Origin of the sequence: Streptomyces sp. NPDC059866, assembly GCF_042731325.1 — a bacterium.
Classification (GTDB): domain Bacteria; phylum Actinomycetota; class Actinomycetes; order Streptomycetales; family Streptomycetaceae; genus Streptomyces; species Streptomyces flavusporus.
This window is the reverse complement of sequence record NZ_JBHWJT010000026.1, coordinates 1-56,909: the sequence shown is the minus strand read 5'-3', so window position 1 is coordinate 56,909 and position 56,909 is coordinate 1. Positions and strand designations below refer to the sequence as shown.

The 56,909-nt window shown below is 71.4% G+C and carries 54 protein-coding genes and 1 riboswitch (1 of these 55 running past the window's edge); of the genes, 11 read left to right on the top strand and 43 right to left on the bottom strand.

The window, feature by feature from the left end; all coding sequences use genetic code 11:
- Window positions 1–743 carry the 3' portion of a glycoside hydrolase family 18 protein gene (locus tag ACFV7R_RS33950; RefSeq protein ID WP_385270332.1) on the top strand. The gene continues 490 nt to the left of window position 1, outside the view, so only the last 743 of its 1,233 coding nucleotides appear in the window; its start codon lies off the left edge, out of view; its stop codon occupies window positions 741–743.
- A 56-nt stretch (window positions 744–799) separates the two neighbouring features.
- On the opposite strand, the gene ACFV7R_RS33945 is transcribed toward ACFV7R_RS33950, so the two are convergent.
- The 3 genes from ACFV7R_RS33945 to ACFV7R_RS33935 all read right to left on the bottom strand — a co-directional run bounded on the left by ACFV7R_RS33945 (window position 800) and on the right by ACFV7R_RS33935 (window position 3,214).
- The gene (locus ACFV7R_RS33945; protein ID WP_385270330.1) at window positions 800–1,459 is read right to left on the bottom strand and encodes a TetR/AcrR family transcriptional regulator; all 660 of its coding nucleotides are present in this window, start codon (window positions 1,457–1,459) and stop codon (window positions 800–802) included.
- Window positions 1,460–1,524: 65 nt separating this feature from the next.
- Window positions 1,525–1,665: an SCO1431 family membrane protein gene (locus ACFV7R_RS33940; protein ID WP_129796774.1), complete on the bottom strand. Its 141-nt coding sequence runs from the start codon at window positions 1,663–1,665 to the stop codon at window positions 1,525–1,527.
- 154 nt (window positions 1,666–1,819) lie between these two features.
- Window positions 1,820–3,214 carry a peptidase C39 family protein gene (locus ACFV7R_RS33935; protein WP_385270328.1) on the bottom strand — a complete coding sequence of 465 codons (1,395 nt, stop codon included), beginning with the start codon at window positions 3,212–3,214 and terminating at the stop codon, window positions 1,820–1,822.
- A 181-nt stretch (window positions 3,215–3,395) separates the two neighbouring features.
- Here ACFV7R_RS33935 and ACFV7R_RS33930 point away from each other — a divergent pair, with 181 nt between their 5' ends.
- Window positions 3,396–4,049 carry a uridine kinase gene (locus ACFV7R_RS33930; protein ID WP_385270326.1) on the top strand — a complete coding sequence of 218 codons (654 nt, stop codon included), beginning with the start codon at window positions 3,396–3,398 and terminating at the stop codon, window positions 4,047–4,049.
- A 434-nt stretch (window positions 4,050–4,483) separates the two neighbouring features.
- A complete protein-coding gene (locus tag ACFV7R_RS33925) occupies window positions 4,484–6,349 on the top strand; it encodes an AAA family ATPase (protein ID WP_385270324.1) in 1,866 nt (621 codons plus the stop codon).
- Between the two features lie 104 nt (window positions 6,350–6,453).
- On the opposite strand, the gene ACFV7R_RS33920 is transcribed toward ACFV7R_RS33925, so the two are convergent.
- The 9 genes from ACFV7R_RS33920 to ACFV7R_RS33880 all read right to left on the bottom strand — a co-directional run bounded on the left by ACFV7R_RS33920 (window position 6,454) and on the right by ACFV7R_RS33880 (window position 13,779).
- Window positions 6,454–7,521 (bottom strand): hemolysin family protein, encoded by a 1,068-nt coding sequence (locus ACFV7R_RS33920; RefSeq protein WP_385270322.1) that lies wholly within the window; start codon window positions 7,519–7,521, stop codon window positions 6,454–6,456.
- A complete protein-coding gene (locus tag ACFV7R_RS33915; protein WP_385270320.1) occupies window positions 7,518–8,849 on the bottom strand; it encodes a hemolysin family protein in 1,332 nt (443 codons plus the stop codon). Before ACFV7R_RS33915 ends, ACFV7R_RS33920 begins: the two co-directional genes overlap by 4 nt.
- Before the next feature lie 214 nt (window positions 8,850–9,063).
- Window positions 9,064–9,516 (bottom strand): PH domain-containing protein, encoded by a 453-nt coding sequence (locus ACFV7R_RS33910; RefSeq protein ID WP_385270318.1) that lies wholly within the window; start codon window positions 9,514–9,516, stop codon window positions 9,064–9,066.
- Between the two features lie 16 nt (window positions 9,517–9,532).
- The gene (hisG, locus tag ACFV7R_RS33905) at window positions 9,533–10,381 is read right to left on the bottom strand and encodes an ATP phosphoribosyltransferase (RefSeq protein WP_129796780.1); all 849 of its coding nucleotides are present in this window, start codon (window positions 10,379–10,381) and stop codon (window positions 9,533–9,535) included.
- 45 nt (window positions 10,382–10,426) lie between these two features.
- Window positions 10,427–10,699, bottom strand: a complete 273-nt coding sequence (locus ACFV7R_RS33900) for a phosphoribosyl-ATP diphosphatase (RefSeq protein ID WP_031486114.1) — start codon at window positions 10,697–10,699, stop codon at window positions 10,427–10,429.
- 34 nt (window positions 10,700–10,733) lie between these two features.
- Window positions 10,734–11,219: a 6,7-dimethyl-8-ribityllumazine synthase gene (gene ribH / locus ACFV7R_RS33895; RefSeq protein ID WP_385270315.1), complete on the bottom strand. Its 486-nt coding sequence runs from the start codon at window positions 11,217–11,219 to the stop codon at window positions 10,734–10,736.
- Between the two features lie 24 nt (window positions 11,220–11,243).
- Window positions 11,244–12,542: a bifunctional 3,4-dihydroxy-2-butanone-4-phosphate synthase/GTP cyclohydrolase II gene (locus ACFV7R_RS33890; RefSeq protein WP_385270313.1), complete on the bottom strand. Its 1,299-nt coding sequence runs from the start codon at window positions 12,540–12,542 to the stop codon at window positions 11,244–11,246.
- Complete coding sequence (locus ACFV7R_RS33885) at window positions 12,539–13,180, bottom strand: nicotinamide riboside transporter PnuC (protein ID WP_385270311.1); 642 nt, start codon at window positions 13,178–13,180, stop codon at window positions 12,539–12,541. The genes ACFV7R_RS33890 and ACFV7R_RS33885 overlap by 4 nt, the downstream gene beginning before the upstream one ends.
- Complete coding sequence (locus ACFV7R_RS33880) at window positions 13,177–13,779, bottom strand: riboflavin synthase (protein ID WP_385270309.1); 603 nt, start codon at window positions 13,777–13,779, stop codon at window positions 13,177–13,179. Before ACFV7R_RS33880 ends, ACFV7R_RS33885 begins: the two co-directional genes overlap by 4 nt.
- A 148-nt stretch (window positions 13,780–13,927) precedes the next feature.
- Window positions 13,928–14,058: riboswitch (FMN riboswitch) on the bottom strand.
- Between the two features lie 369 nt (window positions 14,059–14,427).
- On the opposite strand from ACFV7R_RS33880, the gene ACFV7R_RS33875 reads away from it, so the two are divergent.
- Both ACFV7R_RS33875 and ACFV7R_RS33870 read left to right on the top strand, forming a co-directional pair.
- The gene (locus tag ACFV7R_RS33875) at window positions 14,428–14,784 is read left to right on the top strand and encodes a hypothetical protein (RefSeq protein ID WP_385270307.1); all 357 of its coding nucleotides are present in this window, start codon (window positions 14,428–14,430) and stop codon (window positions 14,782–14,784) included.
- A 102-nt stretch (window positions 14,785–14,886) separates the two neighbouring features.
- Window positions 14,887–15,642 (top strand): SDR family oxidoreductase, encoded by a 756-nt coding sequence (locus tag ACFV7R_RS33870; RefSeq protein ID WP_385270305.1) that lies wholly within the window; start codon window positions 14,887–14,889, stop codon window positions 15,640–15,642.
- Here the strand turns inward: ACFV7R_RS33870 and ACFV7R_RS33865 are convergent.
- Window positions 15,639–16,838, bottom strand: a complete 1,200-nt coding sequence (locus ACFV7R_RS33865; protein WP_385270303.1) for an ROK family transcriptional regulator — start codon at window positions 16,836–16,838, stop codon at window positions 15,639–15,641. The genes ACFV7R_RS33870 and ACFV7R_RS33865 overlap by 4 nt on opposite strands.
- Window positions 16,839–16,966: 128 nt before the next feature.
- Here ACFV7R_RS33865 and ACFV7R_RS33860 point away from each other — a divergent pair, with 128 nt between their 5' ends.
- Window positions 16,967–18,178, top strand: a complete 1,212-nt coding sequence (locus ACFV7R_RS33860) for an MFS transporter (RefSeq protein WP_385270301.1) — start codon at window positions 16,967–16,969, stop codon at window positions 18,176–18,178.
- 101 nt (window positions 18,179–18,279) lie between these two features.
- On the top strand, window positions 18,280–19,671 hold the full coding sequence (locus tag ACFV7R_RS33855; protein ID WP_385270299.1) for a uracil-xanthine permease family protein: 1,392 nt from the start codon (window positions 18,280–18,282) through the stop codon (window positions 19,669–19,671).
- Here ACFV7R_RS33855 and ACFV7R_RS33850 read toward each other — a convergent pair.
- Window positions 19,653–20,789: a glycoside hydrolase family 6 protein gene (locus tag ACFV7R_RS33850; protein WP_385270410.1), complete on the bottom strand. Its 1,137-nt coding sequence runs from the start codon at window positions 20,787–20,789 to the stop codon at window positions 19,653–19,655. The genes ACFV7R_RS33855 and ACFV7R_RS33850 overlap by 19 nt on opposite strands.
- 192 nt (window positions 20,790–20,981) lie before the next feature.
- On the opposite strand from ACFV7R_RS33850, the gene ACFV7R_RS33845 reads away from it, so the two are divergent.
- Together ACFV7R_RS33845 and ACFV7R_RS33840 are read left to right on the top strand one after the other, a co-directional pair.
- On the top strand, window positions 20,982–21,668 hold the full coding sequence (locus tag ACFV7R_RS33845) for a DUF5995 family protein (RefSeq protein WP_129796787.1): 687 nt from the start codon (window positions 20,982–20,984) through the stop codon (window positions 21,666–21,668).
- A gap of 88 nt (window positions 21,669–21,756) precedes the next feature.
- Window positions 21,757–22,686 (top strand): LLM class F420-dependent oxidoreductase, encoded by a 930-nt coding sequence (locus ACFV7R_RS33840; protein ID WP_385270297.1) that lies wholly within the window; start codon window positions 21,757–21,759, stop codon window positions 22,684–22,686.
- Here ACFV7R_RS33840 and ACFV7R_RS33835 read toward each other — a convergent pair.
- The 15 genes from ACFV7R_RS33835 to fmt form a co-directional block, all read right to left on the bottom strand.
- A complete protein-coding gene (locus ACFV7R_RS33835) occupies window positions 22,683–24,380 on the bottom strand; it encodes a flavin monoamine oxidase family protein (RefSeq protein ID WP_385270295.1) in 1,698 nt (565 codons plus the stop codon). The genes ACFV7R_RS33840 and ACFV7R_RS33835 overlap by 4 nt on opposite strands.
- A 46-nt stretch (window positions 24,381–24,426) precedes the next feature.
- The gene (locus tag ACFV7R_RS33830) at window positions 24,427–25,215 is read right to left on the bottom strand and encodes a carbon-nitrogen hydrolase family protein (protein WP_385270293.1); all 789 of its coding nucleotides are present in this window, start codon (window positions 25,213–25,215) and stop codon (window positions 24,427–24,429) included.
- A gap of 164 nt (window positions 25,216–25,379) precedes the next feature.
- Complete coding sequence (locus ACFV7R_RS33825; RefSeq protein WP_224733846.1) at window positions 25,380–25,760, bottom strand: DUF742 domain-containing protein; 381 nt, start codon at window positions 25,758–25,760, stop codon at window positions 25,380–25,382.
- Window positions 25,761–25,767: 7 nt separating this feature from the next.
- Window positions 25,768–27,771, bottom strand: coding sequence for a nitrate- and nitrite sensing domain-containing protein (locus tag ACFV7R_RS33820; protein WP_385270291.1), 2,004 nt, complete (start codon window positions 27,769–27,771; stop codon window positions 25,768–25,770).
- 140 nt (window positions 27,772–27,911) lie between these two features.
- A complete protein-coding gene (locus tag ACFV7R_RS33815; protein ID WP_385270289.1) occupies window positions 27,912–29,066 on the bottom strand; it encodes an MFS transporter in 1,155 nt (384 codons plus the stop codon).
- Between the two features lie 91 nt (window positions 29,067–29,157).
- Window positions 29,158–29,610, bottom strand: a complete 453-nt coding sequence (locus tag ACFV7R_RS33810; RefSeq protein WP_224733849.1) for an Lrp/AsnC family transcriptional regulator — start codon at window positions 29,608–29,610, stop codon at window positions 29,158–29,160.
- Window positions 29,611–29,620: 10 nt separating this feature from the next.
- On the bottom strand, window positions 29,621–31,090 hold the full coding sequence (locus ACFV7R_RS33805; RefSeq protein ID WP_385270287.1) for an amino acid permease: 1,470 nt from the start codon (window positions 31,088–31,090) through the stop codon (window positions 29,621–29,623).
- Window positions 31,091–31,324: 234 nt separating this feature from the next.
- Window positions 31,325–31,555 (bottom strand): hypothetical protein, encoded by a 231-nt coding sequence (locus ACFV7R_RS33800; protein WP_385270285.1) that lies wholly within the window; start codon window positions 31,553–31,555, stop codon window positions 31,325–31,327.
- Between the two features lie 78 nt (window positions 31,556–31,633).
- A complete protein-coding gene (locus tag ACFV7R_RS33795; RefSeq protein ID WP_385270407.1) occupies window positions 31,634–33,079 on the bottom strand; it encodes a GuaB1 family IMP dehydrogenase-related protein in 1,446 nt (481 codons plus the stop codon).
- 107 nt (window positions 33,080–33,186) lie between these two features.
- A complete protein-coding gene (locus ACFV7R_RS33790) occupies window positions 33,187–33,525 on the bottom strand; it encodes a barstar family protein (protein ID WP_385270283.1) in 339 nt (112 codons plus the stop codon).
- On the bottom strand, window positions 33,522–33,896 hold the full coding sequence (locus ACFV7R_RS33785) for a ribonuclease domain-containing protein (protein WP_385270281.1): 375 nt from the start codon (window positions 33,894–33,896) through the stop codon (window positions 33,522–33,524). The genes ACFV7R_RS33790 and ACFV7R_RS33785 overlap by 4 nt, the downstream gene beginning before the upstream one ends.
- Before the next feature lie 41 nt (window positions 33,897–33,937).
- Window positions 33,938–34,981: a sugar-binding transcriptional regulator gene (locus ACFV7R_RS33780; protein WP_129796798.1), complete on the bottom strand. Its 1,044-nt coding sequence runs from the start codon at window positions 34,979–34,981 to the stop codon at window positions 33,938–33,940.
- Between the two features lie 89 nt (window positions 34,982–35,070).
- Entirely contained in the window at window positions 35,071–35,757 is a 687-nt protein-coding gene (gene rpe, locus ACFV7R_RS33775) for a ribulose-phosphate 3-epimerase (RefSeq protein ID WP_129796799.1), read from the bottom strand.
- 158 nt (window positions 35,758–35,915) lie between these two features.
- Window positions 35,916–37,334: an RsmB/NOP family class I SAM-dependent RNA methyltransferase gene (locus tag ACFV7R_RS33770; protein WP_385270279.1), complete on the bottom strand. Its 1,419-nt coding sequence runs from the start codon at window positions 37,332–37,334 to the stop codon at window positions 35,916–35,918.
- Window positions 37,335–37,402: 68 nt separating this feature from the next.
- A complete protein-coding gene (gene fmt / locus ACFV7R_RS33765) occupies window positions 37,403–38,335 on the bottom strand; it encodes a methionyl-tRNA formyltransferase (protein ID WP_385270277.1) in 933 nt (310 codons plus the stop codon).
- A gap of 369 nt (window positions 38,336–38,704) precedes the next feature.
- Here fmt and ACFV7R_RS33760 point away from each other — a divergent pair, with 369 nt between their 5' ends.
- A complete protein-coding gene (locus ACFV7R_RS33760; RefSeq protein ID WP_385270275.1) occupies window positions 38,705–39,250 on the top strand; it encodes a hypothetical protein in 546 nt (181 codons plus the stop codon).
- A 146-nt stretch (window positions 39,251–39,396) separates the two neighbouring features.
- Here ACFV7R_RS33760 and ACFV7R_RS33755 read toward each other — a convergent pair whose 3' ends face one another.
- From ACFV7R_RS33755 to pyrR, 14 genes are all read right to left on the bottom strand, one after another.
- Complete coding sequence (locus ACFV7R_RS33755; RefSeq protein WP_385270273.1) at window positions 39,397–41,556, bottom strand: primosomal protein N'; 2,160 nt, start codon at window positions 41,554–41,556, stop codon at window positions 39,397–39,399.
- Between the two features lie 103 nt (window positions 41,557–41,659).
- Complete coding sequence (gene metK / locus ACFV7R_RS33750; protein ID WP_129796807.1) at window positions 41,660–42,868, bottom strand: methionine adenosyltransferase; 1,209 nt, start codon at window positions 42,866–42,868, stop codon at window positions 41,660–41,662.
- A 239-nt stretch (window positions 42,869–43,107) separates the two neighbouring features.
- Window positions 43,108–44,313 (bottom strand): bifunctional phosphopantothenoylcysteine decarboxylase/phosphopantothenate--cysteine ligase CoaBC, encoded by a 1,206-nt coding sequence (gene coaBC, locus ACFV7R_RS33745; RefSeq protein ID WP_385270271.1) that lies wholly within the window; start codon window positions 44,311–44,313, stop codon window positions 43,108–43,110.
- 147 nt (window positions 44,314–44,460) lie between these two features.
- Entirely contained in the window at window positions 44,461–44,733 is a 273-nt protein-coding gene (gene rpoZ, locus ACFV7R_RS33740) for a DNA-directed RNA polymerase subunit omega (protein ID WP_003988945.1), read from the bottom strand.
- Window positions 44,734–44,788: 55 nt separating this feature from the next.
- Window positions 44,789–45,346 carry a guanylate kinase gene (gene gmk / locus ACFV7R_RS33735; RefSeq protein ID WP_385270269.1) on the bottom strand — a complete coding sequence of 186 codons (558 nt, stop codon included), beginning with the start codon at window positions 45,344–45,346 and terminating at the stop codon, window positions 44,789–44,791.
- A 60-nt stretch (window positions 45,347–45,406) separates the two neighbouring features.
- Window positions 45,407–45,730, bottom strand: a complete 324-nt coding sequence (locus ACFV7R_RS33730; protein WP_003977346.1) for an integration host factor — start codon at window positions 45,728–45,730, stop codon at window positions 45,407–45,409.
- 256 nt (window positions 45,731–45,986) lie between these two features.
- Entirely contained in the window at window positions 45,987–46,832 is an 846-nt protein-coding gene (pyrF, locus tag ACFV7R_RS33725; RefSeq protein WP_385270267.1) for an orotidine-5'-phosphate decarboxylase, read from the bottom strand.
- Entirely contained in the window at window positions 46,829–47,935 is a 1,107-nt protein-coding gene (locus tag ACFV7R_RS33720; RefSeq protein WP_385270265.1) for a quinone-dependent dihydroorotate dehydrogenase, read from the bottom strand. Before ACFV7R_RS33720 ends, pyrF begins: the two co-directional genes overlap by 4 nt.
- A gap of 55 nt (window positions 47,936–47,990) precedes the next feature.
- The gene (carB, locus tag ACFV7R_RS33715; RefSeq protein ID WP_385270263.1) at window positions 47,991–51,299 is read right to left on the bottom strand and encodes a carbamoyl-phosphate synthase large subunit; all 3,309 of its coding nucleotides are present in this window, start codon (window positions 51,297–51,299) and stop codon (window positions 47,991–47,993) included.
- Entirely contained in the window at window positions 51,292–52,449 is a 1,158-nt protein-coding gene (carA, locus tag ACFV7R_RS33710) for a glutamine-hydrolyzing carbamoyl-phosphate synthase small subunit (RefSeq protein ID WP_385270261.1), read from the bottom strand. Before carA ends, carB begins: the two co-directional genes overlap by 8 nt.
- Window positions 52,446–53,015, bottom strand: a complete 570-nt coding sequence (locus tag ACFV7R_RS33705) for a hypothetical protein (protein ID WP_385270259.1) — start codon at window positions 53,013–53,015, stop codon at window positions 52,446–52,448. Before ACFV7R_RS33705 ends, carA begins: the two co-directional genes overlap by 4 nt.
- Entirely contained in the window at window positions 53,012–54,298 is a 1,287-nt protein-coding gene (locus ACFV7R_RS33700) for a dihydroorotase (RefSeq protein ID WP_385270257.1), read from the bottom strand. The genes ACFV7R_RS33705 and ACFV7R_RS33700 overlap by 4 nt, the downstream gene beginning before the upstream one ends.
- Window positions 54,299–54,303: 5 nt before the next feature.
- A complete protein-coding gene (locus ACFV7R_RS33695; RefSeq protein ID WP_385270255.1) occupies window positions 54,304–55,338 on the bottom strand; it encodes an aspartate carbamoyltransferase catalytic subunit in 1,035 nt (344 codons plus the stop codon).
- A 91-nt stretch (window positions 55,339–55,429) separates the two neighbouring features.
- Complete coding sequence (gene pyrR / locus ACFV7R_RS33690; protein ID WP_385270253.1) at window positions 55,430–56,002, bottom strand: bifunctional pyr operon transcriptional regulator/uracil phosphoribosyltransferase PyrR; 573 nt, start codon at window positions 56,000–56,002, stop codon at window positions 55,430–55,432.
- A gap of 275 nt (window positions 56,003–56,277) precedes the next feature.
- On the opposite strand from pyrR, the gene bldD reads away from it, so the two are divergent.
- Window positions 56,278–56,778: a transcriptional regulator BldD gene (gene bldD, locus ACFV7R_RS33685; RefSeq protein ID WP_129796818.1), complete on the top strand. Its 501-nt coding sequence runs from the start codon at window positions 56,278–56,280 to the stop codon at window positions 56,776–56,778.
- Window positions 56,779–56,909 lie beyond the last annotated feature (131 nt).

The following is a 56,909-nucleotide window of genomic DNA, read 5'->3' as shown; positions in this document are numbered from 1 at the left end:
CCCAGTCCTGCTACGACCTGGTCGAGAACTCCAGGTGGGCGGACGTCTTCGACGGCATCGACCTCGACTGGGAGTACCCGAACGCGTGCGGCGCCACCTGTGACACCAGCGGCCGGGACGCGTTCAGGAACCTGATGGCGGCCGTCCGGGCGAAGTTCGGCTCCGGCAACCTGGTCACCGCGGCGATCACCGCGGACGCCACACCCGGCGGCAAGATCGACGCGGCCGACTACGCGGGCGCCGCGCAGTACGTCGACTGGTACAACCCGATGACATACGACTTCTTCGGCGACTGGGACACCACCGGCCCGACGGCCCCCCACTCGCCCCTGACCTCGTACTCGGGCATCCCGAAGGCCGACTTCCACACGTCGGCCACCATCGCCAAGCTCAAGGGCCTCGGCATCCCGGCCTCCAAGCTGCTGCTCGGCATCGGCTTCTACGGGCGCGGCTGGACCGGCGTGACCCAGTCGGCACCCGGCGGCACCGCGACCGGGGCGGCGGACGGAACGTACGAGGACGGCATCGAGGACTACAAGGTGCTGAAGGCAAAGTGCCCGGCGACCGGCACGGTGGGCGGCACCGCGTACGCCAAGTGCGGGAACGACTGGTGGAGTTACGACACCCCCGCGACCGTCGCGACCAAGATGACGTACAAGAACCAGCAGAGCCTGGGCGGCACCTTCTTCTGGGAGCTGAGCGGCGACACCGCGGACGGTGAGCTGATCAAGGCGATCAACTAGCTGCCGGGAACGGTTCACCTGGGGCGGAGGTTCCTTCTTGGGCCTCCGCCCCTCGCTCAGGGGTCCCGGCGGGCGGACGCGGGGGCCGGGTAGGCGGGGTCCAGTTCCTCGATGGCGCGCAGGGCACCACCGAGGGTCTTCACCAGCAGCTCACGCATCGTGTCGCGGGAGAGCTCGGGCCGATCGATCCAGTCGAGGGTGGTGCCCTCGACGGCGCACACCCAGCCCAGCAGTCCCATCCGCGCGAGCGGGTCGATCTGCCGCCTGCCGTACGCCCCTTCGGCGATGGTTGCGACGATCGCCTCGCGCACGCCGTCCCGGATCGCCTGCACCTCGGTGTCGAAACCGACGCCGCCGCTGACGATCGTGCGGTACGCGGCGTGGTTGTGCTCGGCGTAGCGCAGATAGCCGTCGATCGTGCGGTGGACCCGCTCCACCGGCGGGAGTTCCAGGCCGCCGGCCGCGAAGGTGACCAGGTCGGCGACCGAGTCCTGGACGATGGCCAGGTAGTAGCCGCGCTTGGAGTGGAAGTAGTAGTAGATCAGCCCCTTGGCGACATGCGCCTGCCGGGCGATGTCGTCCATCGACAGCGCGTCGTACGACGTGTCGGCGAACAACCTGCGCCCGATGGCGATGAGTTCGGCGCGGCGCGCCAGCGACCGCTCGGTGCCACGCGCCCGGGGGCGGGCCGCGTCGCGCTGTTGACTGATCTTCACTGTCGACCCTGGTTCCAACGGGCGGCGGGACACCCGCAGTATGTCAGGTCGCCGTGTGGGTCAGTTCACAGCAGACCGAGCTGGGTCACGAGCATGGCGAGCACCACGACGAGCGTCCAGCCCATGACGTGCTCGACGATCTTCGGGCCGTCGTCCTTGGGTCCGCCGGTGCGAACGCGGGCGGCAGTGGCTGAGTGTGCGGTCATGGCGTCTCGCTGAGTGTCGTGCGTGCAGTGGACTTCTCCCCCACGGCTCCCCCGCCGATCCGTCCACCTTGCCACTCCTGGCGGCTTTTGCGGCGGAGATGTTGGTCACAGCCGACGGCCCCCGGAGTGGGTCCGGGGGCCGTCACGGGCCGGTTCAGCGCACGCCCACCATCGCGAGCGCCATGCGCTGGCGGGGGGTCGGACGGGCCGGGAAGTAGAGGTAGCAGACCCCGCCGGTGCCGGAGACGACCTTGCCGGAGGCGTTGTACCGCTTGGTCCTGAGCCAGATGTTCTCCCACTCGCGCCGCCGGTAGACGCGTCGCACCGCCTCGTTGCTCGGCGAGGCGGGGTCGTTGGCGATCACATCGCCGTCGGCGGTGAAGCCGATCACGGTCATCAGGTGGCCCGAGGTGCCGTATCCGGCTCCCGTCAGCTCCGACGCGAGGAACGACTGGGACGTTATGGCCGGGATCCCGGCGGCGATCAGCGTCTCCAGGTCGGTGAGCGAGCCGAGCCGGGTGACCACGCCCTGCAGGCCCTTGAAGGTCGCGGCGTAGGCGGCGTTGAAGGGCCAGTTGCCGCAGCCCGCGTACTGGTAGTCGTAGGTGTACCGGGCGGCGTGGCACACCTGCGGGTCGGCGTAGCTCGGATCGACCCAGGCCAGCTGCTCTTCGCTGAGCCGGCCGCCCCAGTACTCGATGATCATCTGCGAGGAGGTGGGGCTGCACCAGGCCTCGCCGCCGTTGTCGTACTCCGGGTACTGGCCCTTGTGGATCTCCTGCGAGTACCGCGGGACGATCAGCTCCTCGGCCAGGCCGGGCGTCGAGGCGGGGACGGTGAAGCGGTCGGGCACGTCGGAGCCCATGGCGCCGAGCCGCCACACGGTGGGGGTGAGCTTGGTGCCCGGCTTGCGGTACAGGGTCAGGCGCAGTCGGTACGAGGTGAGGCGCAGGCCGGTGGCCGGGTCGTCGACGGCGAAGGTGTCCGTCCAGACGGTGCTCCGGCCGTCGGTCTGGTCGTCCACCGAGGTCCGCCGGATGTCCTGGTCACCGGCCGCCCAGCGGCCCATCACGTACCAGGGCGTGTCCGTGCCGTCGGAGTAGGTGCCGCGCAGTTCGACCTGGATCCAGGTGCCGGCCGGGGTGTGCGCGTTCCAGGAGGCGATGGCCTCGGTGGAGGGGACGGCGAGCCGGTGGACCGGGGAGGTCCAGGTCGCGTACTCCCAGGTGGAGGTCTTGCCGGTGTGCGGGTCGCGATAGTCGACGGTGCCTGCCGGGGCGGCGATCACGGCGCCGGGCCGGGCGCCGGCGACGGCACGGGTGCCCTGGGCGGTGCCGCCGCGCCAGTCGGTGTACGTCGTCCAGGCGCGGTTGTCGACGGAGCGGGCGGCGGTCCGGGCGGGGCCGGCCGCGGGGGTGTCCGGCTGGGGTCCGGGGTTGTCCGGACGGGTTCCGGCGACGGCCACCGCCGGGCCCGCACTGCCCACGACGGCGGCGGCGACCGCGGCGGCCAGGAGGGTTCTGCGGGACGGCTGTTCGGCTCTGCTCATGGGCGGAAGACTCCCGGGGTCCGAGTCGGGGGCTGGTCCAGTGCACAGTTGCGTGCGCCAACTATGGCCGTGGGCGCCCGGTACTGCCAGCACTTCGGGCATGCCGCGCCCACCAATATTGGTCAGGACCACTGGCATGACCTGGATCGGAGCACGCCCGAGCGCGGGGCATGATGGGGGCGTGTCGCCCTCCAGCCCCGCCCCGCCCCCCGCGCTGCACGACCTCGCCCACAGGCTGCGCGCCCTGCCCCCGTCCTGCGGCCCCGTCCGACTGATCGGCGTCGACGGTCACGCGGGCTCCGGAAAGACCACGTTCGCCGGGCAGCTGGCCGAGGTGCTGGGCGGCGCGCCGGTGCTGCACCTCGACGACATCGCCAGCCACGACGAACTGTTCGCCTGGACCGGCCGGCTGCTGCCCCAGGTGATCGAGCCGCTGCGCCGCGGCGAGACGGCGCACTACGCCCCCTACGACTGGCGGGCCCGGCACTTCGGACCACCCCGCCCGCTGCCGCCCGCACCGGTGGTCCTGGTCGAGGGCGTCGGCGCGGGCCGCCGCGCTCTGCGTCCCCATCTGGCGCAGCTGCTGTGGCTGGAGCTGCCCCACGAGGAGGCCTGGGCACGCGGGCAGTCGCGCGACGGGGCGGAACAGCGCGAGTTCTGGGCCGGGTGGCTCGTGGCGGAGCGGCGACATTTCGCCGAGGATCCCTCGCGACCCTTTGCCGACCTGCTGGTGCGGCAGGTGATGGAGGGGTACGAGGTGCTCCCGGGGCCCGCCGGACCTACTGGTCCGGACCAGCAAGTCACGTACGGTGATGGACCATCCGCAATGTGCTGAACTTGTGAAGACCCCTGCGGCGGAACTTGGCCGAGTGCCTCAACTCGGCTTGACCGGGGGCCCGTACAGGACTTACGTTCTCAATGAGCGGCCGAACGAGGTCGCCCACAGACGCGAAGCCCCCGATTGTTCCCCCGTGATCGGGGGCTTCGTTCTGTCCTCTTCCACTTCTTCCGGGCGCTCCGAGGCGCAATCCCCTCACCCTCGGTCACCATGCGCAGTGTGCGCCCCCTCTGCTCCCACCTCGCCGAACGGCCGGTGCGGCACTCTTCGGCGGGCACCGACCCGCGGGTACGATGCCCTCGGTGCGACCTGCGGACGGCTGCTCCGCGCACCGTTGCAACTCCGGTCCGCGGCACAGCGGTTGGACCGAGTCGGTCGGCGGGCGACGGCCCGGCGGCGAACCAGCGGGGGCAGGTTTGTGGGGGGACGTGATGGACTTCGGCACGCAGGGCCCCGAGGCCCCTGCCGACCTCGCCTGGCTGCGAGGCGTGGACGCCTACACGATGGGCGCCTATCCGCAGGCGGAGGAGGAGTTCCGGACCGCGGTACGGCTGGATCCCGGGATGGCCGACGGCTGGCTGGGGCTGCACGCGCTGCGCGTGGACACGACGACCGCGCTGCTCAGGATGTTCCGCCACCGTGAGCGCTTCGGGGAACAGCGCAGCCGGCACCGCCGCACGCTCAACTCCTGGTACTGGCTGGGCTGGTGGGTGCAGCCCGTGCTGGAGAGCCCGCGCGATCTGCTGCTCGCGCACGCCTCGCACTGGCTGGACGGCCGCCACGTCCCGGAACTCGATCGCGCGCTCGCCGGTCTGCCGCCCGTCGACACCGATCCGCAGGTGCGCTTCCTGCATGCCTGCCGCGCCTATCTGGTGAAGGACTGGGAGCAGTTGGTGCGGCACACCGACCCGCTGCTGGGCGATCCTCTGCTCGGCATCGAGGCCGGTCTGTTCGGCGGCATGGCCCGGGTCCGCCTCGAGATGTACGGACAGGCCGAGCCACTGCTGTCGGCGGCCCTGATGCGCTGCCGCAGCGAGCAGCCGCAGCGCAAGGAGCTGCGCTACTGGCTGGCCCGCGCCCACGAGGGCACCGGCCGCTCGGCCGCCGCGCTCCCGCTGTACCGGGCGGTGCACCGCGTCGACCCCGCGTTCATGGACACCTCGGCCCGGCTGGCGGCGATCGCCGAGGGGGACGGGTACGACGACGCCACCGACCTCGCCGCGATCGCCCTCGCCGGGACCGGGCAGGACAGCCTGGACGGCCCCGACGCACTCGATCCGCTCTACGGCAGCGAGGGCCGGGACCTCAAGCTCTCCGAGCCCGGCCTGCCGCCGACCGGGCCCCCGCCCTCGGTCAGCGACCCGGTGGTGCGGGAGAAGAACACCGGGCCCGCGCCGTCGCTGCCCGCCGGACCGACCGACCCCGCTTTACTTGAGGAGGCGCTCGCCGAGCTCGAGCGCATGGTGGGCCTGGAGCCGGTGAAACGCCAGGTCAAAGCGCTGTCTGCGCAGTTGAACATGGCCCGGCTGCGGGCCGGACAGGGGCTGCCCGTCCAGCCGCCCAAGCGGCACTTCGTCTTCTCCGGCCCCTCCGGCACCGGCAAGACCACGGTCGCCCGCATCCTGGGCCGGGTCTTCTACGCCCTCGGCCTGCTCGGCGGTGACCATCTCGTGGAGGCCCAGCGGGCCGACCTGGTCGGCGAGTACCTGGGGCAGACCGCCGTGAAGGCCAACGAACTGATCGACTCCGCGCTCGGCGGTGTGCTCTTCGTCGACGAGGCGTACTCGCTCTCCAACTCCGGTTACGGCAAGGGCGACGCGTACGGCGACGAGGCGCTCCAGGTGCTGCTGAAGCGGGCCGAGGACAACCGCGACCACCTCGTGGTGATCCTGGCCGGCTATCCGGAGGGCATGGACCGCCTCCTCGCCGCCAACCCCGGCCTGTCCTCCCGCTTCACCACCCGCGTCGACTTCCCGTCGTACCGGCCCCTCGAGCTCACCGCGATCGGCGAGGTGCTGGCCGCGGAGAACGGGGACGTGTGGGACGAGGAGTCCCTGGACGAGCTGCGGTCGATCGCGGGTCACGTCGTCGACCAGGGGTGGATCGACGAGCTGGGCAACGGGCGGTTCCTGCGGACGCTGTACGAGAAGAGCTGCGCGTACCGGGATCTGCGGTTGTCGGCGTATCCGGGGGTGCTGTCGCGGGACGATTTGTCGACTTTACGGTTGCCGGATCTGATGCAGGCGTACGGAGAGGTGCTGTCGGGGAGGGGGCCGCAGGATCCGTCAGCGATGTGACCTAGCTGCGGGCAGTCGTGCCGCTGGGGCGGCACGGGTGGGCGCAGCGGCACCCCGCTGGCGCGGGCGAGTGAACCCCCGCCCGCACCAGCACCGGGCACCGCTCAGCTGGCCAGCACCTCCTCAGGCGAACTGCCCCGCGGCTCCGGCATCTCCCGATGCGCCGGATCCCGCACCTCCCCCACCAGCAGCTCCAGTACGTCCTCCAGCGCCACCAGCCCCAGCACCTTGCCGGACCCGTCCGCGACCTGCGCGAGATGCGTGGCGGCCCGGCGCATCACGGTCAGCGCGTCGTCCAGCGCAAGCTCGGACCGCAACGTCGTCATGGGCCGCCAGAGATGCTGCGGAACCGCCCGTTCGGAGTCCTCGAGGTCGAGTACGTCCTTCACGTGCAGGTACCCCATGAAGGCGCCGTTCTCCGCGGCCACCGGGAAGCGGGAGTAGCCGGTGCGGGCGGTCAGCTCGATGATCCGGCCCGGCGTGACCGAGGGGCTGACCGTGATCAGCGACTCACGTCGGAGGAGGACGTCGGTGACCGGGCGGGAGCCCAGCTCCAGGGCGTCCTCCAGGCGCTCGGCCTCCTCGGGGTCGAGCAGGCCGGCCTGGCCGGAATCCTCCACGAGCCGGTTGAGCTGCTCGCTGGTGAAGACCGCCTCCACCTCGTCCTTGGGCTCGACACGGAACAGTCGCAGGACGGCCCGGGAGCAGGCGCCGAGGGCGACCGTGATCGGCCGGCACAGCCGGGCGAAGGCGACCAGGCCCGGGCTGAGCCACAGCGCCGCCTTCTCCGGAGCCGCCATCGCCAGGTTCTTCGGGACCATCTCGCCGATGACCAGGTGGAAGAAGACGACGGTGGCGAGGGCGATGACGTACCCCAGCGGGTGCACCATCGCGTGCGGCAGACGGATCCACTCGAAGACCGGCTCCAGCAGATGGGCCACCGTGGGCTCGGCGACCGCGCCCAGGGTCAGCGAGCAGACGGTGATGCCGAACTGTGCGGCGGCCATCATCTGCGGCAGCCGCTCCAGGCCGTACAGCACCTGCCGGGCCCGGGCGGTGCCGAGCGGTTCGATCTGGCTGCGGCGCACCGAGACCAGCGCGAACTCGGCGCCCACGAAGAAGCCGTTGGCGAGCACGAGCAGCGCGGCGAACAGGAGTTGGAGCACGCTCATCGCACGGCCTCCATGACGGGGGCGGTGCGCACGATGCGTACCCGCTCGGCGCGGTAGTGCCCTACCTGGCGCACGGCCAGCCGCCAGCCGGGGAGTTCGGCCCGGTCGCCGACGGCCGGGATCCGGCCGAGCAGATCGGCGACCAGTCCTGCGACCGTCTCGTACGGGCCCTCGGGCACGTCGAGGCCGATGCGCCGCAGGACGTCGATCCGGCAGCTGCCGTCGGCGTCCCAGGCGGGGCGGCCGTCCTCCGCCGGGGCGGCGGCGAGTTCGGGCTGTTCGTCGAGCACGTCGTCGTGCTCGTCACGGACCTCGCCGACGATCTCCTCGACGATGTCCTCCAGGGTGACCACGCCGGCCGTGCCGCCGTACTCGTCGACGACGACCGCGATCGGCTGCTCGCTGCGCAGTCGGGCGAGCAGCGGCCGGACCGGCAGTGTCTCCGGGACGAGCAGCGGCGGCCGGGCGATCCGGCCCACGGGGGTGCGCAGCCGCTCGGAGGACAAGACGGCCAGGGCGTCCTTGAGGTGGACCATGCCGACGATTTCGTCGATCTTCTCCCGGTAGACGGGGAAGCGGGACAGGCCGGTGGCGCGGGTCAGGTTGACCACGTCCGCGGCGGTCGCCGAGGACTGGAGCGCGCTCACCTTCACGCGCGGGGTCATGACGTGCTGTGCGGTCAGCTCGCCGAGCGACAGCGTCCGTACGAAGAGGTCCGCGGTGTCCTGTTCCAGGGCACCTGCGCGCGCGGAGTGCCGGGCCAGGGAGACGAGTTCGCCGGGGGTGCGGGCGGAGGCCAGCTCCTCGGTGGGCTCGATACCCAGGGCGCGGACCAGGCGGTTGGCGACGGCGTTCAGTGCGGCGATCACCGGCCGGAACACGCGCGCGAAGACATGCTGCGGGCCCGCGACGAAGCGTGCGACCTGCAGCGGCCGGGACACCGCCCAGTTCTTGGGTACAAGTTCGCCGACCACCATCTGCACGGCCGAGGCCAGCAGCATGCCGACGACGACGGCCACACCGGGCACGGCGCCCTCGGGTATGCCGACGGCCGTGAACGGACCGTCCAGCAGCCGGGCGAGCGCCGGTTCGGCGAGCATGCCGACGACGAGGGAGGTGATGGTGATGCCGAGCTGGGTGCCGGAGAGCTGGAAGGACAGTTCCTTCAGCGACTCGACGACCCGATGGGCGCGCCGGTCGCCCTCGGCGGCGGCCTTCTCGGCGTCCGGGCGGTCGACCGTCACCAGGCCGAACTCGGCGGCCACGAAGAAGCCGTTGGCGAGAATGAGCAGGAACGCGGCTGCCAGGAGCAGCAGAGGGAGAGTCATGATGCCGCCGCCCGTGCGCTATGTCGGCAGGGGGCGGCGCAGGTACTGCAGGACGATCCGTCCATCGCCGGAGGGAGTCACTCCTCGGGTAGCAGGAACCCCTGCGCACCGGCCGGCACCACAGGGGCGGAGGCGCAACGGACACGCCTCCGCCAACAGATTAATCAAGACACCGGCCGATACGGCAGGGTGAACGGCCCGGAGTCGGCCCGAGTCAGCTGTGATGTTGCTCGGTCCGGGCCTCGACCAGTGCTCGCAGCGCCCGGGCGTCGGCGATGGCCTGCTCCTTGGCGATGCCCGGCTGGATGCCGATCGCGGCCAGGCTGGTGCCGTCGCTGAGGTCGAGGAAAACCCAGGGGTCGCCGACCCGCAGATGCACCTGGACGATTTCCGCCCAGGCCAGCCGACGTGTACTGGCGAAGTTGACGACCGTGACGCCGGATTCGTCGGCGACGACCTTCGGCCGGGCCAGCACCAGCACCACCGCCGACAGAAGCGCCGCGGTGAACACGAAGCTGAGCCGCTCGGCCGTGCTGAGCCGGTCCAGCAGCAGCGCGACCAGCAATACGGTCACGAAGATCGCGACGGCCGCGGTGAGCAGCACGGCGCGGGTGCGGCCCGGCCGGAAGGTGACGGGCAGCTCGGGAAGAGGGGTCGAGTCCGGCATGGGTGTGTGGCGCCCCTCAGAGACGGCAGGCGTGGATGGCGGTGGTCAGGATGGCCCGCGCGCCGATGGCGTACAGGTCGTCCATGATCCGCTGGGCGTCCTTGGACGGCACCATGGCGCGGACCGCGACCCAGCCCTCGTTGTGCAGCGGCGAGATGGTCGGGCCCTCCAGGCCGGGGGTGATGGCGACGGCCTGTTCCAGGTGCTCGGCACGGCAGTCGTAGTCCATCATCACGTACGTCCGGGCCACCAGGACGCCCTGCAGCCGGCGCAGGAACTGCTGCACCTTGGGCTCCTCGGTGTCCGCCCCGACCCGCCGGACGACGATGGCCTCGGACTTCATGATCGGCTCGCCGATGACCTCCAGGCCCGCGTTGCGCAGCGAGGTGCCGGTCTCGACGACGTCCGCGATGACCTCGGCGACGCCGAGCTCGATGGCGGTCTCGACGGCACCGTCGAGGTGGACGACGGAGGCGTCGATGCCGTTGTCGGCGAGGTGCTTGGCGACGATGCCCTCGTACGAGGTGGCGACGGTGCTGCCGTTCAGGTCCTCCACGCCGTTCGCCGTGCCGGGCCTGGTGGCGTAGCGGAAGGTGGAGCGGGCGAAGCCGAGCGGGAGGATCTCCTCGGCGTTGGCTCCGGAGTCGATCAGCAGGTCCCGGCCGGTGATGCCGATGTCGAGGCGGCCGGAGGAGACGTAGATCGCGATGTCGCGGGGGCGGAGGTAGAAGAACTCGACCTCGTTCTCCGGGTCGACGATCCGCAGTTCCTTGGTCTCCCGGCGCTGCTGGTAGCCGGCCTCATGCAGCATCTCCGCCGCAGGGCCGGACAGTGAACCCTTGTTGGGGACGGCGATGCGCAGCATGAGGTCGGCTTCCTTTGCGTGAGAGATGCGAGTGGGGTGTACGGCTCAGAGGTGGGCGTAGACGTCGTCCAGGGAGATCCCGCGGGCGACCATCATCACCTGGACGTGGTACAGCAGCTGCGAGATCTCCTCGGCGGCCGCCTCCTTGCCCTCGTACTCGGCGGCCATCCAGACCTCGGCGGCCTCCTCGACGACCTTCTTGCCGATGGCATGGACACCCTTCCCGACCAGCTCTGCGGTGCGGGAAGTGGCGGGGTCGCCGTTGGCGGCCTTGTGCTGGAGCTCGGTGAAGAGCTCCTCGAACGTCTTCTTGGACATGGTGGCGCCCACTTTACGCGGTGTACCGGGCGGCCTAACGCCATGGTTCAGATACTGAGCGGAGGGTGGCCGCCGTGGCCACCGCCGCCGTCACCGCCTCGTGGCCCTTGTCCTCGTTGGAGCCGGGCAGACCCGCGCGGTCCAGGGCCTGCTCCTCGGTGTCGCAGGTCAGCACGCCGAAGCCGACGGGGACGCCGGTGTCGACGGAGACCTGGGTGAGGCCCTGGGTGACGCCCTGGCACACGTACTCGAAGTGGGGGGTGCCGCCGCGGATGACGACGCCGAGGGCGACGATCGCGTCGTAGCCCCGGCCGGCGAGGACCTTGGCGACGACCGGCAGCTCCCAGCTGCCGGGGACCCGGAGCAGGGTCGGCTCGTCGATGCCGAGGTCGTGCAGGGCGCGCAGGGCGCCGTCGACCAGACCGTCCATCACCTTCTCGTGCCACTGCGCCGCGACGACGGCGACCCGCAGGTCACCCACATTGCGTACGGACAGTTCCGGTGCGCCCTTGCCGCTCACGTTCTCGTGTCTCCTCGTTGTTCGTTACTGGTTGCTGCAGGTGGACACGGCAGGCGTGTCCAGCCACGGCAGGTCGTGCCCCATCCGGTCCCGCTTGGTGCGCAGGTAGCGGAGGTTGTGCTCGCCCGCCTGGACGGGCATCGGCTCGCGGTCGGTGACCTCGATGCCGTGCCGGACGAGCGCGTCGGTCTTCTCGGGGTTGTTGGTCATCAGGCGCACGCTGCGGACTTTGAGGTCCGTCAGGATCTGCGCTCCGGCGGCGTAGTCCCGGGCGTCGGCGGGCAGGCCGAGCTCCAGGTTGGCGTCGAGGGTGTCGCGGCCGCGCTCCTGCAGCTCGTACGCCCGGAGCTTCGACAGCAGTCCGATGCCGCGGCCCTCGTGCCCGCGCAGGTAGACGACGACTCCCCGGCCCTCGGCCTGGATGCGCTCGAGGGCGGTCTCCAGCTGGGGGCCGCAGTCGCAGCGCAGGGAGTGGAAGATGTCGCCGGTGAGGCATTCGGAGTGGACGCGGACGAGAACGTCCTCGCCGTCGCCGATCTCACCGTGCACCAGGGCGATGTGCTCGACGCCGTCGACGGTGGAGCGGTAGCCGTACGCCGTGAAGGTGCCGTGGGCGGTGGGGAGCTGCGTCTGTGCCTCGCGGCGGACGGTGGGCTCGGAGGTGCGGCGGTAGGCGATCAGGTCCTCGATGGAGATGATCGTCAGGCCGTGCTTACGGGCGAACGGGACGAGTTCGGGCAGGCGCAGCATCTGGCCGTCCTCACCGGCGATCTCGACGATGGCGCCGGCCGGGCGCAGGCCCGCGAGGCGGGCGAGGTCGACGGCGGCCTCCGTGTGCCCGTTGCGGACCAGCACCCCGCCGGGCTTGGCGCGCAGCGGGAAGATGTGGCCGGGGCGGACCAGGTCGGCGGGCTCGGCCGTGCCGCTCGCGAGCAGCTGGAGGGTGGTCGCCCGGTCGGATGCGGAGATCCCGGTGCTCACACCGTGAACGGCCGAGGCGTCCACGGAGACCGTGAACGCGGTCTTCATCGACTCGGTGTTCTCCTCGACCATCTGCGGGAGGCGCAGCCGGTCCAGTTCCGCACCCTCCATGGGGGCGCAGATCAGGCCGCGGCACTCGCTCATCATGAAGGCGACGATCTCGGGGGTCGCCTTCTCGGCGGCGATGACGAGGTCGCCCTCGTTCTCCCGGTCCTCGTCGTCGACGACCACGACCGGGCGGCCGGCCGCGATGTCGGCGATGGCCTGCTGGATCGGGTCGAGGGTGAGGTCGTCGCTGTCGTCGGTGTAGTCGGTGCGGTAGAGGATCGGGGCCGCGCTCATGCCGGCGCTCCTTCCAGGACGGGCCGCGCGTCCTTGCGGGACCGCAGCCACCAGTCGCGCATGCCCCACAGGACGAGTGCGCCGTAGATGACGTAGACGAAGCCGGAAAAGGCGTAGCCGTTGGCGAAGTTGAGGGGCACGCCGACCAGGTCGACGAGCAGCCAGGCGAACCAGAACTCGACCATCCCGCGCGCCTGGGCGTACATGGCGACGATGGTGCCGACGAAGATGTAGGCGTCCGGCCAGGGGTCCCAGGACAGGGTCGGGTAGGCGGTGAAGAGCAGGGCCACGGCGACCGTGCCGGCGGCGGCCGCGGCGATCATCGTGCCGCGCTCGCGCCAGGTGGCGAAGCGTACGGAGATACGGCCGTCCGCGGCCCGGCCCTTGCCGCGGTTCCACTGCCACCAGCCGTACAGCGCGACGGCCATGACGACGACCTGCTTGCCGGCGCTGCCGGTGAGGTGGCCGTAGAACGCCGAGAAGAGGACGAGGCCGGACAGGAACTGCACCGGCCAGGTCCACAGGGAGCGCCGCCAGCCGAGGGCGAGGGTGATCAGGCCGAGGACGTTGCCGACCATGTCCGACCAGATGATGTGCTGGCCGAAGAGGACGAACGCCTCGGAGTTGAGCCAGTTCACCGGGCCGCTCCCTGGGCGCCCAGGAGCCGCTCGACGTACTTGGCGATGACGTCGACCTCGAGGTTGACCGGGTCGCCGGGCTGCTTCAGGCCGAGGGTGGTCAGGGCGAGGGTGGTGGGGATCAGACTGACGGTGAAGTGGTCGGAGCCCGCCTCGACGACGGTGAGGCTGATGCCGTCGACGGTGATGGAGCCCTTCTCGACGACATAGCGCGCGAGGTCCGCGGGGAGGGAGACCTTCACGATCTCCCAGTTCTCGGACGGCTTGCGTTCCAGGACGGTGCCGGTGCCGTCGACATGGCCCTGCACGATGTGCCCGCCGAGGCGGGCACCCACGGCGGTGGGGCGTTCGAGGTTGACGCGGGAGCCGGCGGTGAGGACGCCGAGGCTGGAGCGGTCGAGGGTCTCGGCCATGACGTCGGCGGTGAACTCGTCGCCTTCGTGGTCGACGACCGTGAGACAGACGCCGTTGACGGCGATGGAGTCGCCGTGCTTCGCGCCCTCGGTGACGACGGGGCCGCGCAGCCGGAAGCGGGAGGCGTCGCCGAGGTTCTCGACGGCGGTGACTTCGCCCAGCTCTTCCACGATTCCGGTGAACACTTCCCGGGTCCTCCTGCCTCTTCGGGCACGGACTCCGGGGCTGTCGCTGGACGACAGAATGTACGGACTGCGGCACCGAGGACGACGCCGGACAGAACCCGCCCTTGCTGGACGAGCCGATACGGCGGCGCGCACGAATGCCCGCCCGCCGCGCACTGCCTCCCATCCGGACTTTAACCGTCGGTCCAGGAATTTCACCTGGTCAACCGGCCGCTGGAAGCGACCGGGTCGCGGACTGTAACCGCCGGTTCGGACTTTCACCGACCCCGGAGTGCGCTGCTTCTGGTACAGGGCAAGTGTGCCACGCCGGATCGACGTCCATACGGGCGAGGGGTGTGGAGTGGCTCACAGGTCACGTCACTGGACTTCTCGGCCGGCCGAAGGGGCGTCAACTCCCGCGCGACCACATCGGTTTGGAAGTTGGTTTGCACCCATTGACGCATTGGTCTAGTCCTCTCTAGGGTCTGTGCCAGCGGGCCCCGGCGGCGGTGACGACGGCCCTTGCCCGCCGCCGGGCCTCGCCACGGCGCGCATGCGTGTTCTGGCAGGGTGACCGCACGAGGCGTGCGATCGCCGACGAGTTCGAGAGTCACCGTCCCCGGCTGTTCGGGCCGGCCTGCCGCATGCCGGGCTCCGCAGGAGGAACTCGTGGCGAGGTTCGTCACGGCGGCCCGGGACGGTGATCCGTCCGGCCTGGAGAAGCTGCTCGCGGCCGATGTGACCTGGTGGAGCGACGGCGGCGGCAAGGGCACCGCGGCCCTGCGGCCGATCGAGGGGCGCGAGAAGGTGCTGCGCTTCCTGGCGGGCGGGGCACGTTCGCGGCCGCCCCGGACTTCACGACAGCCGAGATCAACGGCACGGAGGGGCCGGCCGTCCGGGCGGGCGGGCGACACGCTGGTCGCGGTGGTGTCGGTCGAGCTGCGCGACGGGCTGATCGCCGACCTGCGGGCCGGGGTGAATCCGGACAAGCTGGAATGTGTACGAGGTCGGCTCGCGCGTGCCTGATCGCCCCCGGCGCGGTTGTCACATTTCCCGAGGGCCACCGGGGCACAGCTGACGAAGGGCGCTCCGCCTGGGAGCGCACGGCGTCCGAAGGAGCTGAACAGCATGACCACGATCCTGGTGACCGGCGGTACCGGGACGCTCGGCCGGATCCTCACCGAGCGGTTGCGCGCGGACGGGCACGAGGTGCGGGTGCTCAGCCGGCATACGCAGCCGTACGCGGTCGATCTGCGTGAGGGGGGCAGCGGTCTGGAGGCGGCCGTCGAGGGCGTGGACACGATCGTGCACTGCGCGACCTCGCCGCGCGGCGGCGACGAGGAGGCGGCCGCGCATCTGATCGCGGCGGCGCGCCGGGCCGGCGTGGGCCACCTGGTCTACATCTCGATCGTGGGGATCGACCGGGTGCCGTTCGGTTACTACACGACCAAGCTCGCCGTGGAGCGGCTGATCGAGGAGTCGGGGCTGGGCTGGACCGTGCTGCGCACGACCCAGTTCCACGACCTGCCGGTCCAGGTGTTCGACATTCTGGCCAAGCCGCCGGTCATGCTGCTGCCGGCCGGGGTGAACGACCAGCCGATCGAGGTCGCGGAGGTCGCGGGCCGGCTCGCGGAGCTGGCAGCGGGGGCACCGGCGGGGCGGGTCGAGGACATGGGCGGCCCCGAGGTAAGGACCCTCGACTCGCTGGCCCGCGCCTACCTCAAGGCCACGGGCCGGCGTCGGGCGGTGGTGAGCGTGCCGCTGTGGGGCAAGGCGTACCGCGGCTTCCGCAACGGCGGCCATCTCACGCCGGAACGGGCCGTGGGGAAGGGCACGTTCGAGGAGTACCTGGCGACACGCTTCGGTGCGGGACGCGGGGCCTAAGGCCGGTCCGGGGGTGCGAACAGTTCGTCCTGGGCCCGGTCGCGCGCGGTCAGCAGCGCACCGCGCAGCACCGCGCCGCCGCCCAGGACACCGGCCCGCACCTCCGTGGCCAGCGGCGACATCCGCCGCAGCCGCCGCTCGACCCGCCCGGCGAGGACGTCCCCCCCGGCCTGCCCCACCTCACCGCCGAGCACCACACAACCGGGGTCCAGGACGGCGACGACGGAGGCGACGCCGACGGTCAGACGGTCCGCGAGGGCGTCGAGGAAGGGGGCGGCGCCGGAAACGCCGGCGGACACGGCCGCCACCGCGTCCCGCACCAACGCCGCTGCCACTGGCTCACCACCCCCCGCCGAGCCGACCACCCCGTGCTCCCCCGCCAGCCGGGCGATCGCCGCCGACCCGGCCAGGGAGTGAAAGCCGCCCTCGCAGTCGGTGGCAGAGGGCAGGCCGGCCGTCCCCGGCACCGGAAGGAACCCGATCTCGCCGGTGCCGCCGGAGGCCCCGCGGCGCAGCGACCCGTCCAGGACCACCGCGGCGCCGGTGCCGTGGCCGAGCCACAGCAGCACGAACGTGTCCCGGTCCCGGGCCGCACCGTCCCGCTGCTCGGCCAGAGCGGCGAGGTTGGTCTCGTTCTCGACGATGACGCGGGCGTCGGGGAGCCGTTCCTGCAGGGCGGCGACCAGACGGCGGTGCCACTCGGGCAGGCCGGAGGAGTTGCGGAGTTCGCCGGTGGCCGGGTCGATCAGGCCGGGGGCGCCGATGCCGAGGGTGTGCAGCTGGTCGGCGCCGGCCTCCTTCGCCACGCGTTCGACGAGGGCGACCGCCTGCTCCACCGCGGGCCCGGTCCCCGTGGCGCCGTCGATCGGCACGGACGCCTCGGCGAGCACCCGGCCGAGCAGGTCGGACACGACCACGGAGACGCCCTCGGTGCGCACGTCGAGCGCGGCCAGGTGGGCCCGGTCGGCGACGATCCCGTACAGCTTGGCGTTGGGTCCGCGCCGCTGTTCCCCCGCCTCCCCGACCACGGCGATCAGACCGGAGGCGGTGAGGCGTTCGACGAGGTCGGCGACGGTCGGCCGGGACAGCCCGGTCAGCTGCTTCAACTGCCCCGCCGTCAACGGGCCCTCCTGCTGCAGCAGTCGCAGGGCGAGCCGGTCGTTGATGGCCCGGGCGGTGCTGGGGGTTGCGGGCATGCCGGGATCCTTCCAGACGGCGGGGCCGCAGGACGTACGGCCGCCGGAATCCCCTATCTATCAGGCAGGGTCCCTGATAGTTTACGCGGCGGACAAGGCGAGGCCGAGACGCGACAAGGGGCGGGAACATGAGTGACGTGGTCCACGAGCACCGCGAGGTGAAGCGCGCACGGTACGCCGTGGCCGCCGTGTTCGCCGTGCACGGCGCCGTCACCGGCTCCTTCGCGACCCGCGTGCCGTGGATCCAGGACCACGCCTCGGTGAGCGCGGGCCAGTTGGGCCTCGCGCTGGCCTTCCCGGCGCTCGGGGCGTCCGTCGCGATGCCGCTCGCGGGCCGGATCAGCCACCGCTTCGGCGCCCGCACCGCGCTGCGCGGACTGCTCTCCCTGTGGACGCTGGCGCTGATCCTGCCGTCCCTGTCGCCCAACCTGCTCACGCTCTGCCTGGCCCTGTTCGTCTACGGCGCCACGGCGGGCATGGCGGACGTCGCCATGAACGCGCTCGGCGTGGAGGTCGAGAACCGTCTCAGGAAGTCGATCATGTCCGGCCTGCACGGCATGTGGAGCGTGGGCGCGCTGGTCGGCTCGGCCGGCGGCACGCTCGCCGCGCACCTGGGTTCGGACGCCCGGCTGCATCACGCTCTGGCGGCCGCGGTCCTGACCCTGCTGGGCCTGGTGGCGTGCCACTGGGTGCTGGACCTGCAGCCGACCGAGGACGAGGAACCGCCGCCGCGGTTCGCGCTGCCGCCGAAGTCGGCGGTGCTGATCGGCACGGTCGGGTTCTGCGCGGTGTTCGCGGAGGGGGCGAGCCTCGACTGGTCGGCCGTCTATCTGGAGGACGAGCTGGGGAGCTCGGCGGGGCTCGCGGCCGCCTGCACGACCGGCTTCACACTCACCATGGCGCTCGCCCGGCTCGCGGGCGACCGTGTGGTGGACCGTTTCGGCTCCGTGCGCACGGTCCGCTTCAGCGGTGTCCTCGCGACACTCGGCGGGCTGTTGATCGTCGTCGCCGGCCATCCTGCGGTGGCGATGGCCGGGTTCGCGCTGATGGGTCTGGGCATCGCGGTGGTCGTCCCGCTGTGCTTCGCGGCGGCGGGCCGCAGCGGGCCGAACCCCAGCCAGGCCATCGCCGGTGTGGCCACCATCACGTACACCTCCGGCCTGATCGCCCCGAGTGCGATCGGCTCCCTCGCACAGGCGACGAGTCTGGTGGTGTCGTTCGGCCTGGTGACCGTCCTGTCGGGCGGACTCACGGCTTTCGCGGGCGTTCTGCGCTCGGGCGACCGGGACCGCCCGAAGGTCGGTCCGCCGAGCGCAGCAGTTCCCGACCCGCGGCCCTGAAGCGGTTGCTCCCACGCGAGCGCTCACGTGTGCGAAGCACTCCCGGCCTGCCCTGACAATGGTCCGGACGGACTGCACGCACAACGAAAGCGACACCTCACATGGATCTCGGCGTCCGCTGGAAACTGCACGGCGACGGACGCACCCCCGCACCCGGCGCGGTGGTCCGGCCCGATGAGCGGCTGTCCTGGCCGCGCACGGCCGGGCTCGGCGCCCAGCACGTGGTGGCGATGTTCGGGGCCTCCTTCGTGGCGCCGGTCCTCATGGGCCTGGACCCCAACCTGGCGATCATGATGTCGGGCGTCGCGACGATCGTGTTCCTGCTCGCGACCCGCGGCCGGGTACCCAGCTACCTCGGCTGCTCCCTGTCCTTCGTGGGCGTCGCCGCGGTGATCCGCGCGCAGGGCGGTACGAGTGCCACCGTGACGGGCGCGGTCTTCGTCGTGGGCGTCGCGCTGTTCCTCGTCGGTCTGGCGGTGCAGCGGTTCGGGGCGCGGATCATCCATGCGGCGATGCCGCCGATCGTCACCGGCGCGGTGGTGATGCTGATCGGCTTCAACCTCGCTCCGGTCACGGCGTCCACGTACTGGCCGCAGGACCAGTGGACGGCCCTGCTGGTGATGCTGTTCACCGGCCTGGCCGTCGTCTGTCTGCGTGGTTTCTGGTCGCGCATCGCGATCTTCCTCGGTCTGGTCTTCGGCTACGGCGTCTCCTGGGCCTTCGACCGGATCTTCGGCAGGATCCACTCGGTGGACGCGAGCGGCAAGCTCACCGACCACTGGCGCCTGGACCTCTCCGGCGTCGGCCAGGCCGACTGGATCGGTCTGCCCACCTTCCACGGTCCGTCCTTCGAGTGGTCGGCGATCCTGGTCGCGCTGCCGGTCGTCATCGCGCTGGTCGCCGAGAACGCGGGCCACGTCAAGGCGGTCGGCGAGATGACCGGCGACCCCCTGGACGACAAGCTCGGTACGGCGATCTCCGCCGACGGTGTCGGCTCGATGCTCTCCACCGCGGTCGGCGGCCCGCCCAACACCACGTACTCCGAGAACATCGGTGTGATGGCGGCGACCCGCGTCTACTCGACGGCCGCCTACTGGGCCGCCGCGGGCTTCGCACTGCTCTTCGGTCTCTGCCCGAAGTTCGGCGCGGTGGTGGCCGCGATCCCGGGCGGGGTGCTCGGCGGTATCACCGTCATCCTGTACGGCATGATCGGCCTGCTCGGCGCCCAGATCTGGATCAACGCCAAGGTGGACCTGCGCAATCCGCTCAACCTGGTGCCGGCCGCGGCGGGCATCATCATCGGCGTCGGCAATGTCTCCCTGGAGTTCACCGACACCTTCTCGCTGAGCGGCATCGCGCTGGGCACGCTCGTCGTCATCACCGGCTACCACGCGCTGCGGGCCTTCGCCCCCGTCCACCTCAAGACGCAGGCGCCGCTGCTGGACGAGGGCACGTCCCGCTACGACGAGGGGGCTCAGCGCGCCAAGTCGTAGGCGTACGAGGGTGCGAAGGTGCCGGGCCGGCCCTTGCACCCGTCCGACTCCCCCGGCAGCTTCACCCACAGGTAGGCGTCGATCCGCTCCTCGCCGGTGTTCGTGGTGGGCGCCCGGCCGATCTTCCGTCCCGCCGGGTCGCACCATTCGCCGTCGGCCGGGGCGCCGTTGCCGTTGCGGCTGGTGTCGATCACGGCGCCGAGGCTCGCCGGGCCGCCCAGGGCGTCGAGCACCTGTCGGTCGTAGGCGATCTCGTCGGCCGTGCGGTGGAAGTTGGAGACGTTGCTGAAGATGCCGTCGGAGGAGGCGGGTGAGGCCGCGCCGGCCTGCTTCAGCAGCGCCGCCTGCTCGGCGGCGGGGTTCCAGCCGGAGTGACCGGCGTCGTGGTAGACCCGCGCCCTGGGGTTGGCGGCCTTGAGGACGCGGCCCGCGCGGGCCAGGGAGGCGAAGCGGTCGGCGCGGTCGCCGGCGGAGAGACAGCCGGCCTGGGCGACGGAATCGGGCTCCAGGACGACGATGACGTCGTCCGAGCCCAGCCCGGCGGCGAATCGGTCGATCCACGCGTCGTACGCGGCAAGGTCCGGCGCCCCTCCCTGGGAGTGGCCGCCGCAGTCGCGGTCCGGGATGGCGTACACCACGAGGACCGGCACCCGGCCCTGCGCAGCGGCTCCTGAGGTGACGGCCGCGACCCGGGAGGTGATGGTCGCGGGCGTGAAGTCGGCGAACCACACGGAGGCCGGCTGGCCGGCGATACGGGACTCGATGACCGAGCGGCGCGGGTCGTCGGGGTTGGCCCGGACCCAGTCGAGGACCTGGGACTCGGGATGGCGGTAGAGCCGGGTGTGCACGGTGGCGGTCCGCTGCTCCCGTTCGGTCCGGCTGGGCGAGGGCGTGGGTGCCCCCTTCTTGGTCGCGGATGCGGATACGGATGCAGACGGAGACCGCGAAGGAGAAGGCGTCACCGGCGACGACGGCACGACCGGCAGACGCTCCAGACGCGTCGAGGCGGACCCGGTCGGCGACGGCCGCGCCTGGTCCGAACCGTCCCCGTCGTCCCAGGCGGTCAGCACGCCGGTGACCGTACCGACCGCGACCACGACGGAAGCCGCCGCCACCATGGCGCCCCGCCGGGCGGCGCGACGGCGCTCGGCCCTGCGAGCGGCCAGGCGCCGGGCACGTAAGCCTGACACGGTGCTGCTCCCCCCTCTTCGGCCCGTTCTCGGCCCCGCGCGACGGGTGCGTTCCCCCGTTCCGGGGAAGCGTCGGGCCCGTCGGCACTCGGGCAAGCCTAGGACTGGGACCCTGCCCCCATGACGCAGTTGGAACAGTTCACCACTCCCGTCGACGCGGTGGTCGCCCGGATGCGCGCGCTGGACGCGGCCCTTCCGGCGCGGGACGGGGTCGCGGTCTTCAACCGCGTCTACCTCGCCGTCACCGAGGCCGTCGACCGGCGCATCGACGCCGGACGGTTCCCGGACCCGCGGGCCGCGATCACGCTGGACGTGCGGTTCGCGGAACGCTATCTGGCGGCGGTCGACGCGGCCGCCGAGGAGCGCCGCCCGCCCGCCTGCTGGCGACCGCTGTTCCAGTACCGTCGCCATCCCGGCGTACGACCGCTGCAGTTCGCGCTCGCGGGCATCAACGCGCACATCGGGCACGACCTCGCGCTCGCCGTCGTGGACGCCTGTCGTACGCTCGACTGCGAACCCGGCGACCTGGAGGACGAGTTCGACCGCGTGGGCGACCTCCTCGTGACGCTGGAGGAGCGCATCCGCGAAGATCTGATGCCGGGTCCGGACCTGCTGCAGATCGCCGACCCGCTCACCCATCTGCTGGGCGCCTGGAGCCTGGAGCGGGCCCGGGACGCCACCTGGTCGACGGCGCGGGCGCTGTGGGCGCTGCGCCGGCTCCCGGACGTCGCCCGGGAGTTCACCGACCGCCTCGACGCGGCGGTGGGTCTGGCCGGACGGATGATGCTCACCCCGCTGCCGGACTGATCCGGCCCGGTCCGTGCCGTGCGCCGGAACTCCTGTGTGAGAGCTGTACGTTCGACAGAAAAGGACCTCTTGCAAAGGAGCACAGGGCATGGCGACCCGCCTCGGACTCGGCCTCCCGCAGAACAGGCAGTACGACCTCGGACGGGACGTGCCCGATGTGGCGCGCGCCGCCGAGAGGACCGGCTACGAGAGCCTGTGGGTGTACGAGCGGGCTCTGTTCCCGGAGCCCGCCACCCAGGGCCTGTACGGCATCGAGGGGCTCCCCTGGCCCGACTCCTACCGGGGCGTGGCCGACCCGCTGGTCACGCTCACCCTGGCGGCCGCCGCCACCGAGCGCGCCGAGCTGGGCACCAGCGTGCTGGTGGCGCCGCTGCACGTGCCGTTCCAGCTCGCCAAGGCGCTGGCCTCGCTGGACGCGGCGAGCGGCGGCCGGGTGGTCGCCGGCTTCGGCACGGGCTGGTCCCTCGACGAGTACGCGGCCGCTTCGGTGCGGCCGTTCGAGGAGCGCGGGCAGATGCTGGACGAGCTGATCGGGGTGTGCCGCGCGGTGTGGGGTCCGGACCCGGTGTCGTACGACGGGCGCGTCACGAAGATCGCCTCGGCCGTGGTCGGCCCCAAGCCGGCCCGGCCGATCCCGATCCTGCTGGCGGCGAACACCCCGAGGGCGCGGCGCCGCCTCGTCGACCACGCCGACGGCTGGATGCCGGTGGGCATGGGCGCCGATGCCGTGGCCGCGCAGTGGCGTCAGCTGCAGGACCTGGCGGCCGAGCGCGGACGCAAGGAGCCGATCCGGACCGTGATGCGGGTGAACCCGCGGTACACGGCCGCGGCGTACGACGGCCCCGACCGCAGCCCCTTCCAGGGCAGCGTCGACCAGATCGTCGAGGACCTGGTCGCGCACGCCGAGGTCGGCTTCGAGGAGATCCTCCTCGACCTCCAGTCCACCGTGCGGGACGCCCAGGAACTCAAGGACGTCGCCGCCCAGGTGTACGAGAGGGCGCGAGCGGCCGGGATCTAGTCCTCGGGGAGTTCCACCGGCGCGATCTCGTCGTAGCGGTCGCCGGGGCCGGGGTTGGCCGGGTCGGTCGTGCCGCCGAAGTGGTGCATGACGCCCCAGACCGCGTTCAGCGCGGTCTGGACGGCGCCCTCGGCCCAGCCGGCCGTCCAGGAGATGTCGTCGCCGGCGAGGAAGATGCCCCGCTTGTCCTCCGGCAGCCGGTCCTGCATGAAGTGCGTGAACAGGCGCCGCTGGTAGCGGTAGTGGCCGGGCAGGTTGGCCTTGAACGCGCCCATGAAGTAGGGCTCGTTCTCCCAGGAGACCGTCACCGGGTTGCCGATGATGTGCTTGCGGATGTCGACCTTGGGATAGATCTCGCCGAGCGACTTCAGCATGACCTCCATCCGCTCGTTCGCGGACAGCGGCAGCCACTTCAGGCTGTCGTCGCACCAGGTGTACGACAGGCAGATCACGGCGGGCTTGTCGGGACCGTCGTCGAGGAGGTAGGTCCCGCGCGTCATGCGGTCGGTGAGGGTCATCGACATGACGTCCCGGCCGGTCTCCTCGTCCTTGTCCAGCCAGAACGGCCGGTCCACGGGCACGAAGAGCTTCGAGGACTCCATGTAGTGGGTCCGCTCGATCGCGGTCCAGTGGTCGATCGGGAAGAGCGAGTCGTCGCAGGCGATCTTCGACAGCAGCATCCAGGACTGGGCGGTGAAGATCGCCGCCTGGTAGGTGCGGATGTCGCCGTTCGCATCCGTCACGGTGATCCGGTTGCCGGCGGTGCGGTGCAGCCGGGTCACGGCCGGGCGCGGCTCGCCGTTCGCGTGCAGCGTGGCCAGCGAGGTGCCGTACGGCCAGTGCACGATCTTCTCCGGCTCGCGCTCCCACAGGCGCAGCGGCAGCTGCTGGGAGCCGCCGACGATGCCGCGGTGGTGGTCGTCGGCCTCGGTGTAGACGACCCGCAGGATCTCCAGGATGGAGTTGGGGAAGTCGGTGTCCCAGCCGCCGGTGCCGAAGCCGACCTGGCCGAAGATCTCACGGTGCCGGAAGGACTTGAAGGCCTCGGAGTCGCAGAGGAAGCCGTAGAAGGTCTGGTTGTCCAGCTTCTCGACGAGCCTCGCCCAGATCTCGCGGATGCGCGGGACGTCGCGCTCGCGCATCGCCCGGTTCATGTCGGAGAAGTCGGCGCCCTCCTCCAGGCACTTGTTCCAGGCCTGAGCCACGTCCCGGTAGACCTGCGGCAGGTCGTCGATCGTCTCGGCGTAGTGCGACTCGCCCTTGAGGTCGACGACGGTGGACGGGGTCGCCTCGGCCAGCGGGTTGGGGAACGGGCGGGTCTTCAGGCCGACCAGGTCGATGTAGTGCTGGAGGGCCGTGGAGGACGGCGGGAAGCGCATCGCGCCCATCTCGGCGGTCAGCGACGGGTCGCAGCCGTCGAAGCCGACGGTCCGCAGCCGTCCGCCGATCCGGTCGGCCTCGTAGACGACCGGCTTGAGGCCCATCTTCATCAGCTCGTACGCGGCCACGATGCCGGACAGGCCGCCGCCGATGACCGCGACCTCGGTGCCGTGCTCGGTCGCGGGAATCTGGCCGAGGCCCGCCGGGTGGGCGAGGAAGTCGTCGTAGGCGTACGGGAAGTCCGGACCGAACATGGTGATCGGCGGCTGCTGCTCGTCTGCGTGCTCGACGGCGTTGGGCACGGTGGACGTCATGGGGTACGGACTCCTTGCGCGGGAAGTGCTGGGGGAAGCTGGGGGTTCAGACGAGGGACCCGTAGAGACCGGGGCGGCGGTCCTTCAGGTACGGGTTCGCCTCGCGGGAAGCGGCGAGGAAAGCGGGGTCGACATCGGCGAGGACGAGTTCCTCACCGCGCCCGGCGCGGGTGCGGGCGATCCCGTCGGGCCCGGCGAGGGTCGAGAGCCCGACGAACTCGAACTCCCCCTCCTGGCCGGCCCGGTTGACGTACGCGATGTACATCTGGTTCTCGAAGGCGCGTACCGGGACGACGCACTCGGCGACGAACTGGAACGGGTGCATCTGCGCGGTCGGCACCAGCAGCAGGTCGGTGCCGGCGAGGGCGTGGGCCCGGACGTTCTCCGGGAACTCCACGTCGTAGCAGATCATCAGGCCGACCCGCAGGCCGTTCAGCTCGGCCTGGACGACCGGCTGGTCGCCCGGCGTGAAGTGGTCGCGCTCGAAGCAGCCGAAGAGGTGGGTCTTGCGGTAGTTGGCGAGGCGGGTGCCGTCGGCGGAGATCAGCTGGGCGGAGTTGTACACCGCCTCCGAGGAGCGCTCCGGATACCCGTACGCGATGGCCAGGCCGTGCCGGGAGGCGATGTCGGCGATCGCGTCGGCGGCATCGCCGTCGGCGGGCTCGGCGAGGCGGGCGATGTCGTCGCCGATCGCGTAGCCGGTCAGGAACATCTCCGGCGCGGCCAGCAGCGCGGCGCCCGCGGCGGCGGCGCGCCCCGCGGCCTCGTCGAGGACCTTGAGGTTCTCGACGGTCGAGCCTGGGCGGCCGGAGCTCTGGAGCAGGGCGGTGCGCATGCGTGATCCTCACCGGTACGGGGATGGGTGTGGGGGCCACGTAGACGGTACGGGCGGCGGGTTCCACGGGACAAGGAGGAGCCGTTGCGCGCCGGTGAGCCGATCGTTGCGTCCGTTCGGGGCAGGGCGGCGATTCGTTGCGCGGCCCGGTCCGGGCGAGCCGGTCACAGTTCGCGCAGCCGCGCCACGATCTCCCGCAGCAGCTCCGGGTCCGTGGCCGGTCCGCCCGCCGCCGGCCACCGCGGCTCGTCGATGCGCACCAGACCGGCCTCGGCCAGATCGCCGAGCAGCACCCGTACGACGGTCAGGGGCAGGTCGGCGTCGGCGGCGAGCTCGACGACCGGCCGGGGGCCACGGCGCACGAGGTCGAGCAGCGAGGCGCGGGCGTGGTCGAGGCCCGGCCGTCCCTCGTCCGCCTCCACTGCGGTGACCTGCGACATCAGGTCGACCGTGTGACGGCCGGAGGGCCGGGTCCGGCCGCGCGTCACCATGTAGGGGCGCACCATCGACCCGGTCTCGTCCTCGTACCAGTGGTCGTCGGTCACGGCCGGCTCAGGGATCGTCGGTGCCGGCGGCCGGCCGTACGGCGGTGTCGGCCCCCTCCTCCAGCGGCGACCGTGCGACGGCGCCGGCCCCCTCCGCCTCCAGCGGCGCGAGCACCCCCTCCGGCAGCAGCACCGCCGCCGTCGTACCGCCGTACGGTGATCCGCTCAGGGTGACCCGGATGCCGTGCCGGGCGGCGAGTCTGCCCACGACGTAGAGCCCGAGCCGGTCGTGCCGGGTGGGGTCGAAGTCGTCGGGGCGGGTGAGGATGCGGTGGGCCTGAGCCAGCTGGTCGGCGGCGAGGCCCAGGCCCCGGTCGTCGATCTCCAGGACGAAACCGCCGCGAGCCGCTCGCCCGGTGCGCATGGTGACCCGGGTGTGCGGCGGCGAGAACATGGTGGCGTTCTCGACGAGCTCGGCGATCAGGTGCACGACGTCCGCGACAGCGTCCGCGGCGACGCCCACCGGCTCCATCGGGGGCACCTCCACGCGCGCGTAGTCCTCGATCTCGCTCACCGCGGAGGACACGACGTCGGCGAGGGGCACCGGGCGCCGCCATCGGCGGCCGGGTGCCGCGCCGGAGAGAATGATCAGGCTTTCCGCGTGGCGTCGCATCCGGGTGGTGAGGTGGTCGATGCGGAACAGCTCCTGAAGGACGTCCGGATCGTGGGTCCGCCGCTCCAGCGTGTCGACGAGCTTCAACTGCCGGTGCACGAGCGCCTGGTTGCGCCGGGCGATGTTCAGCAGCACCGCGGACATGCCCCGGCGCAGCGCGGCCTGCCGGACGGCGGCCTCGACGGCCGCGAGCCGTGCGGCGTTGAAGGACCGGCCGACCTGCCCGATCTCGTCGTCGCCCGCCTCCCCGTCGGCGAGCGGCGGCGCCTCGGCGGCGGCGTCCACGTCCTCTCCGGCGCTCAACCGCTCCATCACGTCGGGCAGTTGGTGCGCGGTCAGCAGATCGGCGGCATCCCTCAGCGTCTCCAGGCGGCGGGAGATGCGCCGGGCACCGCGCACCGCCAGCCACAGCGACAGGCCCACGGCCGCGAGGCCCACCACACCGACGGCGACCGCCTTGGCCAACTCCCGGTAGGCGAACGCCCGTCCGCGTTCGGCGGAGTTCACGGCCGACTCGGTGCACAGCAGCATGTACCGCTTGACGGCCCGGTCGGTGGTGGTGCGCCAGGAGCCGGCCGCGACGGCCTCGCCCGCGCCGTCCGCTCCGGCCCGCAGCAGGGCGTCCTCGCTCGCGGTCAACTGCCGGTGCAGGTCGCCGCGTCGGAACTCCTCGAACAGCGCCCGTGAGTCGGACGGCAGGTCGGGCACATAGGTCCGCTCGAAGACCCGGCGGTCCTCGATGGTCGCGGTCAGCGTGTCGTACTGCCGGTCGGTGAGGGTGCCCGCGGCACGCGCCCCGGCGACCAGGGCGTCCTCGCGCGAGACGAACTCCCGCACCCGGACCAGCTCGATGACGACCTGCGCCTCCCGCGCCAACTGCCCGGCCTGCAGTGCGGTGAGCGCGGACTGGACGTCGAAGCCGGGCTCCACGAGGGTGCTGTACTCGCTCACCGCCCGGTCCCAGGAGATGTCCCGGGACAGCACCCGCTGGCGCAGCGCCTCCAGCTGGTCGGCGGAGTCCACGACGGCGTCGAGCACCTGTCGCTGCCGCGCGGAGAGCCGGTCGCGGTCGCCGTCCCGGATCGCGTCGCGCATGGCGCTCACCGCACGGTCGGTGCGGCGCTGCTGCTCCAGGAGGTCCACGGCGGTGTCGGTACGGTGCCCGGCGCCCAGGTACGCGGCCGAGAGCCGTCGTTCGATCTGGATCTGCCCGATGGCCGTGTCCACGGGTGTGCCGAAGTCCTCGTAGACCCCCTGGACCCGGATCAGCGCGCGCAGTTCGCCGGTGACGGACCACATGGCGAAGCTCCACAGCATCATCAGAGCGATCACCGGCGCGACCGCGAGCGCCACGATCCGGGCACGCACGGTGGTGGGACGGCCGATGGGCCGGCGCATGGTCTCCCCAGGGCGACAGGACGGTCGGACGGCTGGACACATTCGGTTACCCACCGGTTCTACCCACCGGTAGCAAAGTCGCGGCACAACCTACGGGACGACGCCGCGGATCGCAATGGTCACCTTGCGCCACCCCTGCCTCACGGCTTACGCCTCCCGCGCTCCGTTCCCCCGGCCCCCATCACCAGCGCGGTCACCAGATACGGCACCCCGAACACCGCGAACGCCGTGCTGTGCCCGGTCGACGAGGCGACCGTCGCGTAGCCGCCGAACACGGCGACCGTGGCCAGTTCGGTCCCCAGGCCCGCGACCGATGTCAGGGTCGCCCGTCCGGTGTCGTCGATCCGCCGCTGGAGCCGGGCGTCGGCCAGCACGTTCGCGAGCTGGAACCCGCCGAAGGCGACGGCGACCAGCACCAGCCCGGCCGGAGTCCGCGCCAGGGCGCCCGCCGCGAGGGCCAGTGCGGAGCCCCCGAGCAACGCCGCGAACCCGGTCCGGCCCAGGCGTTCACCCGCACCGGCGAGCAGGCTCCCGGCCGTGGCGCCCGCCCAGATCAGCAGGAGCAGGTAGGGAGCGGCCCAGCCGGGGACGCCGGTGTCGCGCACCAGCAGCGGCGTGTACTCGTCGAGTGCACCCCACACCGAGGCGACGAGGGCGACCAGCAGGAGCGCGGCCCGCACGGGCCGGTCGGTCCGGGCCGCGGCGAGCCCGGAACGCAGGGTGCGGGCCCAGCTCTCGCTCCCGGCCGCCGACGACCGGTGCTCCGGGAACCGGCTCGCCGTGGCCGCCGTCAGCAGGCAGGTCAGCACGCTCGCCGCGCCCACGGCCGGGTAGCCGCCGAGCGCGAACACCGGCCCGGCGAGTCCCATCGCGGCCATCACCGCCACCAGGCCCGCCGCACGGGCACGGCCCATCACACGCGCGTAGTCGTCGGCCGCACCGAGCCGGTCGAGTTCCTCGTACACCAGCGCCTCCAGGGCGCCGGATCCGAGCGCTCCGCCGACGCCCCACAGGACGAAGCCGAGCGCGAACGCCCAGTACGACGGCGTGAGCACCCACAGGGTGAAGCCGACGGCGGTCAGCAGCGGGCCGAGCCACAGCAGCAGCCGACGGGAGACGGCGTCGGCGAGGGCGCCGGAGGGGACCTCCAGCACGACGGCGGTGACGGACCACAGCGCGAAGAGGAAGGAGATCTGCCCGACCGCCAGACCGGTGTCGCTGAAGAGCAGCGCGTACAGCGGGTAGAGCAGGACGAACTCGTCGAGGAACGCGTAGCCGTACAGCGTGGCGGTCAACCGCCGGACGCCGGGCTCGCTTTGAGGTGAGACTCAATGTCGCCAGGTCATGGCATCGAGGCTAGAGGGCCGCGCCCGCACGGCCAACCGATTATGTCGGCGACCCCGAGGAGAAGCGCCGCAGCAGCGGCGACAGCACGAGCACCGACTTGGTGCGCTCCACGAACGGCTCCCCCGCGATGCGCTCCAGGACCCGTTCGAAGTGCCGCATGTCGGAGGCGAAGACCTGGGCGATCGCGTCCGCGTCCCCGGTGACGGTGGACGCGGCCACGACCTCCTGGTAGCGCTCCAGGCCCCGCTGGATGGTCTCCGGCGAGGTGTTGCTCCGGCAGTAGATCTCGACGAACCCCTCGGTCTCCCAGCCGAGCGCCGACGGGTCCACCCGTACGGTGAAGCCCGTGATGGCACCGGTGGCGCGCAGCCGGTCCACGCGCCGTTTCACGGCGGGCGCGGACAGGCCGACGAGTTGCCCGATGTCGGCGTAGGAGCGGCGGGCGTCCTCGGCGAGGGCGTGCACGATGCGTTCGTCGAGATCGTTCAGCACTGCGGGTGGTTCACTTCACTTCTGCTGCGGCGAGACGGGAACGGCGGTAGCCGTACACGAAGTAGAACACGAGACCGGCGGCCATCCAGAACCCGAAGACGACCCAGGTCACGGTGTCGAGGCTGAACATGTTGTACGCGCAGAAGGCGAAGCCCAGGATCGGCAGAACCGGGCCGAACGGCACCTTGAACGTGCGCTCCAGCTCGGGTCGCCGGTAGCGCAGGACGATCACCGCGATATTGACCAGGGCGAAGGCGAACAGCGTGCCGATGCTGGTGGCGTCGACGAGTTTGCCCAGCGGGATCAGGGCCGCGAGCACACCGCAGAACAGGGACACGATCACCGTGTTGAGGCGGGGCGCGCCGGTCTTCGGGTGGATCTTTCCGAGCGCCTTGGGCACCAGGCCGTCGCGGGACATCGCGAACAGGATGCGGGTCTGGCCGTAGAGCACGGTGAGGACGACGCTCGCGATGGAGATGACCGCGCCGAGGGCGAGCAGGGTGCCCCAGAAGGTCTGGCCGCTGACGTCGTTCATGATCGCGGCGAGCGAGGCGTCGGAGCCCTCGAACTTGGTCCAGTTCCACGCGCCGACGGCGACGGCCGCGACGAGCACGTACAGCGCGGTCACGATGATCAGCGACAGCATGATCGCCCGCGGCAGGTCGCGCTTGGGGTTCTTGGCCTCCTCACCGGCGGTGGAGGCGGCGTCGAAGCCGATGTAGGAGAAGAAGAGCGTCGCACCCGCGGCACTCACGCCCGCCATGCCGAGCGGCATGAAGTCGGCGTAGTTGCCGGACTTGAAGCCCATGAAGCCGACCGCACAGAACAGCACAAGGGCGGCGATCTTCACCGCGACCATGATCGTGTTGGCGCGGGCGGACTCACGGACACCGCCCAGCAGGAACACCATCGCCAGCAGGACGACGATCAGGGCGGGCAGGTTGATGATGCCGCCCTCACCGGGCGCCGAGGACAGGGCGGACGGGATGGTGACCCCGATGGTGCCGTCGAGCAGCTCGTTGAGGTACTCGCCCCAGCCGACGGCGACGGCGGCCACCGAGACGCCGTACTCCAGCACCAGGCACCAGCCGCAGACCCAGGCGACCAGTTCGCCCATCGTTGCGTACGCATACGAGTACGAGGAACCGGCGACCGGGATGCTGCCCGCCAGCTCGGCGTACGAGAGGGCCGAGAACAGTGCGGTGAGTCCGGCGATCACGAACGCCAGGGTGACCGCGGGGCCGGCCTCGGGGACGGCGTCGCCGAGCACGACGAAGATACCGGTGCCGAGGGTGGCACCGATGCTGATCATGGTGAGCTGCCACAGCCCCAGGGAGCGCCGAAGCGCGCCTCCCTCGCCCTGGCCACCCTCCGCGACCAGGTGTTCCACGGGCTTACGACGCATCAGGCGCGCGGCGACGCCCGGGGACGGCGGGGCGGTCTGGCGATCGTTCTGCGGGGGTGCGCCTTGGTCGAGCACGCGCTGGCTCCTTCATCGCTGCCGGTCAGGGAGACGGGGACCGGCGGCACCCCTTCGAGCAGGGACCCACCGAGCGGGGTCCCCGCCACGCCACGTACGAGGCGACAGCCTATGAGCAGCGACGTTGCCCTTGTAATGCAGCAACCTTGCGTATGCCCGCAAGATCATTGCGTTCATCGGGGCGGCGTGAGCGTTCGTTGCACGGCGGCTGTCGACCGTTGCGCGAACGCCGCTTCAGAGCTCGTCCGGACCTCCCGCGACCGCCCGCGCCTCGGCCGCGTCCGACGCGTCGAAGCCCAGCTGGCCGGGCTTTCCGTACGCCTCGGCCTGGGCGTCGATCCAGCGTGTGTGCGCCTCCCAGGCGGCCTGTTTGCTGGTACCCAGCGCCGCGCCGATCCGGGCCCAGGAGGCGCCGGCCTCGCGAGCGTCGCGCACGGTGAGCTGACGCCCGTACGCGACGGGCAAGACACTGCGCGTGGAATGCGAACGGCCCCCGGTTTCCCGGCGGGCGGGTCAACGGGGGCCGTACGGAAGGGAGTCGGGTCAGTTCCAGCTGGCGTGCAGGGGCTTGCCCTCGGCGTAGCCGGCGGCGCTCTGGATGCCGACGACGGCCTTCTCGGCGAACTCCTCGAGGGAGCCGGCGCCGGCGTAGGTGCAGGAGGAGCGGACGCCCGCGATGATCGAGTCGATCAGGTCCTCGACGCCGGGGCGGGCCGGGTCCAGGTACATGCGGGACGTGGAGATGCCCTCCTCGAACAGCCCCTTGCGGGCCCGGTCGTACGCCGACTCCTCCGACGTGCGGTTGGCCACCGCGCGCGCGGAGGCCATGCCGAACGACTCCTTGTAGAAGCGGCCGTCGGGGTCCTGCTGGAGGTCGCCCGGCGACTCGTACGTGCCCGAGAACCACGAGCCGATCATCACGTTGGACGCACCCGCGGCCAGTGCCATCGCCACGTCACGCGGGTGCCGGACACCACCGTCGGCCCACACGTGCTTGCCGTACTTCTTCGCCTCGGCGGCACACTCCAGCACGGCCGAGAACTGCGGCCGGCCCACGCCGGTCATCATCCGGGTCGTGCACATGGCGCCGGGGCCCACGCCGACCTTGACGATGTCGGCGCCCGCCTCGATCAGATCGCGCACACCTTCCGCCGAGACGATGTTGCCGGCCACGATCGGCACCTGCGGGTCGAGGGCGCGCACCTGCTTGACGGCGCTGATCATCGACTCCTGGTGGCCGTGCGCGGTGTCGATGACGAGCGTGTCGACGCCCGCGTCGAGCAGTTGCTTGGCCTTGCCCGCGACATCGCCGTTGATGCCGACGGCGGCCGCTATGCGCAGCCTGCCCTTGGCGTCGACGGCCGGCGTGTACAGCGTGGCGCGCAGGGCGCCCTTGCGGGTGAGGATGCCGGCCAGCTTGCCGTCCGCGTCCACGGCGGGGGCGTAGCGCCGGTTGTGGTGGTCGAGGGTGTTGAAGGCCTCGCGCGGGTCCATGCCGGCGTCGAGCAGAAGCAGATCGTCCTTGGACATGACCACTTCGAGCTGGGTGAAGCGGTCGACGCCGGTCAGGTCCCGGTCGGTGACGACACCGATCGGGCGGTGCTCCTCGTCGACGACCACACCGGCGTTGTGCGCGCGCTTGTGCAGCAGGGACAGCGCGTCGGCGACGGTCTGGTGCGGCGCCAGCACGATCGGGGTGTCCAAGACCAGGTGGCGGCTCTTCACCCAGGAGACGACCTCGGTGACGACCTCGATCGGGATGTCCTGCGGAATGACCACGAGCCCGCCGCGCCGGGCCACCGTCTCGGCCATGCGGCGGCCGGCGATCGCCGTCATGTTGGCGACGACGAGCGGAATCGTGGTGCCCGTGCCGTCCGGGGAGCTGAGGTCCACGCCCTGACGGGAGCCGACCGCGCTGCGGCTCGGCACCATGAACACGTCGTCGTACGTCAGGTCGTACGCGGGCTGGATGTCGTTGAGGAAACGCACGTGCTGCACATCCCAGTCGATCAGAGGTGGCCCCCGGACAGGTCAGCCAGGGGGAAGAGCACGTACTTCATTGTCCCATGACGGCCGGAATGCGATGCCCGGTCACTTCATCCAGGCTGGTCAGAGCCCTCTTCGGAGGATCCTCCAAGGGCGAGCGCCACGGTCAGCGCCGAGGCCACGTCCGCGGCCTGGGCGAACACCTCCTGGGCGGTCTCCCACTCCTGTGGGCGCGCCTTCGCGTACGGCTGCCAGTTCCGTACGACGATCAGCAGCCCCTTCTCGACGGCGTCCTCGGGCCAGACATCGTGGTCGGAGAGGCTGTCGGCCAGCGCGTCCCAGTTGCGGCCGAACCAGTCGGGCAGCTGAAGGGCCCGGGCGCAGCGGTCCATCAGGCCGGCCTTGTCCGTGACCCCGTCGAGGTCGAGGGTGACCACGAGCTCCGTCATCTCAGTACCGCCCTGAACGAGTCGTAGTGATCGTCGGTGTAGTAGATCTCGCCGCCCCGCCCGGTGACAATGCGCCGGGCGCCGCGATCGCGTGAGCCGGGCGTCCTGACGGTGTATTCGCGGTAGTAGCCGCGCTCGTGCGTGGGCAGCAGCCGCTCGAAGTTCCCGAAGACGGCACCGTCCCTGGCGTACGGGAACGGTCCGCCCTGGTCGATGAGCCGGAGCGTCTCGCGGGCCTCGGCGGGGAGCTCGGCCTCCCGGACGGTGGCCATGTCCCGGGTCCACGACGGTGAGGCGGAAGTGTCGCCGCATCCCGCGAGCAGGACGGCGAAGAGGCAGGCCAACAGCCGGGGGACGAACCGCAGCACCATGCCGCCGATGCTGCCACGGCCGCCCCCTCAGGGCCTTGACGTCAGGCCCCGTCCGGGTCGGCCCGGTTCAGGGCGGGCCGCGGCGTCGGCCCGGCCGCCATCAGATAGTCGGCCGCGGACGTGTCCGTCACCAGGCTGGTGACCAGCCCCGAGCGCAGCACGGCATCGATCGCCGCCGCCTTGCGCTGCCCGCCGGCGATCGCGACGACCTCGGGGATACGGCGGAGCTGGTCGGCCTTGACCGTGATGCACCGCTCGCCGAGGTCCCGTCCGACCCGGCGGCCGTCGGAGTCGAAGAGGTGCGCGGACATCTCGGCGGCGACGCCGAGGGACGCGTAGTGCGCGCGCTCCTCGTCGCTGAGCATGTCGTGCACCGTCGAGATGCCCGGCTCCCAGGAGCCGATGGAGACGCAGGCGACCGTGACCTTGTCGAAGTACTCGAAGGCCCGGGCGATCCCGGTCTGGTTGCGCAGCGCGGCCGCCGTGGCGGCGTCCGGCAGCAGCATCGGCGCGTAGATGGGATGCGCGTCACCGCCGGACACCTGCGCGGCCCGTCGCACGGCCTCCACCGAGCCGCGCTCGGCGGTCCCGGCGTCGTACACACCCGTCAGCTGCACCACCGTGCAGGGCGGCAGCCGGTCGAGGGCGGCGGCCATGTGAATGGTGGACCGGCCCCAGGCCAGGCCCAGGACGTCCCCCTCGTTGACGAGCTCGCCGAGCAGGTCGGCGGCCACCTCACCCAGGTTCTCGGGGTCCGGGGTCTCCTCGGCCTCGGCCGGGGATTCGACCACGACGGCGTGCCTGAGGCCGTAGCGGGCGCGCAGCGCGTCGGAGCGCTCGGCGTCCAGCTCGGCCGGGACGCGGATCTCGATGCGCACGAGATCCCGTTCGAGGGCGGTCTCCAGGACCCGGGCCACCTTGAAGCGGCTGACGCCGAACTCCTCAGCGATCTGGATCTTGGACTTTCCCTCGAGGTAGAAGCGGCGGGCCATGGCCGCCGCCTGCACCAGCTCAGCGGGTCCCATCCGCATGGCTGACCGGCCCGCCGACATACCCGACACGGCGATCTCCTCACTGCTGTTCACACTCTGGATTCGCCGTTCATCCTTGCAGATCCGGCGCGGTTGATCAGCCCTGATCGACGACCGACGGGCGCCGTTCACGTAACCGTGGCTCAGTGGTCGCACGCCCATGTTGCCTGCTTCGTCACGGCCTCCGCCTTGGCCCGCAGGCCACGCACCGCGGCGGCCGGGTCGGCGGCGCCGTACACCGCCGATCCCGCCACGAAGACGTCGGCGCCCGCCTCCGCACACCGCTCGATGGTTGCGTCCGAGACCCCGCCGTCGACCTGGAGCCACAGTTCGAGGCCGTGCTTGCCGATCAGCTCACGGGTGCGGCGGATCTTCGGAAGCATGATGTCGAGGAACGCCTGCCCGCCGAAGCCCGGTTCGACCGTCATGATCAGCAGCATGTCGAGCTCGGGAAGCAGATCCTCGTACGGCTCGATGGGCGTCGCGGGCTTGAGCGCCATGGACGCGCGGGCGCCCTTGGCCCTGATCTCCCGGGCGAGACGCACCGGTGCGGCGGCCGCCTCCACATGGAAGGTGACCGAAGAGGCACCCGCTTCCACGTACTGGGGCGCCCACCGGTCGGGGGCCTCGATCATCAGATGGCAGTCCAGCGGAGTGTCCGTCGCCCGGGCCAGGGACTCCACGACCGGCACACCGAGCGTGAGGTTCGGTACGAAGTGGTTGTCCATGACGTCGACGTGGAGCCAGTCGGCCCCCTCGACCGCCTTCGCCTCGTCGGCGAGACGCGCGAAGTCGGCGGACAGGATGCTGGGGTTGATCTGCACGGCCATGCCCCAAGCCTGCCATGCCCTCCGGGGGGTGGCGGCATCCGGTCCGTCGTGGGAACGGTTACACGGAAACCGCGGGCCGTCCTGCGGGTGGTCGCGCAGTGCCCCGCGCCCCTTTCGGGGCGCTGCTGCCCCCGGCCCTGTGAAGGCAGGGGCGAGCTTCAGCCGGTCCTTCGGACGAGCGCCAGGTACATCGCGTCCGTCCCGTGCAGATGGGGCCACAGCTGTACGTCGGGGCCTTCGCCGAGGTCCGGTACGTCCGGCAGCAGTGGACGGGCGTCGACGAGTTCCGTCTCGGGGAACTGCTTGAGCACGTCGGCGACCACGGCCCGGGTTTCGGCGAGGTGCGGCGAGCAGGTCGCGTAGCCGACGACGCCGCCGACGCGCACGGACTCCAGGGCGGTGCGCAGCAGCCCGCGCTGGAGCGGCGCGAAGCCGTCGAGGTCCTCGGGCCGGCGCCGCCAGCGCGCCTCGGGCCGCCGCCGCAGGGCGCCCAGCCCGGTGCACGGCACATCCATCAGCACGCGATCGAAGGTGCCCGGCAGCCACGGCGGCCGGGTCCCGTCGGCGGCGATCACCTGGTAGGGCCCGGGATTGCCGTGCAGGGCCTTGGCGACCAGCCCGGCCCGATGCGGCTGCTTCTCGGCGGCCAGCAGCGAGGCACCCCGCTCGGCGGCGAGGGCGGCGAGCAGCGCGGCCTTGCCACCGGGACCGGCACACCCGTCCAGCCATCGCTCGTCGGGCCCGTCGACCGGCACGTTGGCCAGGGCCAGCGCCACGAGCTGGCTGCCCTCGTCCTGCACGCCCGCACGCCCGTCCCGCACGGCGTCGACGGCACCGGGCTCGCCGCCCTCGGTGAGCCGCACGGCGTACGGCGACCAGCGCCCCGGCACGGCGGCGTCCTCGCGCAGCAGCTCCTCGGTCGTGGCCCGCCCCGGCCGGGCGACCAGCGTCACCTCCGGCCGCTCGTTGTCGGCCGCCAGCAGCTCCTCGATGCCGGCCCGCCCGCCGCCGAGCGCGTCCCACAGCGCGGAGACGATCCAGCGCGGATGCGAGTGCACGACGGCGAGATGATCCTCGGGATCCTCGTCGTAGGGCGGCGCAATCCGCTCCAGCCATCCGTCGAGGTCGTGCTGGGCGACCTTGCGCAGCACCGCGTTGACGAACTTGGCCCGCCCGTCGCCGAGCACGACCCGGGCGAGCTCGACGGTGGCGGAGACGGCCGCGTGGGACGGGATGCGCGTCCCCAGCAGCTGGTGCGCACCGAGGCTCAGCACGTCGAGCACGGGCGGATCGACGTCCCTCAACGGCCGGTCGACGCACTCCGCGATGACGGCGTCGTACGTGCCCTGCCGGCGCAGCGTCCCGTACACCAGCTCGGTGGCGAGGGCGGCGTCCCGCCCGTCGAAGTCCTCGCTCTCGCGCGCCTTGCGCAGCAGCGGCGGCAACACCAGGTTGGCGTACGCGTCCCGCTCGTCGACCGCCCTGAGCGCCTCGAAGGCGAGGATGCGCACGGGGTCCTTCTTGGGCCGACGGTAGGGCTTGCCGGGTTTGCGGGGCCGACGGGAGGTGTCGCTCACGAAAAGGTGCTCCGGATTTCTGTATACGGTGTGCACCCAGCGTACGTCGAAGGGCTCCCGCCGGGCCGTCAGGCCCCGAGCGTCTCCCCCTCCGCGATACGCACCCCGCGCGCCCAGTCCGCCGCCCGCATCGGCTTCTTGCCCTGAGCCTGCACCCACAGCAGCTCGACGGCGTACGAGCCGGTGCCGACGTGGACGCTGTGCTTGCCGACCGCCGCCTGACCGGGGGCGAGATCCGTCCGGTCGGGCACGAGCGCGACCTGGACGAGCTTGAGCCGCTCGCCCCGGAAGGTGGTCCAGGCGCCCGGCGCGGGGGTGCAGCCCCGCACCACCCGGTCGACCCGCAGCGCGGGCGCGGACCAGTCGACCCGGGCGTCCTCGACGGTGATCTTCGGTGCGACGGTGACGCCGTCGGCGGGCTGCGGTACGGCCTTCAGCGTGCCGTCCTCGATGCCGTCCATGGTTGCGGCGAGCAGCCCGGCGCCGGCGAAGGCGAGCCGTGTCAGCAGGTCACCGCTGGTGTCGGTGGGCCGGACCGTTTCGGTCACGGTCCCGTAGACGGGCCCGGAGTCGAGCCCTTCCTCGATGAGGAACGTGGACGCCCCCGTGATCTCGTCGCCCGCCATGATGGCGTGCTGCACAGGCGCGGCCCCCCGCCAGGCGGGCAGCAGCGAGAAGTGCAGGTTGACCCAGCCGTGGGCGGGGATGTCGAGGGCGACGCGGGGCAGCAGCGCCCCGTAGGCGACGACGGGACAGCAGTCCGGCCCGATCTCCCGCAGGCGGTCCAGGAACTCCGGGTCCCGCGGCTTCACCGGCTTCAGCACCTCGATCCCGGCCTCCTCGGCCCGCTCGGCGACGGGGCTCGCGACCAGCCTGCGCCCCCGCCCGGCCGGCGCATCCGGCCGCGTGACAACGGCGGCCACCTCGTGCCGCCCGGAGGCAAGCAGGGCGTCCAGAGCGGGAACAGCGACCTCGGGGGTACCGGCGAAGACAAGCTTCATGGGCGGACACGGGCCTCTCGGCTGGGGGTTCGGCAACGGGCGACACACAAGTCTATGAGCCACTACGCCCCCGGAAAGCCCCCAACGAGCCGGGAAAGCCGCCACCGTCGATCAACCCCCACAGGCGAGGCCCACCTCTTGCCCGACTGGAAACGGGTGGTGCGCGGGTGGGAGAAAAATGATTCCCGGCCGAAGGCCGAACCGACCGCGCACACCCGGCACGCACAGGCGCACGCATATGCCCATACGCCCCCTCTGCGTGACCCGCGGAGCGAATCCGCGTTGGTCAAGAAAGAGTTGACCACAACGGGCCGCGCGACCATCGCGGCCCGATCCTTTCTCCTCAACGCCGGTTCGAGAGGCTTGTTCATGGCCGACCACGCAACCCACGACGCCCAGGCTCGGGCCAGCCTGCACTTGCTGGTGCGGGACATCGAGCGGGTCCGCCGGCAGGTGGACGCACTGCGCACGCTCACCGCCCAGCTGGGCAACGTCTACCGCCCGCGCCGCTCCGGCCCCTCCACGGGCTTCGTCGTCTACGGACGCGCCCCCGCCCCGACGGTCCGGCTCGCCCAGGAACTGCGGGACAGTGTCGAGACCCTGGTGACGGCCGCGGTCGACTTCGACCGCTCACTGGGCTTCTCGTGGGACGCGGTGGGTTCCGCACTCGGTGTCACCAAGCAGGCGGTCCACCGTCGTTACGGCTCTCGCCGCGCCACTGCACAGGCGGCCGCCGAGGCCGAGCGGAGCACGGAGCCGTCGGGCACCCGCACGGTCAATGTCAACACCGGAATCCCCACCGTGCCGACGGTCCCCGCGGCCCGCTCCATGCCGACCCAGCCGACCGCGGGCAGCAAGGTACTGCGCGACGAGGCCAGGCAGCCGACGGCCCTCCCGGGCCCGCGCAACGGCTGACGCCCACTGCCGCACCACGGCTGCCTCACCCGCCCTCCCGGCCGTGTCCGGGAGGGCAGCCGTATGCCCGACGCCACCGCAGCAGCCGTACCCGCCGCTCGCCGGGGCAGGCACGGACCGCCGCCCACACCGCACGCGAACGCGCCTCACCCGATGTCGGGCGGGTCGATCCGCACCCGCGCCGCCTGCCCGGCTCCCCGCGCCATCCGCGCCGCCTGAGCCGCTTTCAGGGCGGCCGCCAGCGCGGCGCCCTTCCCCGGCGGCACCCGGATCAACGCCCGCTCCCACTGTTCTCCGGCAGGCGGCGTCCCCGGCCGCCGCGGCCGCCCCGCCGCCGCGGTCGGGGCCACCGGCAGCGGGACGGGCCCCAACACCTCTGCCTCCGGCGGCAGTTCGACGGCCCCCAGGAACTCCGCGACCGCCTCCGCCGGCCCGGACACCGCCGCCATGCGCGACACCGGCGGAAACCCCAGCTCGGCCCGCTCGGCAAGCTCCCGTACCGCATGCCCGACCGGGTCCCACCGCACCAGGGCCTGCACCGGCCGAAGCGTCGGCTCGGCGACGACGACCACGGTCCCCCCGTCACCGTGCGGCCGTACGAGCGCGGCGGCTGCGATCCACCGCTGCAACGCGTCCTCACCGGCGCGCAGATCGGGCCGCCCGAGCATGGCCCAGCCGTCGAGCAGCAGCGCGGCGGCGTACCCGCCCTCGGCGACCGGCTCGGCGCCGGGCGTACTCACCACCAGTGCGGGCGCCCCCGGCACCGTGTCCAGCACCTGCTCGCGCCCGGAGGTCCGCACCGGCACGGCCGGAAACGCCCGCCCCAGTTCCTCGGCGGTACGTCGCGCCCCCACGACCTGGGCCCGCAACCGGAACGACCCGCATTCCGGGCAGTGCCAGGAGTCTTCCGCACGCCCGCACCACCCGCACCGCAGCGCCCCGGCATCCCGCGCCTCCAACGGCCCGGCGCAGTGCCGGCACCGCGCGGGCGCCCGGCACTGCGCGCACGCCATCCGCGGCACATATCCCCGCCGGGGCACCTGCACGAGCACCGGCCCGGCCCGCAGCCCGTCCCGGACCACCTGCCAGGCGAGGGTCGGCAGCCGGGCGGCCCGGGCGGCCTCGTCCCGTGCCAGGTCCTGGTCCCCCACGGTCCGTACGAGCGGAGCGGCCTTCCGCACCTGCTCCCGCAACGCGACGAGCGGCCGCGCCCACCCGCTCTCCACGAGCTGTGCGGCCTCCACCGTGCAGCTCCAACTCCCCAGCAGGAACGCGCACTTGTCCTGTGCAGCGCGGAGCAGCAGCACTTCCCTGGCATGCGGCTGCGGTGCGTGCTGTTCGCTGTGGCTGTCGTCGCCGTCGTCCCAGATGGCGACCAGCCCGAGATCCCGGACCGGCGCGAACATCGCGGCCCGCGTCCCGACCACGGCCCGTACGGATCCCCGCCGCACGGCGAGCCACTCCCGGTACCGCTTCTCCGGCCCGGCGTCGGCGGTCAGCAACGCATGCCGCCCCTCCCCCAGCAGGGCGGTCAGCGCGGCGTCGACCCGCGCGGCGGAGCGCCCGTCCGGTACGACGACCAGCGCACCGCGCCCCGAGGCCAGCGTCGCGGCGACCGCGCGGGCCAGTTCCTCGCTCCACTCGGGGCCGGGCAGGGCGTTCCACACGGCACGCGGTGCGCCCCCGGAAGCCAGCGCCTCCAGGAAGGCCGCACCGCGCTCATAGCGCGCCCAGGACCCCGCCTCGGGCACTCCGGGCGGCGGCAGCGGCTCCGGCGACGGCCGCTGCTCGGCCCGCGCGCTGCGTGGCGGCACGGCAAGCTGCAGGACGTCGGCAAGGCTCCCCGCATAGCGGTCGGCCACGGCCCGGGCCAGGCCCAGCAGCTCCTCGCTCAGCACCGGCTCCGGCGAGACGACCTGGGCGAGTGCGGCGAGCGGCCCGGCGTAGTCGGACTCGGCCCTCCGCTCGACGAGGAACCCGTCGATGAGCCCGCCGCCCTCACGACGCCCTTCCCGCACCCGATGCCGCCCGGCCCCGAACCGCACCCGCACCCGCACCCCCGGCTGCGCCTCGGCATCCAGCTCCTCGGGCACGGCGTAGTCGAAGTACCGGTCGAGGTGGAGCACGCCCTTGTCCACGAGCACGCGTGCGACGGGCAGCTCCTTGGCCAGCGCGGCCCCCCGCCACGTCCGCGGCTTGGCCCGGGGCGCCTTGGCCTTCCGCACGCTGTCCCGGATGAACGCGAGCTGCTCCGGCGGCGCGCCTTCGGCCCCGCCGCCGTCCCCCTGCCCGTACTCGCTGCTCACGCCTGCATTCTTACCAAACGCCACTGACACCGCTTTCGCGCATGCCGCACACGCCGAGGCCCGGCCCCAAGGGGAACCGGGCCTCGTAAAGCCGACGCGGGACCTACAGCCCCGCAGCCGCCCGCAGCGCCTCCACGCGGTCCGTGCGCTCCCATGTGAAGTCGGGGAGCTCACGACCGAAGTGGCCGTACGCCGCGGTCTGGGCGTAGATCGGGCGGAGCAGGTCGAGATCACGGATGATCGCGGCCGGGCGGAGGTCGAAGACCTCGTCGATCGCCTTCTCGATCTTCTCGTGGTCGATCTTGGCGGTGCCGAAGGTCTCGACGAACAGACCGACCGGCTCGGCCTTGCCGATCGCGTAGGCCACCTGGACCTCGCAACGGGAGGCCAGACCCGCGGCGACCACGTTCTTGGCGACCCAGCGCATCGCGTACGCCGCCGAGCGGTCCACCTTGGACGGGTCCTTGCCGGAGAAGGCGCCGCCGCCGTGGCGGGCCATACCGCCGTAGGTGTCGATGATGATCTTGCGGCCGGTCAGGCCGGCGTCGCCCATCGGGCCGCCGATCTCGAAACGGCCGGTCGGGTTCACCAGCAGGCGGTAGCCCTCGGTGTCGAGCTTGATGCCGTCGTCCAGGAGCGCCTTCAGCTCCGGCTCGACGACGAACTCGCGGATGTCGGGCGCCAGGAGGGACTCCAGGTCGATGTCGCTGGCGTGCTGCGAGGAGACGACCACCGTGTCCAGGCGGACGGCCTTGTCGCCGTCGTACTCGATGGTGACCTGCGTCTTGCCGTCCGGGCGCAGGTAGGGGATCGTGCCGTTCTTGCGCACGTCGGACAGGCGCTTCGACAGCCGGTGCGCCAGGAAGATCGGCAGCGGCATCAGCGTCGGCGTCTCGTCGGAGGCGTAACCGAACATCAGGCCCTGGTCACCGGCGCCCTGCTTGTCGAGCTCGTCGTCGTCGCCCTCGACCCGGGACTCGTACGCCGTGTCCACACCCTGCGCGATGTCCGGGGACTGCGCGCCGATCGACACCGAGACACCACAGGAGGCGCCGTCGAAGCCCTTCTTCGAAGAGTCGTAGCCGATCTCGAGGATCTTGTCCCGGACCAGCTGCGGGATCGGCGCGTAGGCCTTGGTGGTGACCTCGCCGGCCACATGCACCAGACCGGTCGTGATCAGGGTCTCGACCGCAACCCGGGATGACGGGTCCTCGCGCAGAAGCGCGTCGAGAATGGTGTCGCTGATCTGGTCAGCGATCTTGTCGGGGTGACCCTCGGTCACGGACTCCGAGGTGAACAGGCGACGGGACACAACGCTCCCTGGGGTTGCAGCGGCTGCTGGCTGATCATTGGTGGACGGGACGGGGGCTGCGCCCGGCGTCGTCCGAGAACAGTTTATCGGTCGCGCTCCGCCGCATGGCCACCGTCTCGCCTCTCGGGAGCGCTGTGACCTGCGGCACGGGCATTCTGCCCAAAGTCCGGCTGCATTGGCCAGGGTCGCCACGCCTCAAATGTGCACGGGTGCGGAGCGCGGTGGAGCGCATGAAGCATTCAGCGCAGCCGTTCGGACACCAGGTCCCACACCGTTTCGGCCAGCGCCTCCTTCGGGCCGTACGGTACGGGGATCTCGGTGCCGTCGGCACCCAGCACCACGGCCTCGTTCTCCTCGGAGCCGAAGGTCTTGCGCTCCCCCACCTCGTTCACCACGAGGAGGTCGCAGCCCTTGCGCTCCAGCTTTCTGCGACCGTTGGCGAGGACGTCGTCGGTCTCGGCGGCGAAGCCGACGATCACCTGTCCCGGTCGGGCGCGGTCGGCCGAGATCTCGGCCAGGATGTCCGGATTCCGCACCAGCACGATGGGGTCCGGGTCCTGCCCGTCCTTCTTCTTGATCTTCCCGGCGGCGTACGTCGCCGGGCGGAAGTCGGCGACCGCCGCGGCCATCACGACCGCGTCGGCGTCCGCGGCCGCCTTCAGCACCGCCTCACGCAGTTGTACGGCCGTTCCGACCGGGACGACGTCCACGCCGGCCGGGTCGGACAGGCCGGTGGTGTTCGCCGCGACCAGGGTGACCCGGGCTCCGCGGGCGGCGGCCGTACGGGCGAGGGCGTAGCCCTGCTTGCCGGAGGAGCGGTTGCCGAGGAAGCGGACCGGGTCGAGGGGCTCGCGGGTGCCGCCGGCACTGACGACGACATGGCGGCCCTTCAGGTCCGGCTCGGTGCCACCCCGGGCCAGGACGCGGCGGCAGACCTCGAAGATCTCGCCCGGGTCGGGCAGCCGGCCCTTGCCGGTGTCGACGCCGGTGAGCCGCCCGACGGCGGGCTCGATGACGACCGCGCCGCGGCGGCGCAGCGTCGCCACGTTCTCCTGGGTGGCCGGGTGCTCCCACATCTCCGTGTGCATGGCGGGGGCGAAGACGACCGGGCAACGGGCGGTGAGCAGGGTGTTCGTCAGGAGGTCGTCGGCGAGGCCGTGGGCGGCCCTGGCGAGCGTGTCGGCCGTGGCCGGGGCGACGACCACCAGGTCGGCCTGCTGGCCGATGCGCACATGCGGCACCTCGTGGACGTCATCCCAGACCTCCGTCGAGACGGGGTTGCCGGACAGGGCGGACCAGGTCGCGGCGCCGACGAAGTGCAGGGCGGAGGCGGTGGGAACGACACGGACGTCATGACCGGACTCCGTGAGTCTGCGCAGCAGCTCACAGGCCTTGTACGCGGCGATGCCGCCGCTGACCCCCAGAACGACCTTCGGCTTGTCCACCGTCTCTCCCCGGACTCGGCAACGTACGACTCCCGTACGACTCCACCCTGCATCATCACGGGGGACGACCCCGCACCCCCGAGCAGACCACAGGCCCGGCAGTCGCGCTGCCGGGCCTGTGGATAAGACTGCTGCGAGCAGAAAATACTACTGCGCCGGGCCCTCGACGGCCTCGGAGGTCAGCAGCCCCGCGTTGATCTCGCGCAGGGCGATCGAGAGCGGCTTCTCGTGGACGTGGGTGTCGACGAGCGGACCGACGTACTCGAGGAGGCCCTCGCCGAGCTGCGAGTAGTACGCGTTGATCTGGCGGGCCCGCTTGGCCGCGTAGATCACGAGGCTGTACTTCGAGTCGGTGGCCTCGAGGAGCTCGTCGATCGGCGGGTTGATGATGCCCTCGGGCGCGGAGATGGAAGAGGACACGCTCTACCTTCCGATGGATGGGAAAGAACCAGTCAGAGTGATCAGTCAGTCACGATCACACGACGTCCATCAAGGCTAGCAGCTCGCGCGCCACGTCCTCGACGGAGGTGTTGACCAGGGTCATGTCGAACTCCGGCTCGGCCGCCAGCTCGACCTTCGCGGCCCGAAGCCGGCGCTCGATCACCTCGGGCGGCTCGGTGCCCCGGCCGGTCAGTCTGCGCACCAGCTCCTCCCAGGAGGGCGGGGCCAGGAACACCAGCTGGGCCTCGGGCATGGACTCACGAACCTGCCGGGCGCCCTGGAGGTCGATCTCCAGCAGGACGGGCTCGCCCGCCTCCAGCCGCTCCAGCACGGCCGCACGCGGCGTGCCGTAGCGGTTGCCGGCGAACTCGGCCCACTCCAGCAGCTCGCCGTTGGCGATCAGCTTGTCCATCTCCTCGTCGGTGACGAAGAAGTAGTGGACTCCGTGCCGTTCGCCGGGGCGGGGCTTGCGGGTCGTCGCCGAGACCGAGAGCCAGACCTCGGGGTGTTCCTTGCGCAGATGGGCGACGACCGTGCTCTTGCCGACCCCGGAGGGTCCGGAGAGCACGGTCAGCCGCGGACGTTCGCTCATGCAGCGATTATTCCAGCAATCCGGGAGTGCCCGGGACCAGTCCCGGTGTCCCGGAGGAAGTCAGGAACCGGTGCTGCCGAACTCGCGCTCGAGGGAGGCGATCTGGTTGGAACCGAGACCGCGCACGCGGCGGCTCTCGGAGATACCGAGTCGCTCCATGATCTGCTTGGCGCGGACCTTGCCCACGCCCGGCAGGGACTCGAGCAGGGCGGAGACCTTCATCTTGCCGATGACGTCGTTCTCCTGGCCCTGCTTGATGACCTCGTGAAGGGAGGCGCCGGAGTGCTTGAGTCGATTCTTGACCTCGGCCCGCTCCCGGCGAGCCGCGGCGGCCTTTTCGAGCGCGGCTGCGCGCTGTTCGGGGGTAAGGGGCGGAAGAGCCACGCCTACGTCACCTCGGATGTCGAACTGTCGGATACGGACCGGTGAGGAACCTAGTCGCCCCACACCTGGGGAGCCACGAGCAACACGCTTGCCCGCTCACTCACGTCGGAGACTAGCGGCCAAGTCCGCCAGAGTCAGCGAGAACAGCGGAAAAGTCCTGGTCAGCCTCTGTCAGGACAGGATATTTCAGACATACTGCCCTGGATTTGAGAATGTATCCAGCCTCAGACCGGCTCGGAGACGCCGGCCGGAGGGCTCAGGCTGCCGTCACCGCGGCCCGGATCTCCTCCGCGAAGCGGTCCGCGGCCGCACGCAGCGCCCCGACGTCGGGTCCGTGCCGCAGCACACCCCGGCTGACGTTGGGCACGACGTTGCGCACCGCGGCCCCGAAGACCCGGGGAAGATCGGCCGGAGTGGCGCCCTGGGCCCCGATGCCCGGGGCGAGCAGCGGACCGTTGATGTCGAGGTCGTACGACGAGAGGTCGCCCAGGGTGGCGCCGACGACCGCGCCGAAGGAGCCCAGGGGCTGCTCCCCTGCGTTCTCGGCAGCCAGGTGGGCCAGCATCGTCGCGCCGACCGTGCGGCCGTCGGCGCGGACGGCGTGCTGGACCTCGCCGCCCTCGGGGTTGGAGGTCAGCGCCAGCACGAACAGCCCGGTACCGCTCTCGCGTGCCAGCTCGACGGCCGGCTCGAGCGACCCGTAGCCGAGGTACGGAGAGACGGTCAGCGCGTCCGAGAACAGCGGGGCGTCCTTGTGCAGGAAGGACTCGGCGTACGCGGCCATGGTGGAGCCGATGTCGCCGCGCTTGGCGTCCATGACGACCAGCGCACCGGCCGCCCGCGCCGCCTCGACCGCCTTCTCCAGGACGGCCACGCCGCGCGATCCGAAGCGCTCGAAGAACGCGCTCTGCGGCTTGAGGACGGCGACCCGGTCGGCCATGGCCTCGACGACCGTGCGGCTGAACCGCTCCAGCCCGGCGATGTCGTCGTTGAGGCCCCACTCGGCGAGCAGGGACGCGTGCGGGTCGATGCCGACGCACAGCGGACCCCGCTCGTCCATGGCGCGGCGCAGCCGGGCTCCGAAGGGTTCGAGAAGAGTCATCCCGTCTTCCTTACGTCGGCGCCGACCGCGTCGGCGAGGGTGGCGTACGGGCTCGTACGGAGGCGGGCGGCGAGGCCCTTGTGGATGGCGCGGGCCCAGAAGGGGCCCGCGTAGATGAAGGCGCTGTATCCCTGTACCAGCGTCGCGCCGGCCAGAATGCGCTGCCAGGCGTCCTCGGCGCTCTCGATGCCGCCCACGCCGACGAGCGTGATGCGGTCGCCCACGCGCGCGTACAGACGGCGCAGCACCTGGAGGGAGCGGTCCTTCAGGGGGGCGCCGGAGAGGCCGCCGACCTCCTTGACCAGGGATGGTTCGGATTTCAAACCGAGTTCGTCGCGCGCGATGGTGGTGTTCGTGGCGATGATCCCGTCGAGGCCGAGCTCGACGGCGAGGTCGGCGACGGCGTCGATGTCCTCGTCCGCCAGGTCGGGCGCGATCTTCACCAGCAACGGAACGCGGCGGTCGGTCACGCGCCGGTCGGCGGCCTCGCGGACCGCGCTGAGCAGCGGGCGCAGGTGGTCCACTGCCTGGAGGTTGCGCAGCCCCGGCGTGTTCGGCGAGGAGACGTTCACGACCAGATAGTCGGCGTAGGGCGCGAGTCGCTCGGCGGACTTCACGTAGTCCCCGACGGCCTCGGCCTCCGGAACGACCTTGGTCTTGCCGATGTTGACGCCCACGACCGTCTTGAAAACGGGCGTACGCGAGGCGAGGCGGGCGGCGACGGTCAGGGAGCCGTCGTTGTTGAAGCCCATGCGGTTGATCAGGGCGCGGTCCGGCACCAGCCGGAACAGCCGCTTCCTGGGGTTGCCGGGCTGCGACTCCCCTGTCACCGTGCCGATCTCGACATGGTCGAAGCCGAGCATCGCCATGCCGTCGATCGCGACGGCGTTCTTGTCGAACCCGGCCGCGAGCCCGAAGGGGCCGTGCATGCGCAGGCCGAGGGCTTCGGTGCGCAGCTCCTTGTAGCGGGGCGCCAGCACGGCCGCGGCGAAGGTCCGCAGCACGGGGATGCGGACGGCGAGGCGGATCCACCGGAAGGCAAGGTGGTGAGCCTGCTCGGGATCCATCCGTCGGAAGACCAGACGGAAGAACAGCTTGTACATCACTCAGTGTCCTCACGAAGAGGGGGACACCGTTTCCGGTGTCCCCCTCGGGCTGCTAGTCGCGGGCCGCGGTCAGGAGTTCCGCGTGTTCCTGGAGCGAACGGACGCCCACATCACCGTGGTTGAGGGCATCGATGCCCTGGACTGCGGCGGCGAGCGCCTGAACCGTCGTCAGGCACGGCACCGAACGTGCCACGGCTGCCGTACGGATGTCGTAGCCGTCGAGGCGGCCGCCGGTGCCGTACGGGGTGTTGACGATGAGGTCGACCTCGCCGTCGTGGATGAGCTGGACGATGGTCCGCTCGCCGTTCGGGCCGGTGCCCTCGGACTGCTTGCGCACGATGGTGGCGTGGATTCCGTTGCGCTTGAGGACCTCGGCCGTGCCGGACGTGGCGAGCAACTCGAAGCCGTGGGCGACCAGTTCACGCGCCGGGAAGATCATCGACCGCTTGTCGCGGTTGGCCACCGAGATGAAGGCGCGGCCCTTGGTGGGCAGCGGACCGTAGGCGCCGGCCTGCGACTTGGCGTACGCCGTGCCGAAGACGGAGTCGATGCCCATGACCTCGCCGGTGGACCGCATCTCCGGGCCGAGGACGGTGTCGACGCCGCGTCCGTGGATGTCACGGAAGCGCGACCACGGCATCACGGCCTCCTTGACGGAGATCGGCGCATCGAGCGGGAGCTCGCCGCCGTCGCTGTCCGCCGGGAGGAGTCCCTCTGCCCGCAGCTGGGCGATGGTCGCGCCCAGCGAGATCCGGGCGGCGGCCTTCGCCAGCGGCACGGCGGTCGCCTTCGAGGTGAAAGGAACCGTACGGGACGCGCGCGGGTTGGCCTCCAGCACGTAGAGGATGTCGCCCGCCAGCGCGAACTGGATGTTGATCAGGCCGCGCACGCCGACACCGCGCGCGATGGCCTCCGTGGAGGCCCGCAGGCGCTTGATGTCGAAGCCGCCCAGCGTGATCGGCGGCAGCGCGCACGCCGAGTCGCCGGAGTGGATGCCGGCCTCCTCGATGTGCTCCATGACGCCGCCGAGGTAGAGCTCCTCGCCGTCGTAGAGGGCGTCGACGTCGATCTCGATCGCGTCGTCGAGGAACCGGTCGACCAGGACCGGCCGGGAGGGGCTGATCTCGGTCGACTCGGCGATGTACGACTCCAGCCGCGCCTCGTCGTACACGATCTCCATGCCGCGCCCGCCGAGGACGTACGACGGCCGGACCAGGACCGGGTAGCCGATCTCGTCGGCGATGGCCTTGGCCTCGGCGAAGGTGGTGGCCGTGCCGTGCTTCGGGGCCGGGAGGCCGGCCTCCTTGAGCACCTGGCCGAAGGCGCCGCGGTCCTCGGCGGCATGGATGGCCTCGGGGGGCGTACCGACGATCGGCACGCCGTTGTCCTTCAGCGCCTGCGCCAGACCCAGCGGCGTCTGACCTCCGAGCTGGACCACGACTCCGGCGATCGGGCCGGCCTGCGCCTCGGCGTGGACGATCTCCAGGACGTCTTCCAGCGTCAGCGGCTCGAAGTACAGGCGGTCGGAGGTGTCGTAGTCCGTCGAGACCGTCTCCGGGTTGCAGTTGACCATCACGGTCTCGTACCCGGCGTCGGACAGCGCGAAGGAGGCGTGGACGCAGGAGTAGTCGAACTCGATGCCCTGGCCGATCCGGTTGGGACCCGAGCCCAGGATGATGACGGCCGGCTTCTCGCGAGAAGCCACCTCGGTCTCCTCGTCGTAGGAGGAGTAGAAGTACGGCGTCTTGGCGGCGAACTCGGCGGCGCAGGTGTCGACCGTCTTGTACACCGGCCGGATACCGAGCGCGTGCCGCACCTCTCGCACGACGTCCTCGCGCAGGCCGCGGATCTCGCCGATCTGCTGGTCGGAGAAGCCGTGCCGCTTGGCCTCGGCCAGCAGGTCGGGGGTCAGCTCGGGGGCCTCGGCGATCTCGTCGGCGATCTCCTTGATGAGGAAGAGCTGGTCGACGAACCACGGGTCGATCTTCGTGGCCTCGAAGACCTCCTCGGGCGTGGCGCCCGCGCGGACGGCCTGCATGACCGCGTTGATCCGGCCGTCGGTGGGCCGTACGGCCGCACGCAGGAGCTCGTCCTTGTCGCCGGGCTCGCCCACGAACGTGAACTGGCTGCCCTTCTTCTCCAGCGAGCGCAGCGCCTTCTGGAACGCCTCGGTGAAGTTGCGGCCGATGGCCATGGCCTCGCCGACCGACTTCATGGTGGTGGTCAGCGTGGAGTCGGCCTGCGGGAACTTCTCGAAGGCGAAGCGGGGCGCCTTGACGACCACGTAGTCGAGGGTCGGCTCGAAGGAGGCCGGGGTCTCCTGCGTGATGTCGTTCGGAATCTCGTCGAGGGTGTACCCCACGGCCAGCTTCGCGGCGATCTTGGCGATCGGGAAACCGGTCGCCTTGGAGGCGAGCGCCGACGACCGCGACACGCGCGGGTTCATCTCGATGACGATGACACGGCCGTCGTCCGGGTTCACCGCGAACTGGATGTTGCAGCCGCCGGTGTCGACACCGACCTCGCGGATGACGGCGATGCCGATGTCCCGCAGGATCTGGTATTCGCGGTCGGTCAGCGTCATCGCCGGCGCGACGGTGATCGAGTCGCCGGTGTGCACGCCCATCGGGTCGAAGTTCTCGATGGAGCAGACGACCACGACGTTGTCGTGCTTGTCGCGCATCAGCTCCAGCTCGTACTCCTTCCAGCCGAGGATGGACTCCTCCAGGAGCACCTCGGTGGTGGGCGAGAGCGTGAGGCCCTGTCCTGCAATGCGGCGCAGCTCGTCCTCGTCGTGCGCGAAGCCGGAGCCGGCGCCGCCCATGGTGAAGGACGGGCGGACGACGACCGGGTAGCCGCCGAGCTGCTCGACGCCGTTGAGCACGTCGTCCATGGAGTGGCAGATGACCGAGCGGGCGGACTCGCCGTAGCCGATCTTGGCTTTGACCGCTTCGACGACCAGCTTGAACTGATCGCGGTCCTCACCCTTGTGGATCGCCTCGACGTTGGCGCCGATCAGCTCGACGCCGTACTTCTCCAGGGTTCCGTTCTCGTGCAGCGAGATGGCGGTGTTCAGCGCCGTCTGACCGCCCAGCGTCGGCAGCAGGGCGTCCGGCCGCTCCTTGGCGATGATCTTCTCGACGAACTCGGGGGTGATCGGCTCGACGTACGTCGCGTCGGCGATCTCCGGGTCGGTCATGATCGTCGCCGGGTTGGAGTTGACGAGGATGACCCTGAGGCCCTCGGACTTCAGGACGCGGCACGCCTGGGTGCCGGAGTAGTCGAACTCGGCGGCCTGGCCGATGACGATCGGGCCGGAGCCGATGACCAGGACGGACTGGATATCGGTGCGCTTAGGCACGCTGGCCCTCCATCAGGGAAACGAAGCGGTCGAACAGATAGGCGGCGTCGTGCGGGCCGGCTGCCGCTTCGGGGTGGTACTGGACGCTGAAGGCCGGACGGTCGAGGAGCTGGAGACCTTCCACCACGTTGTCGTTGAGGCAGACGTGGGAGACCTCGGCGCGGCCGTAGGGGGTGTCGGACACCTTGTCGAGCGGGGCGTCGACGGCGAAGCCGTGGTTGTGCGCGGTGACCTCGACCTTGCCGGTCGTCCGGTCCTGCACCGGCTGGTTGATGCCGCGGTGGCCGTACTTCAGCTTGTAGGTGCCGAAGCCGAGCGCGCGGCCCAGGATCTGGTTGCCGAAGCAGATGCCGAACAGCGGGGTGCCACGCTCCAGGACCGCCTGCATCACGGAGACCGGGTGGTCGGCGGTGGCCGGGTCGCCCGGGCCGTTGGAGAAGAACACGCCGTCCGGGTTCACGGCGTACACGTCGTCGGCGGTCGCCGTGGCGGGCAGCACGTGCACCTCGATACCGCGCTCGGCCATCCGGTGCGGGGTCATGCCCTTGATGCCGAGGTCGACGGCGGCGACGGTGAACTTCTTCTCACCGATGGCGGGGACGACGTACGGCTCGGTGGTGGCGACCTCGGCGGAGAGGTTCGCGCCCTTCATCTCGGGGGCCTGGCGCACCTCGGCGAGCATGGTGCCCTCGTCGGGCAGCGCGTTGCCGGAGAAGATGCCGACGCGCATGGCGCCGCGCTCACGCAGGTGCCGGGTCAACGCGCGCGTGTCGATGCCGGAGATGCCGACGACACCCTGGCCCCGCAGCTCCTCGTCCAGCGACCGCCGGGAGCGCCAGTTGGACGGCACGCGCGCGGGGTCCCGTACGACATAACCGGAGACCCAGATCCGCTTCGACTCCGGGTCCTCGTCGTTGACGCCGGTGTTGCCGACGTGCGGGGCGGTCATCACGACGACCTGACGGTGGTACGACGGGTCGGTCAGCGTCTCCTGGTAGCCGGTCATGCCGGTGGAGAACACGGCCTCGCCGAAGGTCACCCCCACGGCCCCGTAGGCACGGCCGCGGAAGATCCGGCCGTCCTCCAGGACGAGTACGGCAGGAGCTGCCTTGTGCCTCTGCGAGGCGGCTCCCTGGATGGAGGTCGTCATCGTTCGGCGCCTTCCGTGGTGGTTGCTTTGATCATGGAGTTAATGACGTCGACCCACTCGTTGTGCTCGGCCGCGTGGTCGGAGCGGAAGCCGGAGTCGATCAGCCGCTCGCCGTGCGCCCAGGTCACCACCAGCAGACCGCCCTCGGTGAGGACCTTGCCGGCGATGCCCTTGTCGAGCCGCGCTTCGCGCAGGGCCGCCACGGGGACGAAGAAGTCGGTGGCCCCGGGGCGTACGACGTCCAGTCCCGCGTCGGTCAGCGTGAGCTCGACCCGGCTGCGGGTGCCCAGGCCGTGCGCCACGATGCGGTCCAGCCACTGACCGGCGGTGGTGGAGCCGTGGTAACGGCCGCTGAGGCTCAGTTTCGCCGGGCCGGGGTCGTCCGGCGCGGTGGGGAGCTCCGGCAGGTCGCCCTGGAGGGTGCCGCGCCACTTCCAGCCCTCGCGCATCAGCCAGTAGACGAGCGCGACGAACAGGGCGAGGCCCACCACCCAGCCGAGGCGGGCGGCCCAGTCGGTCACTTCCGCCGATTCCTTCTCGGCGGCCAGCAGGATTACAGGTGTCACGTGAGCTTCCCGTCGACGAGCGTGGCCTTGCCCCGGAGCCACGTGTGCGTGACACGGCCCGGCAGCTCACGCCCCTCGTAGGGGGTGTTGCGGCTGCGCGAGGCGAAGCCCGCGGGGTCCACCAACCCACGGTATGCCGTGTCGACGAGGGTGAGGTTGGCGGGCTCACCTGCCGAGACGGGACGTCCGTGGCCCGTGGCCTGCCCGATCCGTGCCGGCGTGAAGGACATACGGTCCGCGACGCCGGCCCAGTCGAGCAGCCCGGTGTCGACCATCGTCTCCTGGACCACCGACAATGCGGTCTCCAGGCCGACCATCCCCATGGCGGCGGCGGCCCACTCGCAGTCCTTGTCCTCGTGCGGGTGCGGGGCGTGGTCGGTGGCGACGATGTCGATCGTGCCGTCGGCGAGCGCCTCGCGCAGCGCCAGCACGTCGCCCTCGGTGCGCAGCGGCGGGTTCACCTTGTAGACCGGGTTGTACGTCCGGACCAGCTCGTCGGTGAGGAGCAGGTGGTGTGGGGTGACCTCGGCGGTCACGTCGATGCCGCGGGACTTGGCCCAGCGGACGATCTCGACCGAGCCTGCCGTCGACAGGTGGCAGATGTGGACGCGCGAGCCGACGTGGTCCGCGAGCAGCACGTCGCGGGCGATGATCGACTCCTCGGCGACGGCCGGCCATCCGCCCAGCCCCAGCTCCGCGGAGACCACGCCCTCGTTCATCTCGGCACCCTCGGTCAGCCGCGGCTCCTGCGCGTGCTGGGCGACGACGCCACCGAAGGCCTTCACGTACTCCAGCGCCCGGCGCATGATCACGGCGTCGTGGACGCACTTGCCGTCGTCGGAGAAGACGGTGACACCGGCCGCGGACTCGTGCATGGCGCCCAGCTCGGCGAGCTTGCTGCCCTCCAGGCCGACGGTGACGGCCCCGATCGGCTGGACGTCGCAGTAGCCGTGCTGCTGTCCGAGCCGCCAGACCTGCTCGACGACACCGGCCGTGTCGGCCACCGGGAAGGTGTTGGCCATGGCGAACACAGCGGTGTAACCGCCACTCGCAGCCGCCCGCGTACCCGTCAGCACGGTCTCGGAGTCCTCGCGGCCGGGCTCGCGCAGATGGGTGTGCAGGTCGACGAGGCCGGGGAGCAGCACCTTGCCGTCGGCCTCGACGACCTCTGCGCCGTCGGCACTCAGACCGGTACCCACCTCGGCAATGGTGTCGCCGTCGATCAGGACGTCCTGCGGCTCGCCGCCGAGCACCTTCGCACCGCGGATCAGGATCTTGCTCATCTGTGTTACTTCTCCTCGTCCGCAGAAATGGTGTGCGCGGAGCGCTCGTTGGAAGGGTGGTGGTGGGAGACGGGCGGGCGGGTGTTGGTGACGGCGGGTTCGTTGCCGCCGAGCAGCAGGTACAGAACGGCCATCCGGATGGAGACTCCGTTGGCGACCTGCTCGATGGCGGTGCAGCGCCCGGAGTCGGCGACCTCGGCGGTGATCTCCATGCCGCGGACCATCGGTCCGGGGTGCATCACGATGGCGTGCTCGGGCATCCGCGCCATGCGGTCGCCGTCGAGGCCGTAGCGCCGCGAGTACTCCCGCTCGGTCGGGAAGTACGCGGCGTGCATGCGCTCGCGCTGCACGCGCAGCATCATCACCGCGTCGGACTTGGGCAGCGCGGCGTCGAGGTCGTAGGAGACCTCGCAGGGCCAGGAAGCGACGCCGACCGGCAACAGGGTCGGCGGGGCGACGAGGGTGACCTCGGCGCCGAGGGTGTGCAGCAGGTCGACGTTGGAGCGGGCGACCCGGCTGTGCAGGACGTCGCCGACGATGGTGACGCGGCGGCCGGCGAGGTCCTGACCGAGCCCGGCGTCCCGGCCGACGAGCCGGCGGCGCATGGTGAAGGCGTCGAGCAGGGCCTGGGTGGGGTGCTGGTGGGTGCCGTCACCGGCGTTGATGACGGCGGCGTCGATCCAGCCGGAATTGGCCAGCCGGTACGGGGCTCCGGAGGCGCCGTGCCGAATGACGACGGCGTCGACGCCCATGGCCTCCAGGGTCTGGGCGGTGTCCTTGAGGGACTCGCCCTTGGACACGCTCGACCCCTTGGCGGAGAAGTTGATGACGTCCGCGGACAGCCGCTTCTCGGCGGCCTCGAAGGAGATCCGGGTGCGGGTTGAGTCCTCGAAGAAGAGGTTCACCACGGTGCGGCCGCGCAGGGTCGGCAGCTTCTTGATCGGCCGGTCGGCGACCCGGGACATCTCCTCGGCGGTGTCGAGGATCAGGACGGCGTCGTCGCGGGTGAGGTCGGCGGCCGAGATGAGATGGCGCTGCATCTTTCAGGCTCCGTAAGGCAGTTCATTCGGGAGATTTCGGGCGGGCAGGAGTACGCGGCGGCGTAGGACGGTGGGCGTACGCCCCCGCTTGCTAGTGCTGCGCGCCCTGGGCGGTCTGCTTCACACCGAGCAGCACGGTGTCGCGACCGTCCTCCTCGGCGAGCTGGACCTTGACCGTCTCCCGCAGCGACGTGGGGAGGTTCTTGCCGACGTAGTCGGCGCGGATGGGCAGTTCACGGTGGCCGCGGTCGACCAGGACCGCGAGCTGCACGGCACGCGGGCGCCCGATGTCGTTCAGGGCGTCGAGGGCGGCGCGGATGGTGCGGCCGGAGAAGAGGACGTCGTCGACCAGGACGACGAGCTTGCCGTCGATGCCGTCACCGGGAATGTCGGTGCGGGCCAGCGCACGCGGCGGGTGCATGCGCAGGTCGTCGCGGTACATCGTGATGTCCAGCGAACCGCACGGGACTTTGCGCTCGGTGATCTGTTCGAGCTTGGCGGCGAGCCGCTGGGCGAGGAAGACGCCTCGGGTCGGAATGCCGAGGAGCACCACGTCGTCGGCGCCCTTGGCGCGCTCGACGATCTCGTGGGCGATGCGGGTCAGTACCCGCGCGATGTCGGGCCCTTCGAGCACGGGCCGCGCATCGGATGCTTGCGTGTCCATACGAAACGGACCTCCTTCTCCGCCTCACGGGACGGACCTTAAAGGACGTCGGGATTGCGCCATCCACGGTAGCAGGCCGGGACGACCGGCCTGGTCACCCCCCTGACGGCCGAGGTTCACCCGCTCGGCGCAGTCGACCGCCGATACCACGGAAGAGTCGCTGCGGACCATTCGGCTTGACGCAGAAGAGTAACGCTGCGTAACCTCACAGTGAGTTACCAGCCGCGCGGCATGGAAAACAGCCGGCCGCGTCGACACAGTGTCCGGGGAGCTATATGTCCAGCGAATACGCCAAACAGCTCGGGGCCAAGCTCCGGGCCATCCGCACCCAGCAGGGCCTTTCCCTCCACGGTGTCGAGGAGAAGTCCCAGGGCCGCTGGAAGGCGGTCGTGGTCGGTTCGTACGAGCGCGGCGACCGCGCCGTCACCGTGCAGCGCCTTGCCGAGCTGGCGGACTTCTACGGCGTACCCGTGCAGGAACTCCTTCCGGGCACCACCCCCGGCGGCGCCGCCGAGCCGCCGCCGAAGCTGGTCCTGGACCTGGAGCGGCTGGCCACGGTGCCGGCCGAGAAGGCGGGCCCCCTGCAGCGGTACGCGGCAACGATCCAGTCGCAGCGCGGCGACTACAACGGCAAGGTGCTCTCCATCCGCCAGGACGACCTGCGCACACTCGCCGTCATCTACGACCAGTCGCCCTCGGTCCTCACCGAGCAGCTGATCAGCTGGGGCGTACTGGATGCGGACGCGCGTCGTGCGGTGTCCCACGAGGAGGGCTGAGCGCTCCGCAGGTTCAGCAGAAACGTGCCGCCGGGGGGGGGGGGGGCGGGGCGGGGGTGGGGCCCCCCCCCCCCGCGCGGGGGTAAAAAAAAAAAAACCACCCCAACCCCCCGCACAACGGGGAAGGCGAG

Coding starts and splice junctions, on each gene's coding strand:
- ACFV7R_RS33940 (WP_129796774.1), bottom strand. CDS start 1,665: ATGACCGCACACTCAGCCACTGCCGCCCGCGTTCGCACCGGCGGACCC.
- ACFV7R_RS33935 (WP_385270328.1), bottom strand. CDS start 3,214: ATGAGCAGAGCCGAACAGCCGTCCCGCAGAACCCTCCTGGCCGCCGCG.
- ACFV7R_RS33925 (WP_385270324.1), top strand. CDS start 4,484: ATGGACTTCGGCACGCAGGGCCCCGAGGCCCCTGCCGACCTCGCCTGG.
- ACFV7R_RS33920 (WP_385270322.1), bottom strand. CDS start 7,521: ATGAGCGTGCTCCAACTCCTGTTCGCCGCGCTGCTCGTGCTCGCCAAC.
- ACFV7R_RS33915 (WP_385270320.1), bottom strand. CDS start 8,849: ATGACTCTCCCTCTGCTGCTCCTGGCAGCCGCGTTCCTGCTCATTCTC.
- ACFV7R_RS33910 (WP_385270318.1), bottom strand. CDS start 9,516: ATGCCGGACTCGACCCCTCTTCCCGAGCTGCCCGTCACCTTCCGGCCG.
- hisG (WP_129796780.1), bottom strand. CDS start 10,381: ATGCTGCGCATCGCCGTCCCCAACAAGGGTTCACTGTCCGGCCCTGCG.
- ACFV7R_RS33900 (WP_031486114.1), bottom strand. CDS start 10,699: ATGTCCAAGAAGACGTTCGAGGAGCTCTTCACCGAGCTCCAGCACAAG.
- ACFV7R_RS33890 (WP_385270313.1), bottom strand. CDS start 12,542: ATGAGCGCGGCCCCGATCCTCTACCGCACCGACTACACCGACGACAGC.
- ACFV7R_RS33870 (WP_385270305.1), top strand. CDS start 14,887: ATGACCACGATCCTGGTGACCGGCGGTACCGGGACGCTCGGCCGGATC.
- ACFV7R_RS33865 (WP_385270303.1), bottom strand. CDS start 16,838: ATGCCCGCAACCCCCAGCACCGCCCGGGCCATCAACGACCGGCTCGCC.
- ACFV7R_RS33860 (WP_385270301.1), top strand. CDS start 16,967: ATGAGTGACGTGGTCCACGAGCACCGCGAGGTGAAGCGCGCACGGTAC.
- ACFV7R_RS33855 (WP_385270299.1), top strand. CDS start 18,280: ATGGATCTCGGCGTCCGCTGGAAACTGCACGGCGACGGACGCACCCCC.
- ACFV7R_RS33850 (WP_385270410.1), bottom strand. CDS start 20,789: ATGGTGGCGGCGGCTTCCGTCGTGGTCGCGGTCGGTACGGTCACCGGC.
- ACFV7R_RS33845 (WP_129796787.1), top strand. CDS start 20,982: ATGACGCAGTTGGAACAGTTCACCACTCCCGTCGACGCGGTGGTCGCC.
- ACFV7R_RS33840 (WP_385270297.1), top strand. CDS start 21,757: ATGGCGACCCGCCTCGGACTCGGCCTCCCGCAGAACAGGCAGTACGAC.
- ACFV7R_RS33835 (WP_385270295.1), bottom strand. CDS start 24,380: ATGACGTCCACCGTGCCCAACGCCGTCGAGCACGCAGACGAGCAGCAG.
- ACFV7R_RS33830 (WP_385270293.1), bottom strand. CDS start 25,215: ATGCGCACCGCCCTGCTCCAGAGCTCCGGCCGCCCAGGCTCGACCGTC.
- ACFV7R_RS33820 (WP_385270291.1), bottom strand. CDS start 27,771: ATGCGCCGGCCCATCGGCCGTCCCACCACCGTGCGTGCCCGGATCGTG.
- ACFV7R_RS33790 (WP_385270283.1), bottom strand. CDS start 33,525: ATGACGGAGCTCGTGGTCACCCTCGACCTCGACGGGGTCACGGACAAG.
- ACFV7R_RS33785 (WP_385270281.1), bottom strand. CDS start 33,896: ATGGTGCTGCGGTTCGTCCCCCGGCTGTTGGCCTGCCTCTTCGCCGTC.
- rpe (WP_129796799.1), bottom strand. CDS start 35,757: ATGGCCGTGCAGATCAACCCCAGCATCCTGTCCGCCGACTTCGCGCGT.
- fmt (WP_385270277.1), bottom strand. CDS start 38,335: ATGAAGCTTGTCTTCGCCGGTACCCCCGAGGTCGCTGTTCCCGCTCTG.
- ACFV7R_RS33760 (WP_385270275.1), top strand. CDS start 38,705: ATGGCCGACCACGCAACCCACGACGCCCAGGCTCGGGCCAGCCTGCAC.
- gmk (WP_385270269.1), bottom strand. CDS start 45,346: ATGAGCGAACGTCCGCGGCTGACCGTGCTCTCCGGACCCTCCGGGGTC.
- pyrF (WP_385270267.1), bottom strand. CDS start 46,832: ATGACTCTTCTCGAACCCTTCGGAGCCCGGCTGCGCCGCGCCATGGAC.
- ACFV7R_RS33720 (WP_385270265.1), bottom strand. CDS start 47,935: ATGTACAAGCTGTTCTTCCGTCTGGTCTTCCGACGGATGGATCCCGAG.
- carA (WP_385270261.1), bottom strand. CDS start 52,449: ATGACGACCTCCATCCAGGGAGCCGCCTCGCAGAGGCACAAGGCAGCT.
- ACFV7R_RS33700 (WP_385270257.1), bottom strand. CDS start 54,298: ATGAGCAAGATCCTGATCCGCGGTGCGAAGGTGCTCGGCGGCGAGCCG.
- ACFV7R_RS33695 (WP_385270255.1), bottom strand. CDS start 55,338: ATGCAGCGCCATCTCATCTCGGCCGCCGACCTCACCCGCGACGACGCC.
- pyrR (WP_385270253.1), bottom strand. CDS start 56,002: ATGGACACGCAAGCATCCGATGCGCGGCCCGTGCTCGAAGGGCCCGAC.
- bldD (WP_129796818.1), top strand. CDS start 56,278: ATGTCCAGCGAATACGCCAAACAGCTCGGGGCCAAGCTCCGGGCCATC.